53 protein-coding genes are annotated in these 48,195 nt (G+C 42.7%); 23 read left to right on the top strand and 30 right to left on the bottom strand.

The window, feature by feature from the left end:
- Positions 1–450 precede the first annotated feature (450 nt).
- From FTU82_RS10275 to ftsY, 4 genes are all read right to left on the bottom strand, one after another.
- Positions 451–1,104 carry a DUF2057 domain-containing protein gene (locus FTU82_RS10275; RefSeq protein WP_074383185.1) on the bottom strand — a complete coding sequence of 218 codons (654 nt, stop codon included), beginning with the start codon at positions 1,102–1,104 and terminating at the stop codon, positions 451–453.
- Between the two features lie 199 nt (positions 1,105–1,303).
- Entirely contained in the window at positions 1,304–1,897 is a 594-nt protein-coding gene (locus FTU82_RS10270) for a nitroreductase family protein (RefSeq protein WP_005097059.1), read from the bottom strand.
- Between the two features lie 191 nt (positions 1,898–2,088).
- Positions 2,089–2,778: a nitroreductase family protein gene (locus FTU82_RS10265; protein ID WP_005097060.1), complete on the bottom strand. Its 690-nt coding sequence runs from the start codon at positions 2,776–2,778 to the stop codon at positions 2,089–2,091.
- A gap of 173 nt (positions 2,779–2,951) precedes the next feature.
- The gene (gene ftsY / locus FTU82_RS10260; protein ID WP_005097061.1) at positions 2,952–4,058 is read right to left on the bottom strand and encodes a signal recognition particle-docking protein FtsY; all 1,107 of its coding nucleotides are present in this window, start codon (positions 4,056–4,058) and stop codon (positions 2,952–2,954) included.
- A 178-nt stretch (positions 4,059–4,236) separates the two neighbouring features.
- On the opposite strand from ftsY, the gene FTU82_RS10255 reads away from it, so the two are divergent.
- Both FTU82_RS10255 and FTU82_RS10250 read left to right on the top strand, forming a co-directional pair.
- Complete coding sequence (locus tag FTU82_RS10255; RefSeq protein WP_180086147.1) at positions 4,237–5,643, top strand: pitrilysin family protein; 1,407 nt, start codon at positions 4,237–4,239, stop codon at positions 5,641–5,643.
- Positions 5,643–7,217: a pitrilysin family protein gene (locus tag FTU82_RS10250; protein ID WP_180101304.1), complete on the top strand. Its 1,575-nt coding sequence runs from the start codon at positions 5,643–5,645 to the stop codon at positions 7,215–7,217. The genes FTU82_RS10255 and FTU82_RS10250 overlap by 1 nt, the downstream gene beginning before the upstream one ends.
- Here the strand turns inward: FTU82_RS10250 and FTU82_RS10245 are convergent.
- On the bottom strand, positions 7,141–7,464 hold the full coding sequence (locus tag FTU82_RS10245; RefSeq protein ID WP_005097067.1) for a hypothetical protein: 324 nt from the start codon (positions 7,462–7,464) through the stop codon (positions 7,141–7,143). The two genes, FTU82_RS10250 and FTU82_RS10245, sit on opposite strands and share 77 nt — an antisense overlap.
- A 97-nt stretch (positions 7,465–7,561) precedes the next feature.
- Positions 7,562–7,921 carry a hypothetical protein gene (locus tag FTU82_RS10240; protein ID WP_035337940.1) on the bottom strand — a complete coding sequence of 120 codons (360 nt, stop codon included), beginning with the start codon at positions 7,919–7,921 and terminating at the stop codon, positions 7,562–7,564.
- 224 nt (positions 7,922–8,145) lie between these two features.
- Here FTU82_RS10240 and FTU82_RS10235 point away from each other — a divergent pair, with 224 nt between their 5' ends.
- From FTU82_RS10235 to FTU82_RS10225, 3 genes are all read left to right on the top strand, one after another.
- Positions 8,146–8,379, top strand: a complete 234-nt coding sequence (locus FTU82_RS10235; protein WP_005097069.1) for a hypothetical protein — start codon at positions 8,146–8,148, stop codon at positions 8,377–8,379.
- A gap of 151 nt (positions 8,380–8,530) precedes the next feature.
- Positions 8,531–8,911, top strand: coding sequence for a DUF2750 domain-containing protein (locus tag FTU82_RS10230; RefSeq protein WP_005097070.1), 381 nt, complete (start codon positions 8,531–8,533; stop codon positions 8,909–8,911).
- 104 nt (positions 8,912–9,015) lie between these two features.
- Positions 9,016–9,447 carry a CBS domain-containing protein gene (locus tag FTU82_RS10225; RefSeq protein ID WP_005097071.1) on the top strand — a complete coding sequence of 144 codons (432 nt, stop codon included), beginning with the start codon at positions 9,016–9,018 and terminating at the stop codon, positions 9,445–9,447.
- Between the two features lie 126 nt (positions 9,448–9,573).
- Here FTU82_RS10225 and trpB read toward each other — a convergent pair whose 3' ends face one another.
- The 9 genes from trpB to FTU82_RS10180 form a co-directional block, all read right to left on the bottom strand.
- Positions 9,574–10,782: a tryptophan synthase subunit beta gene (gene trpB / locus FTU82_RS10220; RefSeq protein WP_005170649.1), complete on the bottom strand. Its 1,209-nt coding sequence runs from the start codon at positions 10,780–10,782 to the stop codon at positions 9,574–9,576.
- A 103-nt stretch (positions 10,783–10,885) separates the two neighbouring features.
- Positions 10,886–12,073 carry a VWA domain-containing protein gene (locus FTU82_RS10215; RefSeq protein ID WP_180001732.1) on the bottom strand — a complete coding sequence of 396 codons (1,188 nt, stop codon included), beginning with the start codon at positions 12,071–12,073 and terminating at the stop codon, positions 10,886–10,888.
- A gap of 13 nt (positions 12,074–12,086) precedes the next feature.
- Entirely contained in the window at positions 12,087–12,938 is an 852-nt protein-coding gene (locus tag FTU82_RS10210; RefSeq protein ID WP_005097074.1) for a MoxR family ATPase, read from the bottom strand.
- Between the two features lie 21 nt (positions 12,939–12,959).
- Positions 12,960–13,343 carry a hypothetical protein gene (locus tag FTU82_RS10205; RefSeq protein WP_074383190.1) on the bottom strand — a complete coding sequence of 128 codons (384 nt, stop codon included), beginning with the start codon at positions 13,341–13,343 and terminating at the stop codon, positions 12,960–12,962.
- A 21-nt stretch (positions 13,344–13,364) separates the two neighbouring features.
- A complete protein-coding gene (locus tag FTU82_RS10200) occupies positions 13,365–13,670 on the bottom strand; it encodes a YcgL domain-containing protein (RefSeq protein WP_005097076.1) in 306 nt (101 codons plus the stop codon).
- Positions 13,671–13,800: 130 nt separating this feature from the next.
- A complete protein-coding gene (locus FTU82_RS10195; protein WP_074383191.1) occupies positions 13,801–14,943 on the bottom strand; it encodes an HRDC domain-containing protein in 1,143 nt (380 codons plus the stop codon).
- A gap of 178 nt (positions 14,944–15,121) precedes the next feature.
- Positions 15,122–15,718, bottom strand: a complete 597-nt coding sequence (gene recR, locus FTU82_RS10190) for a recombination mediator RecR (protein WP_004278698.1) — start codon at positions 15,716–15,718, stop codon at positions 15,122–15,124.
- Between the two features lie 13 nt (positions 15,719–15,731).
- Positions 15,732–16,061: a YbaB/EbfC family nucleoid-associated protein gene (locus FTU82_RS10185; RefSeq protein ID WP_004731251.1), complete on the bottom strand. Its 330-nt coding sequence runs from the start codon at positions 16,059–16,061 to the stop codon at positions 15,732–15,734.
- Positions 16,062–16,089: 28 nt separating this feature from the next.
- Entirely contained in the window at positions 16,090–17,277 is a 1,188-nt protein-coding gene (locus FTU82_RS10180) for an O-succinylhomoserine sulfhydrylase (protein ID WP_180086142.1), read from the bottom strand.
- Positions 17,278–17,419: 142 nt separating this feature from the next.
- Between FTU82_RS10180 and FTU82_RS10175 the strand changes: the two genes are divergently transcribed.
- The 10 genes from FTU82_RS10175 to FTU82_RS10130 all read left to right on the top strand — a co-directional run bounded on the left by FTU82_RS10175 (position 17,420) and on the right by FTU82_RS10130 (position 25,457).
- Positions 17,420–18,517, top strand: coding sequence for an alpha/beta fold hydrolase (locus FTU82_RS10175; protein WP_180086140.1), 1,098 nt, complete (start codon positions 17,420–17,422; stop codon positions 18,515–18,517).
- A 62-nt stretch (positions 18,518–18,579) separates the two neighbouring features.
- A complete protein-coding gene (locus tag FTU82_RS10170) occupies positions 18,580–19,452 on the top strand; it encodes an NAD(P)-dependent oxidoreductase (protein ID WP_180086138.1) in 873 nt (290 codons plus the stop codon).
- Positions 19,453–19,538: 86 nt separating this feature from the next.
- On the top strand, positions 19,539–19,808 hold the full coding sequence (locus FTU82_RS10165; protein WP_005170626.1) for a YARHG domain-containing protein: 270 nt from the start codon (positions 19,539–19,541) through the stop codon (positions 19,806–19,808).
- 31 nt (positions 19,809–19,839) lie between these two features.
- On the top strand, positions 19,840–20,253 hold the full coding sequence (locus FTU82_RS10160; protein ID WP_005170623.1) for an HIT family protein: 414 nt from the start codon (positions 19,840–19,842) through the stop codon (positions 20,251–20,253).
- Between the two features lie 303 nt (positions 20,254–20,556).
- Positions 20,557–21,663, top strand: coding sequence for a porin (locus FTU82_RS10155; RefSeq protein WP_180086136.1), 1,107 nt, complete (start codon positions 20,557–20,559; stop codon positions 21,661–21,663).
- 444 nt (positions 21,664–22,107) lie between these two features.
- Positions 22,108–22,299, top strand: a complete 192-nt coding sequence (gene cydP, locus FTU82_RS10150; RefSeq protein ID WP_004645265.1) for a cytochrome oxidase putative small subunit CydP — start codon at positions 22,108–22,110, stop codon at positions 22,297–22,299.
- The gene (locus FTU82_RS10145; protein ID WP_074383198.1) at positions 22,299–23,882 is read left to right on the top strand and encodes a cytochrome ubiquinol oxidase subunit I; all 1,584 of its coding nucleotides are present in this window, start codon (positions 22,299–22,301) and stop codon (positions 23,880–23,882) included. Before cydP ends, FTU82_RS10145 begins: the two co-directional genes overlap by 1 nt.
- Positions 23,879–25,024, top strand: coding sequence for a cytochrome d ubiquinol oxidase subunit II (gene cydB, locus FTU82_RS10140; RefSeq protein ID WP_180086134.1), 1,146 nt, complete (start codon positions 23,879–23,881; stop codon positions 25,022–25,024). The genes FTU82_RS10145 and cydB overlap by 4 nt, the downstream gene beginning before the upstream one ends.
- Before the next feature lie 25 nt (positions 25,025–25,049).
- Positions 25,050–25,151: a cytochrome bd-I oxidase subunit CydX gene (cydX, locus tag FTU82_RS10135; protein ID WP_004278713.1), complete on the top strand. Its 102-nt coding sequence runs from the start codon at positions 25,050–25,052 to the stop codon at positions 25,149–25,151.
- A 3-nt stretch (positions 25,152–25,154) separates the two neighbouring features.
- Entirely contained in the window at positions 25,155–25,457 is a 303-nt protein-coding gene (locus tag FTU82_RS10130; RefSeq protein WP_005170606.1) for a cyd operon YbgE family protein, read from the top strand.
- A gap of 198 nt (positions 25,458–25,655) precedes the next feature.
- Here FTU82_RS10130 and rodA read toward each other — a convergent pair whose 3' ends face one another.
- The 6 genes from rodA to FTU82_RS10100 all read right to left on the bottom strand — a co-directional run bounded on the left by rodA (position 25,656) and on the right by FTU82_RS10100 (position 31,867).
- Positions 25,656–26,795, bottom strand: coding sequence for a rod shape-determining protein RodA (gene rodA, locus FTU82_RS10125; protein WP_180086131.1), 1,140 nt, complete (start codon positions 26,793–26,795; stop codon positions 25,656–25,658).
- Positions 26,796–26,906: 111 nt separating this feature from the next.
- Positions 26,907–27,620 carry a 2-C-methyl-D-erythritol 4-phosphate cytidylyltransferase gene (gene ispD, locus FTU82_RS10120; protein ID WP_005097091.1) on the bottom strand — a complete coding sequence of 238 codons (714 nt, stop codon included), beginning with the start codon at positions 27,618–27,620 and terminating at the stop codon, positions 26,907–26,909.
- Positions 27,589–27,981, bottom strand: coding sequence for a septum formation initiator family protein (locus tag FTU82_RS10115; protein ID WP_005097092.1), 393 nt, complete (start codon positions 27,979–27,981; stop codon positions 27,589–27,591). The genes ispD and FTU82_RS10115 overlap by 32 nt, the downstream gene beginning before the upstream one ends.
- Before the next feature lie 7 nt (positions 27,982–27,988).
- Positions 27,989–29,278 (bottom strand): phosphopyruvate hydratase, encoded by a 1,290-nt coding sequence (gene eno / locus FTU82_RS10110; protein WP_005097093.1) that lies wholly within the window; start codon positions 29,276–29,278, stop codon positions 27,989–27,991.
- Between the two features lie 59 nt (positions 29,279–29,337).
- Positions 29,338–30,195 (bottom strand): 3-deoxy-8-phosphooctulonate synthase, encoded by an 858-nt coding sequence (kdsA, locus tag FTU82_RS10105; protein ID WP_005106657.1) that lies wholly within the window; start codon positions 30,193–30,195, stop codon positions 29,338–29,340.
- Positions 30,196–30,226: 31 nt separating this feature from the next.
- On the bottom strand, positions 30,227–31,867 hold the full coding sequence (locus FTU82_RS10100) for a CTP synthase (protein WP_005097095.1): 1,641 nt from the start codon (positions 31,865–31,867) through the stop codon (positions 30,227–30,229).
- A 226-nt stretch (positions 31,868–32,093) separates the two neighbouring features.
- Between FTU82_RS10100 and FTU82_RS10095 the strand changes: the two genes are divergently transcribed.
- The gene (locus FTU82_RS10095; RefSeq protein WP_005097096.1) at positions 32,094–32,528 is read left to right on the top strand and encodes a hypothetical protein; all 435 of its coding nucleotides are present in this window, start codon (positions 32,094–32,096) and stop codon (positions 32,526–32,528) included.
- A gap of 56 nt (positions 32,529–32,584) precedes the next feature.
- Here FTU82_RS10095 and FTU82_RS10090 read toward each other — a convergent pair whose 3' ends face one another.
- The 3 genes from FTU82_RS10090 to FTU82_RS10080 form a co-directional block, all read right to left on the bottom strand.
- Positions 32,585–33,697, bottom strand: a complete 1,113-nt coding sequence (locus FTU82_RS10090) for a YheT family hydrolase (RefSeq protein WP_005097097.1) — start codon at positions 33,695–33,697, stop codon at positions 32,585–32,587.
- Positions 33,698–33,766: 69 nt separating this feature from the next.
- Entirely contained in the window at positions 33,767–34,177 is a 411-nt protein-coding gene (locus FTU82_RS10085; RefSeq protein ID WP_005097098.1) for a nuclear transport factor 2 family protein, read from the bottom strand.
- Between the two features lie 146 nt (positions 34,178–34,323).
- On the bottom strand, positions 34,324–36,348 hold the full coding sequence (locus FTU82_RS10080) for an NADPH-dependent 2,4-dienoyl-CoA reductase (RefSeq protein WP_005097099.1): 2,025 nt from the start codon (positions 36,346–36,348) through the stop codon (positions 34,324–34,326).
- A gap of 164 nt (positions 36,349–36,512) precedes the next feature.
- Here FTU82_RS10080 and FTU82_RS10075 point away from each other — a divergent pair, with 164 nt between their 5' ends.
- From FTU82_RS10075 to FTU82_RS10065, 3 genes are read left to right on the top strand one after another with little or no spacing between them, the layout of a single operon-like run.
- Positions 36,513–37,049 carry a PadR family transcriptional regulator gene (locus FTU82_RS10075; protein WP_005097101.1) on the top strand — a complete coding sequence of 179 codons (537 nt, stop codon included), beginning with the start codon at positions 36,513–36,515 and terminating at the stop codon, positions 37,047–37,049.
- A 30-nt stretch (positions 37,050–37,079) separates the two neighbouring features.
- The gene (locus FTU82_RS10070; protein WP_180086129.1) at positions 37,080–38,012 is read left to right on the top strand and encodes an alpha/beta fold hydrolase; all 933 of its coding nucleotides are present in this window, start codon (positions 37,080–37,082) and stop codon (positions 38,010–38,012) included.
- Between the two features lie 18 nt (positions 38,013–38,030).
- Positions 38,031–38,729, top strand: a complete 699-nt coding sequence (locus tag FTU82_RS10065) for an NAD-dependent deacylase (protein ID WP_180086127.1) — start codon at positions 38,031–38,033, stop codon at positions 38,727–38,729.
- Between the two features lie 160 nt (positions 38,730–38,889).
- On the opposite strand, the gene FTU82_RS10060 is transcribed toward FTU82_RS10065, so the two are convergent.
- A complete protein-coding gene (locus FTU82_RS10060) occupies positions 38,890–39,798 on the bottom strand; it encodes a polysaccharide deacetylase family protein (protein ID WP_100535317.1) in 909 nt (302 codons plus the stop codon).
- A 312-nt stretch (positions 39,799–40,110) separates the two neighbouring features.
- Here FTU82_RS10060 and FTU82_RS10055 point away from each other — a divergent pair, with 312 nt between their 5' ends.
- Positions 40,111–41,010 carry a LysR substrate-binding domain-containing protein gene (locus FTU82_RS10055; RefSeq protein ID WP_180086125.1) on the top strand — a complete coding sequence of 300 codons (900 nt, stop codon included), beginning with the start codon at positions 40,111–40,113 and terminating at the stop codon, positions 41,008–41,010.
- 232 nt (positions 41,011–41,242) lie between these two features.
- Here FTU82_RS10055 and map read toward each other — a convergent pair whose 3' ends face one another.
- On the bottom strand, positions 41,243–42,037 hold the full coding sequence (map, locus tag FTU82_RS10050) for a type I methionyl aminopeptidase (RefSeq protein ID WP_005097108.1): 795 nt from the start codon (positions 42,035–42,037) through the stop codon (positions 41,243–41,245).
- Positions 42,038–42,387: 350 nt separating this feature from the next.
- Here map and brnQ point away from each other — a divergent pair, with 350 nt between their 5' ends.
- Positions 42,388–43,674, top strand: a complete 1,287-nt coding sequence (gene brnQ, locus FTU82_RS10045; protein WP_005097110.1) for a branched-chain amino acid transport system II carrier protein — start codon at positions 42,388–42,390, stop codon at positions 43,672–43,674.
- A gap of 582 nt (positions 43,675–44,256) precedes the next feature.
- Positions 44,257–44,475: a hypothetical protein gene (locus FTU82_RS10040; RefSeq protein WP_005097112.1), complete on the top strand. Its 219-nt coding sequence runs from the start codon at positions 44,257–44,259 to the stop codon at positions 44,473–44,475.
- Positions 44,476–44,557: 82 nt separating this feature from the next.
- Here FTU82_RS10040 and FTU82_RS10035 read toward each other — a convergent pair whose 3' ends face one another.
- Complete coding sequence (locus FTU82_RS10035; protein WP_005097113.1) at positions 44,558–45,016, bottom strand: hypothetical protein; 459 nt, start codon at positions 45,014–45,016, stop codon at positions 44,558–44,560.
- A 117-nt stretch (positions 45,017–45,133) separates the two neighbouring features.
- Between FTU82_RS10035 and FTU82_RS10030 the strand changes: the two genes are divergently transcribed.
- Positions 45,134–45,997 (top strand): alpha/beta fold hydrolase, encoded by an 864-nt coding sequence (locus FTU82_RS10030; protein WP_074383206.1) that lies wholly within the window; start codon positions 45,134–45,136, stop codon positions 45,995–45,997.
- Between the two features lie 152 nt (positions 45,998–46,149).
- On the opposite strand, the gene gltS is transcribed toward FTU82_RS10030, so the two are convergent.
- From gltS to FTU82_RS10015, 3 genes are all read right to left on the bottom strand, one after another.
- Positions 46,150–47,373 (bottom strand): sodium/glutamate symporter, encoded by a 1,224-nt coding sequence (gltS, locus tag FTU82_RS10025; protein WP_005097189.1) that lies wholly within the window; start codon positions 47,371–47,373, stop codon positions 46,150–46,152.
- A 124-nt stretch (positions 47,374–47,497) separates the two neighbouring features.
- Positions 47,498–47,719 (bottom strand): hypothetical protein, encoded by a 222-nt coding sequence (locus FTU82_RS10020; RefSeq protein ID WP_080633091.1) that lies wholly within the window; start codon positions 47,717–47,719, stop codon positions 47,498–47,500.
- Positions 47,720–47,831: 112 nt separating this feature from the next.
- Complete coding sequence (locus FTU82_RS10015) at positions 47,832–48,020, bottom strand: hypothetical protein (RefSeq protein WP_257221960.1); 189 nt, start codon at positions 48,018–48,020, stop codon at positions 47,832–47,834.
- Positions 48,021–48,195: the final 175 nt, after the last annotated feature.

Here is a 48,195-nt window from a genome sequence, read left to right as displayed (position 1 = left end):
CAATCTTGGCTCATCAATTTTCTGACAAATATTTCTCAAATAAACTTCGAGTCATTTCTACCATCAATCAATGAAAATAATTTCGATCGATCAACCAGTAAAAATCCACACAAGTTGTTCTTCATAAGCTCTTAATGATCTTCTTGCTCTTCGTCAGAAACAAGCTACCAGGCAACTCACACAACAACCTAACTTAATCAGCTAAGTTCGTTTTGCTGTATCGCCTTGATGCAGCGTATTCTATACACTTTAGAAACAAGCGCAAGGGCTTTTCTCAAAAAGATTCAAAAAAGTGACTTGTACGTTTATTTTTTAATCTAAAATGTTATTTTTAGCCTTTTCTGAGAGATTTTCCAGATTTTTTGCATTAAAAGTATAACCAAATATAAATCTCTGCACTCTACCTATTAAAAAAGCATCAATACCATTTGATCCTTCATACTTTATCTTTTAATTCGTCTGTTCAGCCAACCAAGTCATAAATTTTTGACGTTCAGCTTTGGAGGCCTTTTGCCATAATTGAATGAGTTGTTGATCATTCTGCCCGACGAATTGAGTTTGAGGAGTGGCGACCGTAGCTACACTAGCTGCCTGAGCATATACAGGTGCTGGTTGATTAAGTGATGTTGCTGACTTGCTACTCATCTCGACTGTTTTGGTCAATACATTATTTGCAAACCATGTTCTCGCTGCATCTTTAGCGCCCGCTTGCTGAACAAGCAGCTGATTTTTTGCATCATATAAGCCAATGATGGGCTGATCCTGGTACTTTTTAGCTTCGTCAAAATTCTGAGGTGCATTAATTAACGCTAAACGATAGGTTTCACCATCTTTAAGCTCTGGAGTTTTTACAGTAAGCACTCCCGACTTTAAAATGTCATGTGAATTATCAGAGTGCTGAAAAAACTCATTATAGCGGACGCTGATATTATTCATTCCAGCATCCAGTTTATAAGTTGAATTAGAACGTAATAGACTTGATTTTATTTCCTGATTATTTACCGCAACGATCTTAATTTCTTCAGGTACTGTAATAGTCACCGCTGAAAAAACCGAGGTACTAAACAACAGTGCCGCTACAGTTGCCGCAATACGAAAATCCATATCATCTACTCATTTCAAGTTAATTATTAAAGTTGAGCTGCACTATGCCGCGTCGAAATGACAATTTTATGACAAAAACTTCTCTTATTTCACCTGAACTTTTAGCATTTATTTGACTAGCAATTTTAAATTATCTGCTATTAGCCAGTACAAATAAAAAAAGAAGCACAAAAGCACTTCTTTTTAGCTGAAACCCGATTTATGCAAAGGTTTTAAAACGCTCCGCATCATCCATAAAGGTTTTTTCGCCTGCAGGTGCTTCAATAGAACCAAAGACCAATTGCGCGCGAAGCTTCCAGTGCGATGGGACTTCAAAAGTTTGTGCAACTTCTTCATCAATAATTGGATTGTAATGCTGCAACGAGGCACCGATATTTTTCTCTGCCAAAGCTGTCCAGGTTGCAAACTGCGCAATGGCTGAAGAATGCTCTGACCAGACCGGGAAGTTATCGGCATAGAGTGCAAACTGTTCTTGCATCGATTTCACCACATTCTGGTCTTCATAAAACAATGCGGTGCCATAACCTGCTGCAAAACCATTAATTTTATTATTGGTTGCTTCAAATGCATCTGTCGAAACAAGATCACGCAAGGTTTCACGCACAATATGCCAGAAAGTATCATGTGATTGACCAAATAAAATTACCACACGAGAAGTTTGCGAGTTAAAAGATGATGGGCTGTGTTTAACTGCATCTTTAATGAGATTTTCAATTTCAGCCTGCTCCAGGCTCACATTTTTCCCAATGGTATAAATGCTTCGGCGCTGTTTGATTTGATCTAAAAATGCCATAAATTCACCTCTATGTATTTTGATTATTAAAAACTGATAAAGTCATACTACGTGTTTTGAGCACTTAAAACAGGTGCATTCCCATAACAATGTGTTTTATTTATAGAACAATCAGACTTAGATCTGAATAGAATATTTGTATTAGATTTCATTCGCAGCATCCATGCTGCTATACCGTCCTTCATCGGTTTTTAACCCAATACTTTAAAAAAGTGCTGATCTTGCTGTTCTAATTTTTCTTTTGCTGCCTGCTCAATCGAGCCAAAGCAAAGTTGGGCACGTAACAACCAGCTCTTTTCAATGTCAAAATGCTCGGCGACTAAAGTGTCGATCTGCGGATTATAATGCTGTAAAGATGCACCTAAACCCGAATCTGCCAATGCAGTCCACACGGCAAATTGCGCCATTCCTGATGTCTGTTCAGACCAGATCGGGAAATCTTCTGCATTGAGCGGCATTTTCTTTTGTAGTTGCTGAATCACGGCTTGATCTTCGTAAAATAAAATCGTGCCATATGCCGCGGCACACTGATTTAACTTGATCTCTGCACCTTCGTAAATATGTGTGGGCACATGCTGGCGCTGAACCTGTTTGACAAGTTCCCAAAACTTATAATGAGAATCCGCAAATAACACTACAATCCGCGTACTTTGGGAATTATAGGCTGAAGGACAACTGCGAACTGCTGCCTGAAGCATTTCACTCAGATACGCCTGACTATAATGTACCCGCTTGCCAAGTTCATAAATACTACGGCGCTTTTTCAACTGATCAACAAAAGTCAGTTTCAAATCATCATCAGGTTTGTTTTTTTTCGAAAATTTAAAGTCCTTGGTTATATCACTTGTTAATACCTGACCAATTTTATTTAGCAATGCCATTTCTTCCCCCCACAAAACCCAGCTAAAACAGCTCGAATAATCCCATACAAGTATAATGGCTTTATTACGGTAGATAGATCTGGTTCATATTTTCTAGCTGATTTTTAAAGCATTCAAACCCCTCAAAAACAACAAACTCCGCACTTAGCGGAGTTTGTGTGAATTATCACGCATTATTTATTTTCAGTTTCAAACAATGCAGCAACAAAAGATTTGGCAGAGAAAGGACGCAAGTCATCAATTTTCTCACCCACACCAATAAAGCGAATCGGCACATGAGTACGACTGGCAATATTAAACAGTACGCCACCTTTGGCAGTCCCATCGAGCTTGGTAATGGTCAAACCGGTTAGGCCTACCGCCTCATCAAACATTTCGACCTGGTTAATGGCATTCTGACCTGTTCCGGCATCGACAACCAACATCACTTCATGTGGTGCAGTCGCATCAATTTTCTGCATGACACGTTTTACTTTGGTCAACTCTTGCATCAAATGACCTTTGTTATGCAAACGACCAGCTGTATCAGCAATTAATACATCTACGCCTTTGGCACGCGCACTTTCAAAAGCATCGAAAATCACTGAAGCCGAGTCTGCACCATTGCCTTGAGCCACGACCGCAATATTATTACGCTCACCCCAGATCTGTAGCTGCTCCGTTGCAGCTGCACGGAAAGTATCACCTGCCGCCAGCATGACAGTCTTGCCTTCACCTTGCAGACGTTTGGCCAGTTTGCCAATCGTGGTGGTTTTACCTACACCATTTACACCGACCACTAAAATCACATAAGGCGATTTATTCGGATCAATGTGTAGCGGTTTTACCCGGGGTGCCAATAAAGCCACCAGTTCTTCCTGAAGCGCCTTATACAGTGAATGCGAGTAGATCAAGTCACCACGTTCGGTACGCTCAGTCAGGTTAGCAATGATGGTCTTGGTGGCTTCCACACCAATATCGGCCACCAGCAGCTGCTCTTCGACTTCTTCTAATAATTCATCATCAATTTCTTTACCACCGATCAGGATATTGACCATCCCATCGGCAAGGTTTTTACGGGTTTTGGTTAAACCCTCTTTCATACGGCTAAAGAAGCCACCTTTCGCCGCAGAATCTTCATTTTCAGTTTCTGTTACGACAGGTGCAGAAACTACAGCTGCTTCGCTTGGCGTTTCTACGATAGGCACATTGACCGCAGGTAAGCTCGGTAATGTGACATCATCATCTCCGATATCAGCATCAATCAAAAATTTGTTTTGCCCATTAGATTGCTGTTGCATGCCGAATCCTTGAAAAGCATTGCGTTAAAAACCCAGATTCTACCATAACTTGCCTGCTTTGCAGCTAGCAATGCAAATGCTGGACAAACATACCAAAAAGCTACAGCTCTTGGTTGCTTTCATCTCCGCATTTATTAAAAATAACCCTAAATACAAATGCCTATTTTTGGGAGATCTAGTGTCCGCCACCTTTTTGACTGTCTCCTCTGTTTCCAGAATGATTAAACAAACACTTTATCCACTTGGTGTCCTATTGCTGGGATTAAGTATTAATCAGGCCCAAGCCCAGACTCGTAGTGAATTATCACGCACCACTTTTGAAACGACTTTAAGTAATGGATTAAAAGTCATTATTCGGGAAGACCATCGTGCGCCCATGGTGATGACCCAGATCTGGTATAAAGTCGGCAGCAGTGATGAATCTGGCAATATTCTGGGGGTATCGCATGCACTTGAACATATGATGTTCAAAGGTACGCATAAAGTTCCAAATGACGAATTTACCCGTCTGAGCCGGATTTATGGCGGCAGCATCAACGCCGCCACCTTTACCAATTACACCAATTATTATCAGCTCTATCCTAAAGCCTATTTCCCCATGGCACTGGAACTTGAATCTGACCGCATGAGCAATTTATTACTGCGGCAGCAGGACTTTGCGCCAGAAATTAAAGTGGTGATGGAAGAACGGCGCCAGCGTACCGATGACAACCCGCGCGCTCAGGCCTTTGAACGCTTTAAATGGATCAGTTATCCGACCAGCCATTATCGCCAACCGGTGATTGGACATATGAAAACTCTAAATAATATTCAGTTAAATGATATCAAAAAATGGTATCGGGACTGGTATAGCCCGAATAATGCCATTCTGGTAATTGTCGGAAATGTGGAATCGGAAGCGGCTTTAGCGCAAGTGCAAAAATATTTTGGAGATATTCCTGCGCGTCCAACACCGCCACGTAATGATGTGCTGGAGTTTGAACGCTTAGGCTATCGACATATGGAAATTAACAGTAATGTTCAGGTGCCCAATCTGTACATGACCTGGAATGTGAAATCCCTCGGCACTGCCAAAAACCCCCAAGATGCGTATGCCTTGACCATTATTCGTAGCCTTTTGGACAGCGGCATTTCTTCACGCCTGCAAGACCGTCTGGTGCGTGATCGTAAAATTCTGACCTCTGTCAGCGTTTCTTATGATCCCTATAATCGCGGCGACAGCCTGTTTGGTATTTCTGCCTTACCTGCGCCGGGCATATCTTTGCAAGAAGCACAACAAGCAATTCAGGATGAAGTGGATTTACTTAAAACCACCGCAATGACCCAACAGGAAGTGGATCGTATCAGTACCCGCTTTATTTCCAATTTGATTTATAGCCAGGATGATATTGCCGGCCAAGCCAAAATGATTGGCAATCTGGAGGTCAATGGCTTGAGTTATCGCCTGATGGATGAATTACCGAAACACTTTGAAAGTGTCAGTGTTCAGGATGTCCAGCGCGTCGCCAACGCCTATTTTGTGCGTGAAAATCTCAGCACGCTTTATCTCTCACCTGAACAAAACACCCAGCAACGGGGATTATAATGCTTCAACTTCGTCCATTTTTGCTTATTTCAATTTTAAGTCTTAGCTCGGCTACCCATGCAGAAAACTATCTGGATCCTCAACCTGACCAAAATGATAATCCAAGTCAGTTACAGTCTATCCCCTTGCTACAAAGCTTAAAAAATATTAATCAGCAACGGGGTTTTCAGGCGCCTTATATTCATGACCTGAACAATCGCTACAAAGTACGTACACTATTTGTTGAAACGCAGGATCTTCCCATGGTGGATATCCAGCTGACCTTTAATGCCGGTTCGGCCCGTGATCAGGAAATTACCAAAGGTCTGTATGGTCTATCCAATATGGCAGCCAAGTTGATGCGTGAAGGAACAGATAAATATAACGCGAATCAGGTGGCGGCAATTTTTGACCAGACTGGAGCACAATTTAGCGTACAGGCCTATCGAGACATGTTTGTGGTTCGGCTGCGTACGCTTTCAGATCCAAATAAATTGGAACCGGCACTCGGAATGATGATGGAAGTTCTAAAGAATGCGTCATTTAAACCCTCCAGTATTAATCTGGCTTTAAGCAATACCCAAGTGGGACAAAAGCAATTACAGGAAAATCCAAGCCGGCTGATGGATATTCGTTTTTATCGTACTCTATATGGTCAGCATCCTTATGCAGAACCAATTAGTGGCACCCAAGGCAGTACCAAGAAAATTAATGCCGAATTATTAAAACAATTCCGTGATCAGTTTCTGGTGGCGCAAAATATAAATATTGCTATTACCGGTAAACTCAGCCCCAAACAGGCGCTGGAACTGTCAGAACGGATTGCCGGCAATTTAACTCAAGGTCAAAAAGCAGCTGCATTACCACAGCCTGAAATTAAATCTGGTTTTGAAGTGGTGCATTTACCCTATAACTCGTCTCAGGCGCATATCACTTTTGGACATATAGGGCCATCACGCTTTACTGAAGACCGACTGGCCCTAGAAGTCGCCAACCGCATGTTTGGCGGGAGTGGATTTAATGCGGTACTGATGCAGGAACTGCGGGTCAAACGTGGTTTTAGCTACGGCGCTTATAGCTCATTCAGCTTTAGTCAGGCACCCGGAGTATTCAGCTTTAAATATTCTACACGGCAGGATCAGCTACTAGAGAGTATTCAGATTGCACATCAGGCATTTATCAATTTTGTCAGCCAACCGATTGACACTCAACGTCTGGAAGAAACCAAAGCAGGCATGCTGCGCGCCTTCCCTAACAATTACAGCAGCAATGCCACCATTAATGCCCAGTTAGGCAATATGGGCTTTTATAGTGAGCAAAATGATTATTTATCCAGTTATCCGGAACGTCTAGCCAGAATTAGCGCAAAGGATGTGCAAAATGCAATACGCAAACATTTACATCCAGACCGCCTAACGCTGGTCGTGGTCAATAAAGAACTGGATAAAGATGCCTTGAAAATGCGTTTGGAGCAGAATTTAATGGATGCCAATTTCAATTTGCCAGCAAACCCTGTGCCTAAGGCATCTCCACCGAGAGCGGTGGCAGCTGACGCGCCCGCAGAGACTCCTGCTGATAGGCCTGCATCAATTTAAGATACTGCCCACGACGGATATGCTGCTGCTCTAATAGAGCCAGTGCCAGATCCTGAGTTTGGGGCAAATTTTGCTGTTCAGAAAGTTGCCGAATCTGGGTGATTTGAGAGATGCTAAGCGGACGATAGAGAGCCAATGCGGCTAAAAATAAAATTACCACAACCATAAAAATGACAACAATATTATAAATCTGTTCCAGCTTGATTCTGCTGAACCATTGAATTAACTTTTCTGTATCTATAGACATACACTACCTCAAGTTAAAGGTAGTGTATGGTTAGGCTTATATAAGTTCAAGTCAGTAGCGCCATATTTAGCAGGGCTAAAATCCACGACTCTGCGGATTAGCTCATCATTCTGCTCAGAATAGTGGAATAGAGCACCAATGCTACAATCACCAATACCAGTGCAACAGCAAATTTACTTAACCCCGCTTCTGCTTCAGGGGGATGCAGGCGATCTTCATCTGCAATTCGAACCAACTCGCCATTATAGAGTTTATAGAACTGCTCACGCTGATTGACGTCCAGAGCACGGGTAAAGTCATACACCTCTTTACGTTGTGCCAGTCCATAATTACCTAGATGCGTATATTTACTAAATATAGCGTCATCCAGTTTCTTGCGATGCAAATGTGCAAGTTCAAGGATTTGCCCAGCAGTTGGTGGCATATCAAAATTTACACCATCTAAAGTTCTTGTCATCATGGCTTTCTCCTTATTGTTTGATCTCTATTTACAATTTATCTTAATAATATTTATAAGTGTGTATAGTTTAGTCATGTAAACTATAACTAAAGTAAACGAATAAAATCGAATAGTTGACTTTTCCATTATTTTGTAATATTAGTTTAACAATACTAAGTTATATTTGTATTTAGACTGATTAGTCTGTCCTGTAATCATAATTAAAATTAAGGAGTTTTTATATGATACAACAACTCTCTCAACACGATCTGGAACATCTGTATGCAGATGCCGTGAATACCATCCAATCCCAAATGAACTTTGTGGATGCGGTAAAACAGCTTGAAGATGCAGCTCGTGCAGGTCATGGTAAAGCAGCGCTTTTTTTAGCAGAACTTTATTATCAAGGTTTCCGTGTAGAACGGGATTCACTCAAAGCGCAGTACTGGCAGAACATGGCCACCCTGCAAGCATAATGAAACGTCACCTAGGTGGCGTTTTTTTCAGCCTTTTTTTCGATAAATAGCAATAAATACATATTTTCTTACCAATCCTTGCAAAGCTGAAACAGTAATTACTTATAAAGTTCCTAGAATAGGGTCTGACATCCAATAGCACTTTATTCTAATGAAACCACGAAAAATTATTCAAATTGATCCGATCTGTAAAGAATCCCTTTTCAAGATCACCATGCTGAAATCTTTAAGGAATTGTGGCGAGCTATGGGGCGCATATCATAAAGGCTGGGCAATGATGCGTGATCAGGAAGACTGTATTTTCCCGTTTTGGCTAAATCCTCTCGATGCCAAAAATTATGCCCAGCAACATTGGCCTGATTATGCTCCGCGTAAAATCAATTCTGAAGATTTTGAAAATGCATTATTGCCGACCTTGTCGCGCCTGAATGTCACCCCAGCCCTGTGCAATACCAATGGCACCAGACTTAAACTGAGCACTGCACAGATGCGTCACCTATTTTTTTCACAACAAAGACTGCACATTGCGTAAATAACATGCTATTTATAAAGACTAAAACCTAAACACTTAGAGATGTTCAGGTTGAAGGCATACTCTAGGATTAATAATAAATTGACCAGTAAGGATGATGAAGCATGACCAATGTGGCACAGGTGCTGAATGAAAAAATGCATCAAGCTATTTATACCATCCGTCCAGATTCTACTGTTTTAGAGGCCATCACCTTGATGGCTGATAAAGGAATCGGGGCACTTGTGGTAACGCATGAAGATAACGTGGTAGGGATTTTGTCGGAGCGGGATTACACCCGTAAAATCGCCCTGATGCAAAGAACCTCTTTCGATACCACAGTCAATGAAATCATGACCTCTAAAGTGATTACCGTAAATACCTCGACGACTGTAGAAGACTGTTTAGCCTTAATGACTGAGCGCCATCTACGGCATCTGCCAGTGGTAGAAGATGAAAAACTGCTTGGTCTGATTTCAATCGGAGATTTGGTCAAAGCAGCAATGGATGACCAACGCAAACTGATTGATCAATTACAGCAATATATTTCAGGTTAAAAGCATCTCTGGCTTTCTCTCCAATATTTGAAGCGCATTTAAATAACTGAAGATCAAGCTTCGATTGAATGTATAAAAAATCCCGGTATATAACCGGGATTTTTTATACTCGTGTTTTGGATAAAATCAGTTTAGACCTAATTTTTCTGCCACATAATCCGAGTCTTTATCACCACGACCAGAAAGATTGACCACGATCTTGACTTCTTTTGGCAATTTGCCTGCTTCACGAATTGCCCAGGCCACTGCATGCGAACTCTCTAAAGCCGGCACAATACCTTCTACACGCGACAAGGTCATGAAAGCATCCAGACATTCCTGATCGGTGGCGGTGGTGTACTCGACCCGGCCCAAATCCTTAAGCAGACTATGTTGCGGCCCCACACCAGGATAATCCAGGCCAGAAGCAATCGAATGTACCGGTAAAGGTTCACCCTGCTCATCTTCCAGCACATAGCAGGCCATACCATGCAATTGACTTGGTTTACCCAGTGTTAAGGTCGCCGAATGCATATCGGTGTCCAGGCCATGACCTCCCGGCTCTACGCCCACCAGCTTTACTTCCGGTTCATTTAAAAACGCGGTAAATGCACCCACTGCATTGGAACCACCGCCAACACAGGCCACCACATAGTCCGGGTTTGCACCAAAACGGTCATTACTTTGCACTTTGATTTCATCACCGATAATGGACTGGAAATCACGTACCATCATTGGAAATGGATGCGGCCCCACCACCGAACCAATGGCATAGATATAATTTTTCGGGTCTTTCAAGTATTCTTCAAATGCACTATCAACTGCATCTTTCAGGGTTGCTGTACCACGCGTCACAGAGATCAGGCGCGCACCCAGAATCTTCATTTTTACGACGTTTGGATGCTCTTTTTCAATATCCACCTGACCCATGTGAATTTCACATGGAATCCCAACCAAGGCACAGGCAGTTGCCAATGCGACGCCGTGCTGACCCGCACCAGTTTCTGCAATGACTTTGGTCTTGCCCATGTATTTGGCCAGCAAAGCCTCACCCAGACAATGATTGATCTTGTGTGCACCTGTATGATTTAAATCTTCACGTTTCAGATAAATCTGTGCACCGCCTAACTGATCTGACAGACGCTTGGCATGAAATAAAGGACTTGGACGACCCACATAGTTGGCAAACAGGTCTTTAAGCTCGTTCTGGAATTCTGGAGTATGGCGGATTTCCTGATAAGCGACATTGATATCGTCCATCGCCTGTTTTAGATCGGGCGGAATAAACTGACCGCCATATTGACCAAAAAAGCCGTCCTCATTGGGTAAAGCAATACCATTAATTTGATGAGCCATAATAATTCCTGAACTTTGGAATGTACAACAAATGACTTTATCCTAAAATAATGTGGTTAACCCACTCATAATTATAGATAAAGCCACTAACAGAAAAATAAAATTAACGCGCGAGATATTTGGTCATATCTTCAATGCCTTTCAAAGTCATTGGAAACATATGATCTTCAAAGATTTGCTTAATTAAACCAATGCTATGCGTGTAATGCCAATAGTTTTCTTCTTCGGGATTCAGCCATGCGGTTTTATCAAAATGCTGTCGCAGACGCTGTAGCCAGACCTGTCCTGCTTCATCATTCATATATTCAACCGAGCCGCCGACCGAGGTGATTTCATAAGGCGCCATACTGGCATCACCGACCACAATTACCCGATAATCGCGACCATAGGTATTGAGTAAATCCCAGGTATTCATGCGTGAACTGGAACGACGGATATTGTCTTTCCAGACATAGTCATACAGGCAGTTATGGAAATAAAAATAATCCAGGGTTTTAAATTCGGTTTTGGCTGCGCTAAACAGCTTTTCACACTGGGCAATATGCGAGTCCATCGAACCGCCGACATCAAACAGCATCAAGACTTTAATGCGGTTACGGCGTTCAGGCACCAGCTGTACGTCTAAAATACCCTGCTTGGCGGTTTCACGAATCGTGCCATCGATATCCAGCTCTTCGGCTGCTCCTTGACGCGCGAATTTACGCAAACGGCGCAGTGCCATTTGCATCTGGCGACTTCCCAGAATCTGCTCATCATCGAGGTTGCGATATTGACGCTGCTCCCAGACTTTTACCGCAGAGCGTTTCCGTCCCGGTCCACCAATACGCACCCCTTCCGGATGATCGCCATAAGCACCGAAAGGCGAAGTGCCGCCGGTACCAATCATCTTGTTGCCACCCTGATGTTTTTTATGCTGTTCGCGCAAGCGCTCTTCCAGCATTTTCATCAGTTCTTCTAATGATCCGGCTTTTTTCAGCTCTTCGCGCTGTTCAGGAGTCAAATGCTTTTCAAGCAGTTCAAGATCGAACCAGTCTTTGGGCAGCTTATGCACCTGATTCAGCAGTTCATCAATATCAAAGCTCTGAATACCATCAAAATAGTCTTTCATGGCGCGATCGAATTTGTCGAAATAGCGCTCATCCTTAACCATTACAGTTTTGGCCAGCTGATAGAACTCATCCTGATCGGCAAAGACCAGTCCAGCCGCAACCGCCTGATTCAAATCGATCAGCTCACGGGTTGAGACCGGTACGCCATATTTGCGTAAGGTATAAAACAGTCGCACAAACATGCGTGTTTCTCCCTTAACGACGTGACATAAAGGCTAGACGTTCAAGCAACTGTACATCTTGCTCATTTTTGATCAAGGCGCCGTACAAGGGTGGAATCGCTTTGGATTTATCGGTATTGCGCAAAATATCTTCCGGCATGTCGTCAGCCATAAGCAGGCTGAGCCAGTCAATCAGCTCAGACGTTGATGGGGGTTTCTTTAAGCCCGGAATCTGGCGCAATTTAAAGAAAACCTGCAAGGCTTCATTGACCAATGTGGCAGAGATATTCTCGAAATGTACATCGATGATTTCGCGCATGGTCGCTTCATCCGGAAATTCGATATAGTGGAAGAAACAACGGCGCAGGAATGCATCGGGCAATTCTTTTTCATTATTTGAGGTAATGATGACGATTGGACGCTGGGTTGCGGTAATGGTTTCCCCGGTCTCGTACACATAGAACGACATTTTATCGAGTTCATGTAGCAAGTCATTCGGAAACTCGATATCTGCCTTATCAATTTCATCAATCAGCAAGACACAACGTTCTTCGCTGGTAAATGCTTCCCACAGTTTACCCGGCTTGATGTAGTTCTTGATGTCATAGACACGGTCATCACCAAGCTGACTATCACGCAGGCGCGACACCGCATCGTATTCATACAGGCCTTGCTGTGCTTTGGTGGTGGACTTGATATGCCAGGTGATCAGTTTTAGGCCCAGGCTTTCTGCTACCTGCTCAGCCAATAAAGTTTTCCCTGTACCAGGCTCACCTTTGACCAATAACGGCTTTTGTAAACTACGGGCAGCTTTAACCGCCAACTTTAAACTGTCAGTCGCAATGTACTGAGCTGTACCTGAAAATTGTTGATGATCAGCAGACATGATTTAACCTTATTTTTTTACTTACAACGGTGAACTTTTCTTGTGAACACGAAGATTGCCCTTGTTCGACACATAGGTCGACCAGCAATAGCCAATCACAGATCCAATCCCAATGACAAATAAAATAAGTGACGCATTAATCCAAATCAGAGCTTGCTCTTTGGTCAACACACCAAACAGCAAGCCAAAGATTGCAGGTGCGATAGAGGCATTCGGCCCCTCGGATACCGTCGGTGTCAATAGAATGGCAAAGCCTAAAATCCACAAAAAACCACCTAGCGGCTTAGGCAGTCGCTTGGTTACGCCATACCAGCACCATAAAGCAATCAGGCTGCCCAGCAGATAAACCGCAACAGCAATGCTCTGTTCAGGAATTGAGTCTAAGACAGCAACATAACCATTCATTTCACAACTCCTGAATTAACATTAAGCGCCACGCAATCCTTCTGGAGCGACTGCATTCGGATCAATCAAGCCTTCTGGCGGCATTTGCAAAAAGAAACCACGTGTAGCAATAGAATCCATCACATGCAATACATTGGCACGTGCCAGTTTACGCGATTCGCTCAGTTCAAGATGCATGACAAAAGTCGCACGTCCAAATGCGGCTTGTACGGGCTCAGACAATACGCTGAGTGGCTCGAATGTTTCAGCTTCGCTTTCATCCGCAGGACGCGCCACATACAGATACATTTCACTTTTTTTGCTGGATTTGTAGATAGACACTTGCATGTTTCAAACGACTTTTCTGGAAAAACATCCGCAAGGATACATCAAAAAAAAGACAGAAACATTAGCCACGTCTCATGCATCAGTCGTGATTTTGTATAATTGCTCTATCTTTAACCAATCCTGCAAGCGATCACTCGCTGACTTTCATCTGGGTCGATAAATAAGATTCATCTTGATGCAGCACCTGAATCAGTGGCTGGGTTAACAGTTCATAGCGCCAGCCCAGCAGATAATCCGGCAGATCCTGCTCATCCTTCTGAAAGACCACATGCTGATACAAGGCATTCAGCCATTTTTTACGCATCAGCACTTCTTTTGGAATTGAAGTTTCATCGACTACATTTTGAATGATGTTATCGATCTTTTCGCCGATATCTTTGGAGGAATGACGGATTGGACGCGCCAGACGTAACGGCCAGCTTTCCGGTTCCGGCAAGAATTTCAATAAATCTAAAATAGTTTTACCATGTTCACGAACCACATTTGAACGGATATCTTTGACTTGACTCAACTGGAAGTTATTGCGCGGGAACTTCTCGACCAGATCAATCATACTGACATTCTTTAAGATAAAACTACGTGGCTGATTCAGTGCTTTGGCAATCTGATCGCGCCAGACCATCAATTGCTGTAATTGCATCAGCTGACGGCGTGAATGGCGATAATTCCCCACATCCTGATATAACAAGGCCGTTGGTGTATCTTCACCAATTTCCTGAGTCAAGAAACGACAGTCTTGCAAGGCAAAATCCAGTAGGTATTTCGTATCCAGCTCTTGTTTGATTTTGTCAGACAGCTTGACCAGATAATGCACATCATTGGCCGCATAAAGTAATTGTTCTGAACTTAAAGGACGTGCCAGCCAGTTAGAACGGGTCTGGTCTTTTTCGATATCGACTTCCAGCATCTGTTTGAGCGCATTCTGATAGCTGACTTGCAGACCATGCCCCAGAAAAGACATACCGACCTGGGTATCAAACACATTGGTCAGTGATTTCTTTTGGGTATAGTGATAAAGCAGATCAATATCTTCGCTACAAGCATGAAAAATATTCTGCTGGGCGTTAAAAACTTTATTGAAGAACTCAGTCAGATCCAGGGTGGTTCCATCCAGCAAATAGACCTTGTTGTCTACATTGATCTGAAACACACCCAGTTTCGGCCACAAAGTATCGACCTTGATAAATTCGGTATCCAGCCCGTAAACAGAACTCTGATCCATCAGGTTCAGCACAGGGTATAAATCGTTTTGATGTTGAATAAATTGAAACATAAAGACTGAGTCTAAAATTAGATTCTCGATAGATCCATATTAACTGATCTATAGAATTTTTGTATAAAAAATAACGCTAATTCTGCTCTATCTAGCAAAAATACCCCTTATTTATTAGGCTCTGGATTTTAAATAATATCTTTTTTATATTAAAACTAACAAGATTTTTAAGTCTATCTTACTTCATGCGCATCCGGTTATGTACGGCCTGACTCAAGGTATGACTATCGACATATTCCAGTTCACCACCCTGTGGTACACCTTGGGCAATTCGAGTCATCTGGATCGGCAAATGCTTGCTGGCTTCCACCAGATAATGTGCCGTGGCCTGACCTTCTACCGTCGCATTAGTAGCGAGAATGACTTCCTTCACCTGACCATTGGCCAAACGGTGCAACAAATACGGAATGCCAATTTCTTCAGGACCAATCCCATCGAGCGGTGACAAATGCCCGCCCAGTACATGGTATTTCCCTCTAAAGCTGCCACTTTGCTCAATCGCCATAACATCTGCAGGTGATTCCACCACACAGAGCAATTCATCATCACGATCTAGCGACGTACAGATATTGCACACTTCATCTTCAGTCAATGAATGACAGACTGAGCATTCATGAATGTAGTTGGTCGCCTCAGTCAACGCATGCGCCAGACCAATTGCACCTTCACGATTTTTCATGATCATATGCAATGCCATACGTTGAGCCGATTTCGGCCCAACGCTTGGCAAAATGCGTAATGCTTGAACCAGTTGATCAAAACGATCACTAAACATTGCGCATTCTTCCTTAGAACATACCTGCCAGACCCGGTGGTAAACCCATACCCGAGTTTGCTGCTTTCATTCTTTCATCAGAGACCAATTCTGCCTGACGTGCTGCATCATTCATTGCAGCTGCAATCAGGTCTTCAATCATGTCTGGATCATCCTGAAGTAATTCAGGGTTGATTTCGATACGCTTCACCACATTGCGGCAAGTCATGGTGACTTTGACCAAACCACCGCCCGCTTCGGCATGCACTTCAGTTTGTGCCAGCTCTTCTTTGGCTTTTTTTACATTGTTTTCAACTTCTTTTTGCATGCGCTGAGCTTGCTGCATCAACATATTAATGTTCATAAATATCTCCGAACATAAATTTATAAAATTAGATAAGATCTAAACCACGAGTAATATCACGAATAATATCACCAATCTCTTCTAAACCAACAGAAACACGAATTAAACCTTCGCGAATACCTGCTGCTTCTTTGGCTTCAGGCGATAATTTACCGTGTGTGGTGGTTGCCGGATGGGTAATGGTTGATTTCGCATCCCCCAAGTTACCGGTGATCGAGATAAACCGGGTATTGTCAATCACCGTCCAAGCGGCTTCACGACCGCCTTTCACCTCAAAAGACACAATGCCACCAAAACCCGTCTGCTGTTTCACTGCCAGCACATGACCGATATGCGCAGGCAGACCGGCATAATAAACCTTCTCTACCTTTGGATGCTGATCCAGAAATTCAGCCAGTTGCTGCGCACTTGCTGAATGCTCACGCATACGTAAACGTAACGTTTCCAAGCCTTTCAGGAATACCCATGCATTAAACGGACTCATTGAAGGACCTGTGGTACGCACATAACCAAAGATTTCTTCCAGCAGTTTATGGTTTCCAACCACGGCTCCACCTAAGGCACGGCCCTGACCATCCAGATATTTAGTCGCAGAATACACCACCAGGTCTGCACCAAATTTGAGGGGTTGTTGTAACACTGGTGTACAGAAACTATTGTCAATTGCCAGTAAAGCATCATTGGCATGGGCAATATCAGCCAGTGCCTGAATGTCAGCCACTTCTGCAAGCGGGTTTGATGGAGATTCAACAAACAGTAATCTGGTTTCAGGCTGGATGGCATTTTTCCATGCATCAAGATCGGTCAAATCTACAAAATCGACACTAACCCCAAATTTTGCGACATATTTTTCAAATAGCGAAACAGTCGAACCAAAGACTGCACGTGAGCAGATGACGTGATCACCTGCTTTCAAAAAAGCCATGGTCACTGCCATAATGGCAGCCATACCTGAACTGGTAGCAACGGCGCGCTCTGCACCTTCGAGTGCCGCCAGACGTTTTTCAAACATGGCAACGGTTGGGTTGGTAAAGCGAGAATAGATATTGCCCGGTTCCTGACCTGAAAATTTCGCAGCAGCTTCGGCGGCATTTTCATAAACAAATGACGATGTTAGAAAAATGGGTTCAGCATGCTCACCCTCAAAGCTACGGGTATGACCTGTACGGATGGCTAAAGTTTCTAATTGATATGAAATATCGTCTTGCTGGCTCATCGCTCTACCTCAGCCCTAAGGCTGCCTTTTGTAAAAAATTGCCAACATTTTGAGCGCCTATGCTATTTCAGGTCAAGGCATAATAAGCAATTATTGCTTAGACTTCGATCAATCCTTCCCCGGATACGGATATTTTATTTACATGATTCAGTTAAAACAAAACTTTCAGCGCCAGCAAAAAAAATTGAAACATTTCAGTGCCCGGATGTTTAATGCCTCCTCTCTGATTCTGTCGCAAAAAACGCCTTTTGAATATATTGCCAGCACCGAGTTTTGCAAGATTCGCTATTACGCCTCACCCGAGAAGAAATACAAGGAGCCATTGGTATTTGTCGCCCCTCTCGCCATCAATATGGATATCTATGATCTGTATCCCTATCGTTCGCTGGTCAAACATTTTCAGCATAGCGGTTTTGATGTCTATCTGGTGGAATGGAAACGTTTTAACTTTAGACATCGTCATTTAAACTTTTTGTCTTTTATTGATGCAGCCATTCCTCAATCTATTGAAACCATCTGCAAGCATTCGAACAGTCAGTTCATTTCCCTACACGGCTGGAGTATGGCTGGGGTATTTGTCACGCTTTATACCGCCTTGCATTCGCCTGAACATGTCAAAAATTTGATGGTCGTTGGCAGCCCCATCGACAGTTATGCATCAGGACGGGTCGGCAAACTGTTTTCGACCACCAATAAACTGATTTCTAAAAATAAAAATCTGCAACAGGCCATTCATCAGGGTCATATTCCAAAGCAATATATTCATACGCCCGGCATTGTGAATGCCTTGGGCTTTAAATTACTGGATCCGATCGGCTGGCTAAAAAGCCAGAAGCAGTTTTTGCTGAATCTGGATCATGTCGAAAATGTCTATGAACATGCCACCATGGGAAATTTTCTGAATAAGATGATTGATTATCCGGGCGGGATTAATCAGGACATGGTCTTACATCTGTGGCTGCAAAATCCTTTAAAACAAGGTTCAATCACCTTAAATGGTCGTACTGTTGACCTTAAGAATATCAGCTGCTCGCTGTTGGTCGGTGCCGGCCAAACCGATCAGATTGTCACAGAACAGTCAGCTAAGCCTTTGATAGAATTGACAAGTAGCCAGGATAAGACGTTTACTCTGATTCCGGGTGGTCATCTGGGCCTGATGTCCAACCAGAAAACAGCCAATACGTTCTGGCCCAAAATGACGACCTGGCTGGCGCAGCGCTCTACACGTCTTGATGCTTAGCGCATCTGCGTCAGCATCGCCAAAAAACATTAAAATTTATTTACATATTCAGAGGATACAGCATGATTCAGTCAGTAGCATTTATCGGTTTAGGTGCCATGGGTTATCGTATGGCGGCACATTTACCCAAGCGGTTTGATACCGTCTATGTCTGGAACCGCAATTTTGACAAAGCAGAGCAACATGCTGCTGAATATGGCACCCAAGCCGTTACGCTAGAACAGGCCGTTCAGGCAGATATTATCTTTTCATGTTTGCCGACCAGTGCCGATGTAGCACAACTTCTGGAAAATTTGTCGCTTAAATCCGGCTCAGTCTGGGTCGACTGTACCAGTGGTGTACCGGATTCCGCGCAAACACTGGCAGCACAACTGGCTGAACGTGGTGCGATCTTTCTGGATGCACCGGTCAGCGGTCAAACCATTGGTGCTGAAAATGGCACCTTGACAGTGATGGTAGGCGGCGATGTCCAAGGTTTTGAAAAAGCCCTTCCTGCGATGCAGGCTTTTGGCACACTGATTAAGCATGTCGGTGAATCTGGCGCAGGTTTTGCAGTGAAAGCCGTGAATAATATGTTAATGGCTGTAAACCTGTGTGCGGTCGCAGAAGGCTTTACTACGCTGAAAGCACATGGAGTCAACCTGAATGAAGCACTGGATTGTATTAATGCTTCAAGTGGTAAAAGCATGGTGACCGAAACCGTATTACCACAGCGTATTTTAAATCGCAGTTTTCCTGTAACCTTTGCCCTGCCACTCTTGGCCAAAGATACCGGCATCGCAATCGATCTGGCGCGTGAGGCTAAACTGTCTGCGCCTGTGCTATCATTAACCCAGAATCTAATTCAGGCGGCCAGTGATCTATCGGATAAAAACAGTGATTTTTCCAGTGCCGTGAAAATGTATGAATCATGGAGTAATATTACCATCGAGTAATATCTCGCCATTGAATAATGATAACAAAACCTCATATTGTGACTAGTAGGCAGGCACATATAGTGGATAACCCAGAGGAAACTCGCATGAAGAAATTTTCTGTTGCAGCATTAATTGGCTTAGCAACTTTGTTCGGGGCTTCAACATCGGTTCTTGCATCTGAACAGGAATGCAAAAAATTGAAAAATGATCATGACGTGATTTATGCGTCTAAAGGATTCTGTTTTAAAGATCCAGAAGCAAAAGCGAAGTTCGGCAATGACAATTGCTATACAACCAAGCCAAAATTCTCGGAAAAAGAGCAACAGCGTCTTGACGTGATCAAAGATCGTCAGAAAGAATTGAACTGTAAATAATTCAATTCAATAACGCTCAAGGAATGTACTTATGACTTATGATGATCAGAATATTTTTGCACGAATTCTACGCGGTGAACTTCCTGCGATTAAAGTGTATGAAGATGACCAGGTTCTTGCATTTATGGACATCATGCCGCAAGCAGATGGTCATACTCTGGTCGTTCCGAAAGCACCAGCCATCACTTTACTGGATCTAGATCCTGAAGCTGCGGCCTATACGATTCAAATTGTACAGAAGGTTGCGAAAGCAATTGAAAAAGGTTTGGGCGTTGACGGCATTGTCCTGATGCAATTATCAGGTGCTGCTGCTGGCCAGACTGTACCACATATTCATTTTCATCTAGTGCCGACTTCTCTGCACAACTTGGGTAAACATGCTGCCCAGATGGGTGATCAGGAAAAAATTAAAGCGCTGGCTGAAAAAATCAAAGCTGCACTTTAAGTTTAACTGAATAAAAAAATGGAGCTTCGGCTCCATTTTTTTATTCTACTTAAAGCATAAAACTTTAGAAATAAATGCGAATCATTAAGATAATAGCAACCAAATTATCTTTAAATACAAAAAATTGAATGTGTAATATTACAAAACTTACAAAATACAACATTTAACAGATTTGAAATATTTCCTTAATCTTACTGTCTTATTTGTAATCGATACTTGGCACCAATAGAGCGGTACATGTTTCAACACATGACTGAAACTTGTTTTAAGACGATGAATAAAAAGTCTTTATTGGAGCAACACATGAAAAAAACGTTATCTGCATTAGCAATTGGGGCAACAATTTTAACACCAGTCATGGCAGCTGCTGCTGACGTTAAAATTTATGGTCGTGCACACGTTTCTTTAGATTATCTGGATGATGGTGCAGATTATAACGAAGTTGGTCTTTCTTCAAACTCTTCACGCCTAGGCTTTAAAGCTGAACAACAATTAGAAAATGGCATGACTGTTTTTGGTCAAATTGAACAAGAAATTAACTTTGCTAGTGGATCTGCTAATAATAGTGGTGTTGACTTCGCAACTCGCGATACCTTTGTCGGTTTAAAAGGTGACTTTGGTCAAGCACGTGTAGGTCGCTTTGACAGCCCGTTTAAAGTCGCGCGTGGTCCAGTGAATTTCTTTGGTGACCAAGTTGGCGACCTTCGTAACGTCACACGTGTGAGTGAACAGCGCTTTGATGAACGTAATGCCAACACCATTGAATATAAATCTCCAAAATTTGGCGGTGGTTTCAATGTATTAGGTGCAATGTCACTTCATGAAGCAAATAGCCCAGATGCATCTAAAGATGGCGCAAAAGACAAAGATAAAGCATATGATCTTGCTTTAACTTATAAAGAAGGTGCTATTGATTTTGCTACAGCTTACGAACACTATGAAGAAGAAGCTTCAAAAAATGAACGTGATGGCTTCCGTATCGCAGCAGCCTACAAAATTACACCAGAATTTAATTTAGGTGCTTTATACCAATACACTACATTTAATGAACAAGGTACTGCAGCAGACTTGGCGGCAGCCGAAGGTAGCGATTTAGATAAATTGATTTCAAAACAAGATACACATGTTTTTGGTGTAGCAGCTGATTATAAATTTGCACCAAAAACCTATCTACGTGGTCAAGTGTTCCATCGTGATGTAGATGCAGATGATGCGAATGCAACATTATTGGCACTGGGTGTAGAACATCGTTTAGACAAAACAGTACGTGTATACGCAAACCTGGCAACCGTACTAAATGATGAAAACTCAAATGTAACACCATGGGGTCAGGCGCGATCAAATAATGTAGCTGGTGAACGTGGTGAAGATGCAACTGGTCTATCTCTAGGCATGCGTTACGACTTCTAAGTCTAGCCACCCTCACCAAGCTTAAAAAGAACATGTTTCCAGCATGTTCTTTTTTTGGCGTGTTTTTTATCAATATAAAATGATGAGAAAGATTGTGACACTGATATTCAACCCTTATAAAACCAACCAAAATAGTTTGATTAATTTTATTCTTTATTTTAAAACCAAGCATTTCTATCAGATTAAAAAATATAAAACCACACAAATCAGAATAAAAATAATTTACATTTAAATAGATAAATATAACTGTTTTAGTCGGATTTAAAATCTGAAAATTTACAAAAAATAATAAAAAATATTTAGAATATTTTTTGTTTAATTTAATTATATTTCATTTATTTTCAATATCTTATAAATATATGCTTATTTAAACTGTATCGTCTATTTATTTTTTAGTTACAATAGATTAATAATATACAACAAGTCACAGACAGGCTTAGTCGAATGAGCTTAGTTCCCAAAAATCTAAACCAGAGAGTAGTTAGAGAAATAACTGCCATTTTAATTATCAAAGTTATTTTACTGATGATCATTAAAAACATCTGGTTTGATGCACCTACGATTCCTAAAAATTTTGACAACCAAGTCGCCGAGCGTATCGCCGGCAATCCTTCCCAAATCCAGGAGACACGTTGATGATTTCTGAAAGCGTGGTCGATCTCTCGCGGTTCCAGTTCGCCATGACCGCGATGTATCACTTTATTTTTGTTCCACTGACTTTAGGCCTGGCTTTTCTGCTTGCCATTATGGAAACCACCTATGTGATTTCCGGCAAAGAAATCTATAAAGACATGACCAAGTTCTGGGGAAAACTGTTTGGTATTAACTTTGCCTTAGGGGTAACCACAGGCCTGACCATGGAGTTCCAGTTCGGAACCAACTGGGCTTATTACTCGCATTATGTCGGTGATATTTTCGGTGCACCGCTGGCGATTGAAGGTTTGATGGCCTTCTTCCTTGAATCGACCTTTATTGGCTTGTTCTTCTTTGGCTGGGATCGCCTGTCCAAAGTGCAACATCTGGCAGTGACCTGGCTAGTCGCTTTAGGTTCGAACATGTCTGCGCTGTGGATTCTGATCGCCAATGGCTGGATGCAAAACCCGGTTGGTTCTGTATTCAACTACGAAACCATGCGTATGGAAATGGTGGACTTTGCTGCACTGATTTTTAACCCGGTCGCTCAGGTTAAATTTGTGCATACCGTATCTGCCGGTTATGTCACAGGTGCTATTTTTGTACTGGCCATTTCAAGTTATTACATGCTGAAAAAACGTGACTTGCCGTTTGCACGCCGTTCTTTTGCCATTGCAGCCATCTTCGGGCTTGCGTCTACACTTTCAGTGATTTTACTGGGTGATGAGTCAGGTTATGAGCTGGGCGATGTCCAAAAAACCAAACTGGCGGCGATTGAAGCAGAATGGGATACGCATCCTGCACCAGCAGCATTCACCTTATTTGGGATTCCAAATGCAGAAACCCAAACCACTGACTATGCGATCAAGATTCCTTATGTGATGGGTCTGATTGCAACCCGCTCCACCACTGAACAAGTGACTGGAATTAAAGATCTGATTGCTCAGCACGAACAGCGGATCCGTAACGGTATGGTGGCGTATGAACAGTTAGAGCTGCTCCGTGCAGGAGATAAATCACCTGAGCTTAAAGCGGCTTTTGATGAATCACAAAAAGACCTCGGTTATGGCTTGCTGCTGAAAAAATACACACCAAATGTTGTTGATGCCTCTGATGAGCAAATCAAAGCAGCGGCTAAAGACACTATTCCACACGTACCAAGTCTGTTCTGGGCCTTCCGTGCCATGGTCGGTTCTGGCTTCTTGATGCTGCTTCTCTTTGTTCTGGCTACCTTTGCGGTTGCGAAACGCAATGCTGAAAACAAACCTTGGTTATTAAAATTTGCCTTATTTGCACTGCCTTTACCTTGGGTGGCTGCACAAACTGGCTGGTATGTAGCAGAAGTCGGTCGTCAGCCTTGGACGATTGGTGAAGTCTTACCAACTCATCTTTCAGCCTCCAGCTTAAGTACTGGCGATGTATGGGGTTCAATCCTGGCATTGGCAGCCTTCTACACGGTGTTATTGATTATCGAGATGTATCTGATGATCAAATTCTCACGCCTTGGTCCAAGTTCCCTGCATACCGGTAAATACCACTTTGAAAAGCTTGCAGCAGAAAAGGCAAATGGGGAGACTCAAGCATGATCGAATATGAATTACTCAAAATAATTTGGTGGGTACTGGTCGGCGTATTGCTGATTGGCTTCGCCCTCACCGATGGCTTCGATATGGGCTCTATGGCGATCATGCCATTTGTGGGCAAAAATGATAACGAGCGCCGTGCTGCAATCAATACCATTGCCCCGCATTGGGATGGTAACCAGGTCTGGTTCATTACTGCCGGGGGGGCTTTATTTGCTGCCTGGCCAATGGTTTATGCAACAGCCTTCTCTGGCATGTACTGGGCATTATTACTGGTACTGTTTGCCTTATTCTTACGTCCGGTCGGCTTCGATTACCGCTCTAAACTGGAAAATACCAAATGGCGTACTTCCTGGGACTGGGGCTTGGCGATTGGTGGTGCAGTTCCGGCATTAGTCTTTGGTGTAGCGTTTGGTAATATGTTCCTCGGTGTGCCTTTTACCCTGGATGAAACCGTACGTTCTACCTACACAGGAAGTTTCTTTGCCCTGCTGAATCCATTTGCGATTGTGTGTGGTCTGGTCAGTTTATCGATGTTATGCGCACATGGTGGTGCATGGCTGATGCTGCGTACCGATGGTGACTTACGTCAGCGCTCTGCCAAAGCGACACAAATCATGGGTCTGGTCTACTTGGCGACTTTCCTTGCTGCGGGTGCATGGTTGTATTTTGGAAACATCCAGGGTTATAGCCTGGTGATGCCTTTTGACACCAATGGTGTTGCCAACCCATTAGCAAAAGAAGTACTGACCAATGCCAATCCGGGCTGGATGAACAACTATTCGATTTATCCAATTACAATGGCAGCTCCAATTGCCGGCATTCTAGGGGGATTCATCATTGTACTGGCTGCAGGTAAAAACAAGGCTGGCTTGAGCTTCCTGGGTTCTTCTCTGGCAGTCGTCGGGGCAATCTTGACTGCCGGTTTTGCCCTGTTCCCGTTCCTGATGCCATCCAGCTTAAATCCGACTGTCAGTCTGACCATGTGGGATGCGGTATCCAGTAAAAATACCTTAACCGTGATGACCGTTGCGGCAGGTATCTTTGTTCCATTGATCCTGATCTATACCACTTGGTGTTATTACAAGATGTGGGCCGTGATTACCAACAAACATATTGAAGACAATTCACACAGCCTGTATTAAGGCTGTGCACTAAGGAGACAAAATTATGTGGTATTTTGCCTGGATTCTGGGTGTACTGATGGCGTGTTTTGCCAGTGTGATTGCTGCAATTTATATGGAACAACACCAAGACCTGGACGAGGAATAAAATATGACCGAAGCTGCGCTTGAGAAAACCGTTGTAGACAAGAAACCAAACAAATTTGCGATGATGATTTCCTGCCTGCTGGCTTTTCCTCTCGCCGCAGTGTTATTGGTTCATCCCTCTGCAATGCTGGATGCCAACGGTGAATATAGCCATAGTGCCATGATGTATATCATGATTGGTATTTCTGGAGGCTTTGTACATGGTGTCGGTTTCGTACCTCGCCACTGGTTCTGGAAATGGCTATTTAGTCCATTTTTGGCTTGGCCTTTGATGATCTGGGGCTATTACACCTGGTTTTTCAGTTAAGTTTTAAGACGAAAGAAGCCCTCGATTGAGGGCTTCTTTATATCGTTTATCCATTTCTGCTTTTTGTTGTACGCTTATATCACTCTGCATTTGGAAGCAATTTCCACATTGAGCATGAATGTAATGAAGATACTTTTCTTTACCCGCATGTCTTAACAATATTTGTAAAACCGGAACACATCCGACTTTTAGAATAATTTATCGATGGGTATGAATCGACATCACAATTCCCATACCTGCGAGCATAGAAATCACCGCCGTTCCGCCATAACTCATGAGCGGCAATGGGTCTCCAGTCACCGGCAAGATACCACTCACCATGCCCGAGTTTAAAAATACAAAGAAGAAAAAGGTCAGTCCAATAGCTCCGGCATATAAACGTCCAAAATTATGAAAACTGTTTAAGCCAATCATCAAACAACGAATAATAATGGCAGTAAATAAACTGAACAGCAGAAAAACACCAATAAAACCGAATTCTTCGGCATAGGTCGACATAATAAAGTCGGTATGATGCTCGGGCAGATAACCCAAATGCGATTGTGTCCCTTCAGTATAACCTTTGCCTGTGGAACCACCTGAACCAATGGCGATTTTGGACTGAATGATATTCCAGCCTGCACCCAATGCATCCGACTCCGGATCAAACATCGTGGTAATACGTTTCTTTTGATACTCTTGTAGTACGAATATCCATAAAACTGGTGCTGCCACAGCCAGTGCTGCTGCCGCACCAACAATCAGACGCCACGACATCCCGCTTAAAAACAAGACAAAAACACCCGGAACCACCAAACCAATATTCAAATCAGGTTGGAGTGCAACCAAAACAAATGGTATAGCCAGTAAAATTAATGCACCGACAATATGTACAAATTTGGGAGGAAATGGCTTACGTGCAAAATACCAGGCCATCATCAAAGGCATGGCAAATTTCATCACCTCACTCGGTTGCATACTCCCAATACCAGGCAAAGTAATCCAACGTGTTGCACCCAGGCGTTTTTCACCAATCACAAACACCAAGAGCAGCATGAATATGCCAAAGGCATACAGGTAGGGACTGATCGCCTGATAGACTTTCGGTGGAATCTGCGCACAGATAAATAGCAGCACAAAACCAATCCCGAAACTGATCGCCTGACGAACAACCATCCCGGAATCTTCAGAGGTCGCGCTATACACCACCATCAACCCCAGGATTGCATTGAGAACCAGAAAGCACAACAACCAGGGATCAAGGTGCAACTTGGTCCACCGGGAGGAATCTTGCGGGTTAATACTACGTCCATCACGCAAAGAATGACGTAAAAACCGATACTGCTGTGAAGGTATCATTGGCCAAAAGGTGAAAAAGAATGATGGCAAAATTATAAGTGAAAGCTATAGGGAATAGATCGCTATAGCCAGATTTATTCTGCTTTTATTTAAATTTTATCGAATATATTTTTAAGCCTGAGCTTGTAAAATCAGCTTGGCCAGTTCCAGATCATCCGGATAGGTAATTTTAATATTATCGGAACGCCCTTGCACCACACTCACCTGCTCACCGATATGTTCCAGTGCGCTGGCTTCATCGGTAATGTTAGCACCATCCTGCAAAGCCTGTTCAATCGCCCGTTTTAATGTGCCCAGCTTGGCCATTTGCGGCGTTTGTGCCTGCCAGAGCATGGAGCGATCCACCGTTTCCTCAATATCAGAACCGGTGACTACACGCTTAAGTGTATCTCGTACCGGAATCGCCAGAATCGCAGCCCGATCCTGTGCAATTGCCGTATTGACCAACTGTTGAAGACAATCCAGACTGACACAAGGGCGTGCCGCATCATGCACCATGATCCAGTCATCTTCAGAGGCCATTGCAGATAAATAATTTAATGCATTCAGCACCGAATTCACTCGCTCTGCGCCGCCCAAACAAAAATGTGCTTTTTCCAGATCGGAAAATGGCAGAGTTTTTGCGACATTGTCCTGTGTACCAATCGCCAATACATAACCAGTCAAAGGCAATTGATTCAGACGTGCAACGGTATGTTCAAGAACAGTTCGTTGTTGAAGCGTCTGATATTGCTTGAGTTCTGTTTTAGAAAAACGGCTACCGGAACCTGCAGCAGGAAGAATGACCCATAATTTACGGGGTATTTGTTGGCTCAGGTGACTCATTGGTTCGCAGATCTACTTTAGAATTTGGATTAAGATAGATGGGTTTATATTGAGTACTGATCGTGCTCATTTGAATAAAAGTTTCACGTGGCTTAATCAGGCCAAGATCTAAACGCGCATGTTCTTCGATGGCTTCAATACCATTCTTTAAATCGTAGACTTCTGCCGCCAGAACGCGATTACGTTCTTTCAGCTCATCATTCAATTCCATTTGCTGCTGGATTTTCTGGGTCAGCTGCTGATGATCATGATAACCACCTTCACCAAACCAGTATAAATATTGAAACCCTGCGATCAAAATGATCGCAAGGCCCAACAGTACTTTACTCGCAGTCGAGTCGAATACATTTAACATTGACATAAGTCGCTTAGTTCAAACCTTTAAACTCAGCTTTACCGCGATATGCAGCATTAGTCAATTCTTCAATACGAAGTAACTGATTATATTTCGCTACACGGTCAGAACGGCAAAGTGAACCGGTTTTGATTTGACCTGCTGCTGTACCTACTGCAAGATCCGCAATGGTTGAATCTTCAGTTTCACCTGAACGGTGTGAAATCACAGTAGAGTAACCATTTTCTTTGGCAAGATAGATCGCATCTAAAGTTTCAGTCAAGGTACCGATCTGGTTATATTTGATCAGGATCGAGTTACCTACTTTTTCGTTGATACCACGTTGCAGGATTTTAGGATTCGTTACGAACAGGTCATCACCTACCAACTGGATCTTGTCGCCAAGAATCGAAGTCAGGTAAGACCAGCCTTCCCAATCCGACTCATCCAAACCATCTTCAATTGAAATAATTGGGTATTGGTTTACAAGGCCAGCCAAATAGTCAGAGAACTGGTTGCTGGTGAACGCTTTGTTGCCTTCGCCCGCAAGAATGTACTGACCATTTTTGTAGAATTCTGAAGATGCACAATCCAGCGCCAGCATAATGTCAGAACCTGCTTTGTAGCCAGTTTGACCAATTGCTTCAAGAATAACCGTGATTGCTTCTTCGTTAGAACGAAGGTTTGGTGCGAAACCACCTTCATCACCCACAGCAGTGTTTAAACCTTTTTTGTTTAAAACTGATTTTAAAGAATGGAAGATTTCAGCGCCAGCGCGTAAAGCTTCAGAGAATGAAGTGAAGCCCACTGGCTCAATCATGAATTCTTGAATATCAACGTTATTGTCTGCATGTGAACCACCATTGATGATGTTCATCATTGGTACAGGCATGGTCAAAATCGAGTTGTTGCGAAGGTCTGCAATATATTGAAAAAGAGGAATTTTCTTTTCATCAGCAGCAGCGCGTGCAGCAGCCAAAGATACAGCTAAAGTTGCGTTTGCACCCAGTTTTTCTTTGTTTTCAGTACCGTCTAAAGCAATCATCGTGTTATCGATGTCTTTTTGTTCGAATACAGATTTACCAAGCAAAGCATCACGGATTAAGGTGTTTACATTATTTACCGCAGTTTTAACACCTTTACCTAAGTAACGTGCTTTATCGCCATCACGAAGTTCTAAAGCTTCACGAGAACCAGTTGAAGCACCAGATGGTGCACATGCACGGCCAACTACGCCAGATGCTAAGATTACGTCTGCTTCGATGGTAGGGTTACCACGAGAGTCCAAAATTTCACGTGCACGAATGTCAACGATTTGGCTCATGAACTATTCCTCAGTTGATTAATATGAGCTGCCTTTAGGGCAGCGCAAGAGTGATAAACTCAGTGTGTATCTAACTTTTCGAAACCTTTGACCAAGGTATCCAATTCTTTTAGCTGTGCCAAGAAAGGCTCAAGTTGAGACATGCGCAATGCACATGGGCCATCACACTTGGCTTTCTCTGGATCAGGATGTGCTTCCAGGAACAAACCTGCAAGACCGGTTGCCATACCTGCACGCGCCAATGTGGTAATCTGGGCGCGGCGTCCGCCAGCAGAATCGGCACGGCCACCTGGAGTTTGCAAGGCATGCGTCACATCAAAGAACACAGGCACATTCATTTCTTTCATGATATCGAAGCCCAGCATGTCTACAACCAGATTGTTATAGCCAAATGCTGAACCACGCTCACAAATGATCAGTTTGTCATTTCCTGCTTCCAGACACTTATGCAAAATATGACGCATTTCGTGTGGTGCAAGGAATTGTGCTTTTTTGATGTTGATGATGGCATCGGTTTTTGCCATGGCTTCCACCAGATCCGTCTGACGACTCAAGAAAGCCGGCAGCTGGATAATGTCAGCCACTTCTGCAACAGGCGCCGCCTGGTACGGCTCGTGTACATCAGTGATGATTGGCACATTAAAGTGTTTTTTAATGTCAGCTAACCACTCGAGACCTTTGTCGAGGCCTGGGCCACGGAACGAGTTCAAGCTTGAACGGTTGGCTTTATCAAAGCTGGCCTTGAACACATAGGGAATACCCAAACGTGTACAAATATCGACATAAGTCTCAGCGATCTCAAAAGCCAAGTCTTTAGATTCAAGTACATTCATTCCGCCGAATAATACAAATGGCAAATGATTTGCCATTTGTATATCGCCCAAACGTACAATTTCTTGTGGTTTTAATTGCGACATTTAAACTTCCTAGTTGTGTCCTACATACCGATTATTGAGTTTTTTGGTACTGCTTTTTCGCAGCATCAATGAAACCGGCAAATAATGGATGACCTTCACGTGGTGAGCTGGTAAATTCCGGGTGGAATTGTACCGCAATAAACCAAGGATGTTGAGGAATTTCAACTGTTTCTACCAGATGCTGTACCGGTGAATAACCAGAAATCTTCATGCCTTTTTCTTCAAGCAATGGGATATAACGGTTGTTCATTTCGTAACGGTGACGGTGACGCTCAATGATTTCTTCAGAACCATAGATTTCAGCTGTTTTTGTGCCTGCAACCAGTTCAGATTTTTGAGCCCCTAGACGCATGGTGCCACCCAAATCAGAGTCAGCAGAACGTTGCTGAACTTCACCGCGCTCATCTAACCATTCAGTGATCAAGCCAATCAATGGAGATTTGGTCGAACGGTTAAATTCAGTCGACGTTGCATCGCTAATGCCCACAACATTACGTGCATATTCGATTACAGCCAACTGCATACCTAAGCAAATACCAAGGAAAGGTACACCGTTTTCACGTGCGAATTGAATCGCCTGCATTTTGCCTTCAGTACCACGTTCACCAAAACCACCTGGAACCAGAATCGCATCGGCATCTTTCAATACTTCGTTCACGTCCTGGCTTTCAAGTTCTTCTGCATTGACATAGTCAATTTGGACTTTAACGCGGTTTTTCACCCCGGCATGTAAAAGTGCTTCGTTCACAGATTTATACGCATCTGGAAGTTCTACATATTTACCGACCATCGCTACACGAACGGTGTATTCTGGGTTCAATAATGCTTCTACCACGTTATCCCAATCGGTTAAATCCGCTTCAGGAAGGTCGTTATAACCAAAACGTTCGCAGATTAAATCATCAACATTCTGTTCGTAGAAAGTACGTGGAATCTGATAGATCGAACGTGCATCTTTACATACCACAACGGCACGTGCTTCAACGTTGGTAAATAATGCAATTTTACGGATAGTATCTGCATCTACATCGTACTCGGTACGGCAGATGAGAATGTCTGGCTGAATACCAATTGACAGAAGTTCTTTAACAGAGTGCTGTGTTGGTTTGGTTTTTAATTCTGCTGCAGACTTAATGTATGGGAGTAACGTTAAGTGCATTAACATGGTACGTTTATGACCAAGTTCAACCATTAGCTGACGTACAGATTCCATGAATGGGAGAGATTCAATGTCACCTACTGTACCGCCGATCTCTACAATCGCAACATCATAGCCTTCGCCTGCACGCAGGACACGCTCTTTGATATTGTCAGTAATGTGTGGAATAACTTGCACAGTACCACCCAGATAGTCACCACGGCGTTCTTTGTTCAGAACATCTTGGTAAACACGACCTGATGTGAAGTTATTCAGTTTGGTCATTTTCGCACGACGCAAGAAACGTTCGTAGTAACCCAAATCTAAGTCTGTTTCAGCACCGTCTTCTGTAACAAAAACTTCACCATGTTGGAATGGGCTCATCGTCCCTGGATCGACATTAATGTATGGATCCATTTTTACCATGGTCACTTTTAAACCACGAGCTTCTAAAAGTGCAGCAACAGAAGCAGCTGAAATACCTTTACCTAGTGATGAAACTACACCACCAGTAACGAAAATAAAATGGGTCATTGGGTTTCTCGTACAATCGAGCCTAAATCGGCCTGCAATGTTGCGCAATTTTACTTTACCTTGTACCTAGAAAGCAAAGTCAATCCGCATCAATTCAAAGAACAATAAACAATTGACTATTCTAACAGCAATTCCAATAAAAAATTACTGTAAGTTCATATGATTTCTATCTTGTAATTTGCTGCTATAATAGTGTAATCCCCTCCACACTTTTCTGTTTGATGCAATGATGATGAAGAAATTTTTACTCTGTACCGTAATCCTGACTGGCCTGAGCTTGACTGCGTGTGTAAAAAAAGAAGCACCTAAAGAAGAAGAACAAGTTGAGGTTAATCCAGCACCTGAAGTTGTAACGCCTGAACCAGCACAATTTGAACCGCTTGAGCCGGTAGAAGAAGCGGTAATTGAAGAAGTTCCAGAGACAACTGTGGAAATTCAACGTGAACAGACAGCTAACACGACGACTGAAATTCGTCGTGAAGTGAAGAAGCCTGAACCTGTTGAAGCTACACCAGCTCCAACAAGAACGCCGTCAGAAAACAATCCAGCTCCAGAGCCTTCAAAACCTGCAGCAACGCCTAAATCAAACTCTGATTCAAACAAATCTGAAGAAGACGCTGTGGCTGATGCCATTGCAGCAGCGATGCCAGCGCTTGATTAATCAAGAGAATTCATCAAAAAAACCCAGCTTTTGCTGGGTTTTTTTATTACTCTTTTTTAAGCAGATGTCGGTGCAGAATTACGAGACAAGTGCATCAAATAGTCTGCCATTAATCGCGTAGCCCACGATTCTGTTTGCATCAGACCTTGATAAAATCCGCAATGACTGCCTTTTTTGGTGGTAATCACCATGATATTCGACATTGCCCGAATTTTTTCTTTATAAGGTTCCAGATTCTGGATATGACACACCGGATCATCTTCCGCATTTAAAATCATTAATGGAACTTTAATGTTTTCAAATACATAAATTGGATTCGTGGCCTTACTATAGCTCTCATAGTCTGAAAAACCGGCCAGTTGATAATAACGCTGTTCAAACTCCGATAAGTCTTTTACCTCCAGCAATTGCTTCCAGGAAGGATAAATTTGCCAGGTTTCCTGATAAGGATGAATAAAGCGTTTGATTAGTTTTTTGGCCATGACTTTGCTATAAAACGGATGTACATGGGCAAATCCGGTTTCGGTGTTATAGCCTGGACATAAGGCAAAAGCCGCTTTTAACGGTGTTTGTGATCCCTCTTCTCCGAGATAACGCACCAGCAAGCCTGTACCCGCAGAAGATCCGACCCCATACAGCTCAGACTGAGGAAATCTATCCTGTATATACAGCAGTTGTTCACGTAGATCTTGGGTCGAGCCGAACAGGTTCATTTTAGCTACAGGCATGGGCAGGTCTGCATGCCCACGGCGCAAACACAAGGCCACTCGCCAACCGGTATGTTTATGCAGATCCTGTACCAGTTCACGCATCGACTCTGGAGAGCCGGTGATGGTATGTAATAAGACAATGGTCGGTGTATTTGCTGGCAAATCCAGCCCATACCAGGCAATACCGGTAATCCCGCCATCCGACATTTTTAGCTGTTCAAGTACATCATATTTAAGTTTAATCGTATGTTTTTTAATAAGATCCAAATATAGAATATGTGCGTGTGCATTGGCTAACCACGGCGTAGGACGATATTTTTGTTGCAGCTGCGGTAAGCGTTCAATGAGTCCTGAAAAAACACCATTTGGATGGTAATACAGGGTCGGTTCATCTGCGCCACTGAAGCGATCCAGATATTCACTGGACAGCTGACCCAATTTTTTAAGCAACATTTTCATCTGTCATCCTCTCTAGTTCGACTAGCTGTGATTTACAAACTTCATGCCGACTTGAATCAATAATTCGAATTAAGTTTTAACTTGGAATGACTGCATCCGTTGGCCCATTTGTACCGCTAAGGCTTCAAGTCCAGACTTAGGCCGGATCATCACTTCAAAATCAATGATCTGACCTTCTTCATTAAACTGAATCATGTCAACTCCCTTGAGTTTTTTATCGCTTACCTGAGCAGAAAACTCAAGTACGACATTGTTACCATCTTCACTTATAAATTCACGGTGATAAGTGAAGTTTTCAAAGACTTGGATCACATTGCTCAGAATAAAAAAGACCACCTGTTTGCCAGGATAAGGATGAAAAGCCACAGGTGAGCGAAATACAACATCCTCAGCAAGTAACTCATTCAAGATCGACATATCGCGGGTTGCTAACATCTCGTGCCAACGATCAATGGATTTTTTTGTAGTTTCGATGCTCATTTGAGGTTCCTTTTTTGTTTTGATATTTTAAATACAGAGCGCTCCCCCTTTATTAAAGGTGAGAAGTACTGCTTCACAAGGGAGATTCTTTCTTATAAATCCTCTCCTTTAATAAAGGAGAGGAAAAAAAGCAGGTTTTAATATTTTTAGATCACCGCTGCCAATTCAGCCCCCTGACGAATGGCACGTTTAGCATCTAACTCACCCGCTTCTTTGGCGCCACCAATCAGGTGTACACTTTTACCAGCAGATTTTAACTCATCAAACATGGCGGTATAAGATTCCTGACCAGCACAAATAATGACATTATCCACTTCCAACACCATTTGCTTATCATTGACGGTGATATGCAAGCCCTGATCATCAATCCTGTCATAGCTGGCACCCGCAATCATTTTCACGTCACGATGTTTAAGCCCTGTGCGGTGAATCCAGCCCGTGGTTTTACCCAGACTAGAACCCACAGAAGCAGCTTTTCGTTGCAATAAGTAAATTTCACGGGATGATTTTTCCAGAACTGGAGTTTTTAAACCACCGACCTGATCATATTTGGTATCGATGCCCCATTCATCATAGAATTTTTCTGGATTGATACTGCCACTTTCCCCTTCATGACTCAGAAGTTCCGCGGTATCAAAACCAATACCCCCCGCACCAATAATCGCCACACGCTGTCCCACAGCTTTACGCTCTTTTAACACCTCGAGATAAGATAAGACTTTTGGATGATCAATCCCCGGAATATCCAGTTGACGCGGGGTTACCCCTGTTGCCACGACAATCTCATCAAATGCTGACGCTTCAAGTTCTGCAAAACTGGCAGTATGATTTAACTTTAACTTGATGCGTGGCTGCAACTCGATTTGACGTTTAAAGTAGCGCAAGGTTTCATAAAATTCTTCCTTGCCCGGAATGGTTTTGGCAATATTAAATTGTCCCCCAATCTGTGCAGCCGCATCAAATACCGTGACCTGATGACCACGATTCGCTGCATAGACTGCAAAACTTAAACCGGCAGGACCTGCCCCAATCACGGCAATATTTTTCGCTTCGCCAACGTCTTTGAAGATGAGTTCGGTTTCATAACAGGCCCGTGGATTGACCAGACAGGTGGCAATTTTCATCGAGAAAATATGATCCAGACAGGCCTGATTACAACCGATACACGTATTGATCTCATCGCTACGACCCTGTTCAGCTTTAAGCACAAACTCAGAGTCAGCCAGCATTGGACGCGCCATGGAAATCATATCGGCATCACCAGAAGCCAGTACATACTCAGCCATCTCAGGTGTATTGATGCGGTTAGAAGTAATGAGAGGAACTTTTACCAGACCTTTGAGCTTGCGGGTAACCCAGGTAAAGGCTGCACGAGGAACCTTGGTGGCAATGGTCGGAATACGTGCTTCATGCCAGCCGATGCCGGTATTGATAATCGTGGCACCGGCTTTTTCAATGGCTTTAGCCAGTTGTACCACTTCATCTAAAGTTGAGCCACCTTCCACCAGATCCAGCATAGACAGACGATAGATAATAATAAAGTTTTCACCGACCATTTCACGGGTACGGCGCACGATCTCGATCGGGAAACGAATGCGGTTTTCATAGCTGCCGCCCCATTCATCATCACGATGATTGGTTCGCGCTGCAATAAACTCGTTAATCAAATAACCTTCCGACCCCATAATTTCTACGCCATCATAACCAGCATACTGTGCCAGCTTGGCACAATTGGCGAAGTCATCAATAGTTTGCTGAACCTCAGCTGAACTCAAGGCATGCGGCTTGACCGGGTTAATGGGTGCCTGAATCGGAGAGGGTGCAACATTTTCTGCCTGATAGGAATAACGGCCCGTGTGCAAAATTTGCAGGGCAATTTTCCCGCCTGCATCATGCACCGCTTGGGTAATCACTTTATGCTTTTCAGCTTCTTCGACACTGTCAAGCTTGGAGCCGCCCTGAAACGTCACCCCATGATCATTGGGTGAAATACCACCCGTCACGATTAAGGCCACGCCACCTTTGGCACGCTCTGCATAAAAAGCTGCCATCCGCTCATATCCGCCGGGTGCTTCTTCAAGCCCCACGTGCATTGACCCCATCAGCACCCGGTTTTTGAGTGTGGTAAACCCTAAATCAAGCGGGGCAAGTAAATTCGGATATTTAGACATTTCAACTCCTTAGCGTGCTGGTGTGCTGGCTATTTTTATTCAGCTGATCAGATATTGCATTTATCGATCAGAATTATGCAACTTGTTGCACTAATATATAAATCAGAATTGATTTTTATGCAACATGTTGCATAATAATCCCGAGTCATTTTTTTGAGACGTTTATGTCTTTATCGCATGTGCTACTGACCAGCCTGATTGAAAAACCCAGTACCGGAATAGAACTGGCGCGGCGCTTTGACCGCTCAATGGGATTCTTCTGGAATGCGACCCACCAGCAAATCTATCGAGAGCTGAACGCCATGTCAAAACAGGGTTGGATTTCAACACTCGAAGAAGAAGATGCACATTCACGTAAAAAAACCTATCAGGTTGAACTGCCCGGTCGTGAAGAATTGGCTCACTGGATGATACAGCAAAGCCCACCGGCACAGTTGCGCGAAGAATTGATGGTACGCTTACGTGCTGAAGCGCAGCTTGGTGGCAACAACACATTAGCGGAACTGGAACGGCATTTAGTCCTGCACAAAGAAAAACTCAACACCTATCAGCAAATTTTTGCCAAAGACTTTGCCCAAGCTAATGAAAATGATCGCACCCTGTATATTCATAAAATGATTTTACAACTCGGCATTGATCAAGAACTTGGCTGGATTCACTGGCTGGAAACCGTTATTCCGCGACTCAAACAGTTTAAATAAACGATCGGGATAAAAATAAGGAGAATATTCATGTCCTTTTATCGCATGCCAGACGGCGAACAGCTGTTTGTACGTGAATACGGTCAGGGTCAACCGGTTTTAGTATTGTCTGGTCTGGGCATGTTGAGCTGGCAATGGGCGGCCTTTTTATCTCCGCATAAAAACAGGTTTCGTTTTATTATTCCAGAATGGCGTGGTTTCGGTGCATCCAAAGACTGTAAAATTCCAGCAAATCTGGATGCGATTAACTGTCATTGGCAGGATGTGCGCTCAGTGGTAGATCAGCTCAAGTTCGATCGAGTCATAGTCATTGCCTACTCTATGGGGGCAACCACACTTATGCATGGTCTGCACTCTGATCATTTTTCTAAACGGATCACGGCTTATTTGCATATTGATCAGACACCCAAAATACCGGTAGATGATACTTGGGCTTTTGGTCTGTTTGGACCAAAACATGACGAATTTAGGGAGATTTTGCAGCAACTGTCTGTTCTCCTCGCTGCACATCCGCAAATTCAATTTATTCGCGATCTAGATCAAACAGTACGCCAACAGATTGGCGCATTATGGCTGCGCTTTATCCAGCTGCAAAACAGTCATCCCTATAGTCTTAAAGCATTTGAGTTTTTACTGCATCAACCTCGCTTTCAAAGTTTATTACTGCCATCCAGCCGTGTGGACTACATGGCCTGGTATATCAACAATTATCTGTATCATCGAGAGGATTACCGTGAAGCATTAACCAAACTTCAATGTCCGGTGACTTTCTTTAGCGGCGCGCAATCCCGGCTCTATCCTTTTGAAGGACAGCGTCTGATTGCAGAAAGCCTGCCTCAAGCCAAACAGGTGATTTTTAAAAAATCCGGTCATACGCCCTTGCTGACTGAACCGCTAAAATTTTCCAGAGAACTCGGTGTCTTCTTGAAAGAGAATTCACAATCGAGTACTTCGGCAGTTTAAATATTCAGGAGAAAAATAATGAAAAAACTGGTGGTCTTTTCAGGTGCGGGTATGAGCGCAGAAAGTGGCATCAATACCTTCCGTGACAGCGATGGTCTTTGGGAACAGTATCGGATTGAAGATGTCGCCACTCCGCAGGCCTGGGCCAGAGATCCGCAACTGGTACAGCGCTTTTACAATGCACGCCGAAAAAATATTCTGGAGGCAGAGCCAAATACTGCACATCTCCAGATTGCGCAACTGCAACAAGATTATGATGTGCATGTCATTACCCAGAATATCGATGATCTGCATGAACGTGCCGGCAGCAGCAAAGTGATTCATCTTCATGGCAATATCCGACTGGCTAAAACCTCAGGTCCAGATGCACAAAGTACGACCGAATTCTATCCGGTTGAAGAAACTGAATTAGATTTAAACAAGCACTTTTGCACAGCAGGTTATCCACTGCGTCCACACGTGGTCTGGTTTGGCGAAGCCGTTCCTGCCTATGCAGAAGCCCAAAATTGTGTACAAGATGCCGATATTTTTGTGGTGATTGGCACCAGTCTGCAAGTTTATCCAGTGGCGGGATTGATTCATGACATTCCGGTATCTTGCCAGGCCTATTATATTGACCCCAGAGCAGACCAACAACAATTGCCGGTACAATTTCACAAGATCACCCAAACGGCTACTGACGGTGTGCAACAGTTGATTCAGCTCCTAGAAAAATAATTTCATCACAAGACATATGCTGTGTCATGTTCGATGATGATTATTCAGGTATTTAGAAAACGTAGCGACACTTAATCATATTGGTTACAGCCTAAATACTATCTAACTCTTACTGTCTATAGCATACACCTCGTGATTTTCTAAAGTGAAATAGCCGTATCTAAGGCGCCACACTTAAACCAAATTTTTTCAAATTTGGATATTCATAGGGGGCATCTTCAGCTGGATAACGTAATGACTCGAGCCCATAAATTTGTGCAATATTCCATAAAATACTTTCACCCGCAGGTAGAGTTTGTGGCTGAATTTTATAAATTGAATCCTGATAAGCGCTATCACTATCAACAAATTTCCAGCCCTGTTGCTTAAACAAATCAATAATGTCTTCTAGCCAAGCCGCATTAATGGCTCTTACATGAAGTAAAAGCACATGCTTGGGGGAACGTCCTAATGTTTGTTGTGCTAAATTATCGTAATACTGTGCTCGATCAAGCAAATGAAACAGATAGGCTTGTTTTAATTTATTCAGGTTTTCTTGATCTTGTGCTTGCTGATACTGCAAAAACAGTTGATTGTAATACCAATCACTCGCATCGATGCTAACAGTTCCCGATTGATAATGATGGGTTATCAGCCATTGTCGTACTCCTTCCCTTTTTTCTAGCGTATTTCCCTCTTTAAGAAATGGAAATCGGTAACGTGGTACAAATCCGGGTAATGTAGAAAATATTTGATGTCCTTGCTCTATGTCTTTTAAATAATTTTTCAAGCTAATGTCATCTTTATTTAGGTTAAGATGTAAATTTCCATGATTGCCTATTCGATGCCCCTGTTTCCCCCACTCTGAAATCATCTGCAACCCTTTTTCTGTGCTAATTTTACTGACGCTTGGATAGACAATAGCCAAAATTCGCTTTTGTTTTAGGGTATTTAGAATGTCATTATTGATATGACAAGCATCTGGGTTATTGGCTGGGTCTAGTCCATCATCGAAACTGAGGGCGATCTGTTGAGCAAAAGCCACATGAGAAACACAGAGACATAGGCTTAAGACAATTTTTTTAATCATAAATGAGTGCTAGAGCTTAGAAAATAAATACCTTTTAACCTAGCATAATTATTCAAACTGATTGAACTTTACATCGACGGCTAATACGAAACTTATTTATTATCTAAGCTTATATATTGAATGGCAATTTTTTTAATGAATCACCACTTAGCTGTGGTGTAATGAGATTACAGACATTATAAATAAGCGCCTATGTATCACATTATCGAGTGTGTTGGCTTTTAAATTTTAGTAACTTCAATATTTTTTTAATTGACAGAATGCAACAATCAATTTTTAATCAGCAGATTGTTGCATAAATGGAATTTTGGAATGCTGACTGATCTTGATGATTTTTACTGCTTTGCACAGGTGGTGGAACATGGCGGCTTTAGCGCAGCCGAACGTGCAACAGACATCCCTAAATCCAAGCTTAGCCGTCGTGTCCATAACTTGGAAGAACGTCTAGGTGTCCGCCTGATTCAACGCAGCTCGCGTCATTTTGCGGTCACCGATATTGGCATGAACGTTTACCGCCATGCACAAGTCATGTTAAATGCAGCACAGGCAGCACATGATCTGGTCGATCATCTTAGTACCGAACCGCGTGGTACGATTAAAGTCAGTTTGCCGGTTTTAATTGCCCAGAATGAAATCGCCAAAATTCTGCCAAACTTCCTCAAGCAATATCCAGAAATTAAAGTTCAGATGATGATCACCAATCGCCGGGTCGATATCATTAATGAAGGCTGTGATCTGGCACTGCGGGTACGCTCCAGTCTGGATGACGATCCGAATCTGGTCATCCGTCAGTTTGAAAAAATTGAACAGCATCTGTTTGCAAGTCAAGGTTATCTCAATCAGTTTGGTGAGCTAAAAACCCCCGAGCAACTGGCTGAACATAAGATTCTGAGCATGGCAGAAGATCATACCGAACAATTTCTGACCTTACAAAACGAGCAGCAAGAACAAAAGAAAATTCGGGTCAGTCCAACTGTATTGGGTTCAGACCTCAATATGTTGGCGCAACTTGCGGCTTCAAGCTGCGGGGTGACCTTATTGCCAGATAACGTGGTAGAGCAGTATGTGGCACGTGGCGAACTGGTACGGGTTTTACCTGACTGGAAAGCACCGCATGGTATTTTTCATGCGGTTTATCCCTCACGTCGCGGTCTGCTGCCTGCAGTCCGGGTATTTATTGACTATCTGGTCGCAGAATTAAACCATAGCTAATAAAAATATGGACAAAAAAATAGCTCATTCTTGGGGAAAAATGAGCTAGAGAAACAGGTCACTACAGCACAGTGAATAAAAAAGGAAACTTTGTAGCTGATTCTCAGTCTAACCAGACTTCTATTTTCAAACCATTGTTTTGCTGTAGTGTTTTGTATATTTTCGTCAGCAAAAACGATGAACTTGTAAATTTGGCAAGTCAAAAGTTTTTAACAGAAATCCCGTCAAAATTTTAAATTTCCGGATAATCACCCGTGCCTTCAGGCCATGGAGAGAGTAATTCAAATCCGGTTTCGGTCACATAAACCATATGTTCCCATTGTGCAGACCACGATTTATCCGTGGTAACCACAGTCCAGCCATCTTTTAGTTCTTTGACACGAGCTTTACCCATATTTACCATCGGCTCAATGGTAAAGACCATACCCGGCACCAGCTTGATGCCTTGACCCGGCTGTCCATAATGCAGAATATTCGGTTGTTCGTGATAAACCTTGCCGATGCCATGACCGCAATACTCACGCACAATCGAATAGCCTTCACGCTGTGCAACGGTTTGAATCGCATAACCAATATCGCCTAAGGTAGCTCCCGGCTTCACTGAATGAATCCCGGCCAGCATCGCTGCATAGGTGGTATTGACCAGACGTCTGGCTTCTGGAGATGGCGTTCCCACATAATACATCCGGCTGGTATCACCGAAATAACCATCTTTGATGATCGCCACATCAATATTGATAATATCACCATCCTGCAACACGGTTTTTGAGGATGGAATACCGTGACAGACTACTTCATTCGGCGAAATGCAGGTGGTCTTGGTATAACCATAATAGCCAATATTGGCCGGTGTTACTTTTAGAGTATTGATAATAAAATCATGACAGAGATCATCCAGATATTCGGTCGTGACACCTGGCTTGACATGCTCCCCGATCATCGCTAAAACTTCTGCGGCCAAACGCCCAGATATCCGCAATTTTTCTACATCTTGCTCAGTTTTAAGACTAATCGCTGGAGCTCGCATATATCTATCCTCACTATGAATATCTGAATTATAGTCCCTTTTTTGTTACATATGTCACAGTTAGTGGATTTCATCACCGCAATTTTTCTGGAAATCAGAATTTCAACTGTTGCTTATTCATACAAACAATAATCTGAGAATTTTAAAGAAAATTCAGATCAATCCATACAGTGGGCTTAGATCATCTATTTTTTAGCTGATTATCAATCAGATATTTCTACCAAAATTTGAATGAATGGTTATCTGAGCAGCAAAATCAATAGATTCAAGGTCTGCAGCCTTAAAATAAACTCCAAAAAATTGGACATATACACTAAAATCGCTTTCTTTTGTTCTATTGATCTCCCTTTATGACAAGTCTGCGTACCCGGGATATTGTCGCCCTAGGTTTTATGACCTTTGCACTATTTATTGGTGCGGGCAACATTATCTTCCCACCGATTGTGGCTCAACAAGCCGGTGAACACGTATGGCTCGCTGCTTTAGGTTTCCTTATTACAGCAGTCGGCTTACCCGTGATTACCATTATTGCGTTGTCTCGCGTTGAAGGTTCCATTCAGGCACTAAGCTCGCCTCTTGGCAAAGCAGCCAGCATCTTGCTGACTGTAATCTGTTACTTAGCTGTTGGCCCTTTATTTGCGACGCCGCGTACCGCAACCGTTTCTTATGAAATCGGTTTTTCATCTTACTTTGGCAATGAATCTGGCAGCCTGCTCATTTACAGCATCATCTATTTTGCTGTGGTGACCATCGTATCTTTATATCCAAACAAGATTCTGGATACCGTCGGCTATTTCCTGTCACCACTTAAAATTATTTCTTTGATCATTTTGGGTGTAGCAGCCGTGATGATCCCTGCCAGCAATCCGCCTGCAGCGATCGATAATTACGTTACCAGTCCAGTGACTGAAGGCTTCGTAAATGGTTATTTAACCATGGATACTTTGGGCGCTTTAGTTTTCGGGATTGTGATTGTTAAAGCCATTACTTCACGTGGTGTAACCGATAAAAAACTGATTACCAAATATGCAGTGAATGCCGGCATTATTTCTGGTATTGGTTTAACTCTGGTGTATTTAAGTCTGTTTAAACTCGGACTCGGTAGCCACGAAATTGCACCGAACGCAGCCAATGGTGCCATTATCCTGCATGCCTATGTACAACATGCCTTTGGTGATATGGGTGCTTATTTCCTGTCTGGCATGATTTTTATTGCCTGTATGGTGACTGCGATTGGCCTGACCTGCGCCTGTGCCGAATATTTCTCCAGTTTGACTAAAATTCCATACAAGATTTTTGTATTTATTCTGGTCGGTTTCTCACTGATTATTTCAAATCTGGGTTTAACCAAACTGATTGCCGTTTCGGTGCCCGTATTGAGCGCGATTTATCCACCTGCAATTAGTGTGATTTTATTGAGCTTCTGCGCTAGCTTCTTCAAAAAACCGTCTCATGTGATTGCACCAGTGACGCTAGTGGCCTTTATCTTCGGTATTTTTGATGGAATAAAAGTTGCTGGTTTTGAATTGCCTGCCGTACTACAAAATTTGCCGCTCTCAGAACAGAATCTGGCCTGGTTTATTCCATCCATGATTGTATTGCTAATTGCAGCTGTGATTGACCGTATTAGAAACTAAAACTTCTAGGATGTCTGAAAAATCGTATTTTTACCCAAAATCCGGTTTTAGCGTGATCAATAATTGTCAGGTTTTACCCAAACGGACTTTTATTGTTTCTTACAGACAATATCAAATCATCACTGCATGCCTATTTACTCGTACTTTTTCCAGAAAGTGTGATTCATAATTAGGCTCGAATGATCCTATTTTTAATATAAATATAAATAATTTTTTGAATTTTAGCTTTTAGATACATGTTGTTGCTGACTTAAACCATCTTGCCCCCTGACTTATACACAGTCTTACATTCTATTGATTAACACTACATATCTTTGGCGTAGAATTTGCATTTTCTATCTGCTCACATCAAACAATTGCTAGCTATTGTTTTCATGACGATATGGAGGTGTAATCTGAATATATAATGCTTTACTAATCAATTGATTATGTATTTTTACGACTAAAGAAGGCCATTTTGACCCTGAAAGTGCAGCCCGATGGTTGCAAAGGCTGATATTAAACAGTACAACTGTATGTTCAATTCTGACTAACTTAATCTGCTTTAGTCTTCAATAACATAAATAAATGGGAGGGATGGAGATGTTATCATTACATTTCAACAAGCAAGTCTTCATTGACGCTCTTAAAGCCAACGACACCAATCTGGTGACATTTATATGCACTACTTTTGCACTTATGCTGACTTTAACCGTCCATTGCTTAATTCAAGGTAATTTAAAACTTGAATACTTTGGTTATGCGCTGATCGTCTCAGCTGCTTTCTTCCTATGGGCTGCCATAGACCAGAAATACCGATAATCAAATTTTAAATTAGCCCAGATGGATGATGTGGCCAGTCATCCATCTGGTAAAAAAACCAAAATATTACTTTTAAGAATAATTAAAATAGCCCACCAAATGCGCCATAGAGTAAAATCCCCGTTCCTCCAAGTTCTGCAATAATTAATCCCAGCATTGCCAAGCTCATCAGACTGCCAGGTAGATGAAACCGACCCAGTTGATGCGGTTGCTTAAACTGATTGGTGGTATCTTGCAGGAAACCATGCAACATATAAGCTGCAATCGAAAAACTAAAAAATACGATATTCACCAGTACGCAGATCAAATTCATGGCACTGGATAAATCGGAATAATATGCCAGAACTGCCAGAATTAGCGTCGCTGGTGCATATAGCAGACTGCTACGATGGGCAATATCGACATAATAATGTGCGCGTGACTGTGGTGATTGACGGATCTGCCAATACTTCCAGACCCCGGTAAACATCCCAATCCACAAGAATATTCCACTAAAAATAATGGCGATTTTAACGGCCAGTGCAAGTTCCATTGATAGCATAAGCTCATTCCATATCTATTATTTTACTGACTTTTAAGTCATGCTTTGCGCAAGCATCCCTTCAAAAACTGTATAAAGTTAAAGCTTCATCAGGAAGCTAAAATCATAGTGTATCGTATGTCTGAATTTGAAACATTGACTCTACAATGCCAGGATGGCTATCACTTAAGTGCACGCTTTTATGCGGCTTCTTCAGAATCTGAAAAACGTCCGGTATTGGTCTGTCCTGCCACAGGTATTACCCAACAGTTTTATCATCATTTCTGCATCTGGTTGCAAGCTCAGGGCTATGCGGTACTGGTCTTTGACTTTCGGGGAATTGGTGAGTCACTCGCAGGCCCTTTAAAACAGTCCAAAGCCAGCATTGTGCAATGGGGTCAACTGGATATTCCCGCCGCGATTGATGCTTTATTAGCACGTACTCATGCAGAAAAAGTAATTTTGCTGGGGCATAGTGCTGGTGGTCAGCTTCTGGGGATCGTACCGAATTATGACAAAGTTGCAAAAGTGGTGGCTGTTGCTGGCTCAACCGGACATATCAAAGGACTTAAAGGTAAAACCAAACTGCTGGCGCCGGTCATGTTCAATCTCATTTTCCCACTGGCCCGTATGAGCAAAGGATATGCTCCAACTCAAGCGATTGGCATGGGCGAAAATCTGCCTAAAGATGTGGCGCGTGAATGGGCACAGTTCTGTAGCAAACCGGGCTATGTCATGAATGCAATGGGTAAAACCCTATTACCACGCTCAGATTTTCATGCTCAAATCACCTGCCCGATTATTTCGATCTGGTCATCGGATGATGAAATTGCAACAGAAGCAAATGTAAAAGATTTACTGCGTTTATACCCCAATGCAGACACTCAGATGATTGAGCTTCAACCTAAAAGGTATGCGCATAAAGCCATTGGCCATATGCTGATGTTTAAAAAATCACATCAAAACTTATGGCCGGTGATTGAACAACAATTGACGGTTTAAATCAGATTTAGATGGTTATTTGCAAGCTGCTATGTTCTAATACACGCAGTTTGAGATGAGCCTCTTACAGTATATGGGCTTGACCTATATACGACTAGCCCCTAACCATGGGGCTTTTTATTGCATGTATGATTTTAAAAACGTATTAACATTTAGCCGAAAAATGCAATGATGCTTTGGATCACCACAGCATTCACAATATCAATAAAAAATGCACCACACAGCGGTACAATTAAAAAAGCTTTATGTGATGGACCATAGCTATTGGTCACCGCCTGAATATTGGCAATCGCTGTCGGTGTTGCCCCCATACCAAAACCACAATGCCCTGCCACTAATACTGCTGCATCGTAATTTTTGCCCATGATTCTAAAGGTCACAATTGCGGTAAATAAAATCAATACCGCTGTCTGCGCCAATAAAATGGTAATGAGCGGACCTGCCAAATCGGCCAGTAACCAGAGTTGCAGTGATAGTAAAGCCATAGATAAATACAGGGATAAAGACGCATTGCCAAATACATCGATTGCACGGTCGAAGATATCGACTTTCAGCACATGCTCCAAGACATTACGCACAATCACACCTGTGCCTAAAGCCCATACAAAAGTGGGCAATTCAAACCATCTTCCCTGGCTGAAGTCTGTCATCTGATTGGCGACAAAAATACACAGGGCAAACATCCCCAAAGTCGACACGGCATTACTGGATGTAATCAATCGGGTTTTCTTTGGATATTCAAAGGGCGCAGTGTTGATGTGCGATTCGAGCTGCTGTTCATTAGTCTCTTGCGCTACTGTTTCAGCCAGTTGGTTGCGTTTAATCAGGAACTTGGCAACTGGACCGCCCACAAGTCCACCAATAATCAAGCCAAAGGTAGCACTTGCCATACCAAGGACAACTGCTCCCTGGATCGCATATTGAGTTTCCAGAACCTCGCCCCAGGCACCGGCGGTACCATGACCACCCGTTAAGGTGACGGAACCGACAATCAAGCCAATCAGTGGATCAAGTCCAAGCGCTGTGGCTAAACTCATACCGACAGCATTTTGCACGACTACAAATAAAATGACACAGACCAAGAAGGTCAGGAGCGATTTTCCACCTTCTTTCAGTTTCAAAAAGTCTGCACTTAAGCCAACAGAAGTAAAGAACATCAGCATCAGGATGGTTTGAATTTGTGCGTCAAATGTGGCACTGATATTAAACAATTTATAGAGAATAAAGGCCGTAATCGCTGCGACTAAACCACCGATTACAGGTTCAGGTAAGTTATAGTTCCTAAAGAAGCTAATTTTACTAACAAGATACCGCCCAATAAAAAGAAAAAAAACAGCAATTACTAGAGTGCCAAAGGCATCTATTTCATAAGTCATAACATTCCCTATTGGCTTTATTTTCATACAGTTTTGGGAAAGAGAGATGAAAAATCAATCATAGAAATGTAATGCAAGTTATTGTTTCTAATAATTGTTTAATTTATAGCCCGAATAGACGCAATTAACGTGATGGAATATCATAAACCCAGTTGCGCGCTTGCTGATCTGTGGTCGTTTCACAAACATAGTAGTCGTGATCCCATGAATCAGGATGGAATATTTCCTTTTTGGTATAGGTGACATTTTTGCATTTTTCGATGCAGACAAAGCTGTCGCCTTGGTCTTTGACTTGGGTTCCGTTAAGGAAACCGCCAATACAGAGGAATCGGGATTGTTTTGTCATTGTTATATCAACTTTTAAATCATTTTTCAATGTGGCGATTAAACGCTGTATTGAGTTAGGTGTAAAGAGAGAAATATTAATGAGCACAAATTCATTTTAAATGATTAGTCCCTTATAAAGTTTTGGAAATATTCTTTTCATCATTCAAAATGTGATATGTCATCCCAAAGGACGGATTATATTTAAATGCTTCATTTAACTGCACCACAGGAATTTTCAAAATTTTTTTATGCTTCTTTCCAAATGAATCAACTATACAGATTTTTATTTTAGTGATTTTATTATGTACAACTGGCGACATCGCTCCCCAACTTTCTTGCTGCTCAAAATATACAACACCACTAATACCTGGCAGAGTAAAACTTGAAGTGCGACATAAACCACCTAATTAATTTAAAGGGTTTATGGAGTATATAAAATTGTCATACCATCATCTTAACTTTGAAGATCGTACTGCATTAATGCTTGAGTCAAGA

The sequence above is a fragment of the Acinetobacter sp. YH12151 genome (assembly GCF_013418355.1).
GTDB classification, from domain to species: Bacteria; Pseudomonadota; Gammaproteobacteria; order Pseudomonadales; family Moraxellaceae; genus Acinetobacter; species Acinetobacter pseudolwoffii.
This window is presented reverse-complemented; position numbering and strand designations above follow the sequence as displayed.

What these genes read in the sequence shown, in the direction of transcription:
- FTU82_RS10275 (WP_074383185.1), bottom strand. Translation starts at nt 1,104, where the DNA reads ATGGATTTTCGTATTGCGGCAACTGTAGCGGCACTGTTGTTTAGTACC.
- FTU82_RS10270 (WP_005097059.1), bottom strand. Translation starts at nt 1,897, where the DNA reads ATGGCATTTTTAGATCAAATCAAACAGCGCCGAAGCATTTATACCATT.
- FTU82_RS10265 (WP_005097060.1), bottom strand. Translation starts at nt 2,778, where the DNA reads ATGGCATTGCTAAATAAAATTGGTCAGGTATTAACAAGTGATATAACC.
- ftsY (WP_005097061.1), bottom strand. Translation starts at nt 4,058, where the DNA reads ATGCAACAGCAATCTAATGGGCAAAACAAATTTTTGATTGATGCTGAT.
- FTU82_RS10250 (WP_180101304.1), top strand. Translation starts at nt 5,643, where the DNA reads ATGCTTCAACTTCGTCCATTTTTGCTTATTTCAATTTTAAGTCTTAGC.
- FTU82_RS10245 (WP_005097067.1), bottom strand. Translation starts at nt 7,464, where the DNA reads ATGTCTATAGATACAGAAAAGTTAATTCAATGGTTCAGCAGAATCAAG.
- FTU82_RS10240 (WP_035337940.1), bottom strand. Translation starts at nt 7,921, where the DNA reads ATGACAAGAACTTTAGATGGTGTAAATTTTGATATGCCACCAACTGCT.
- FTU82_RS10235 (WP_005097069.1), top strand. Translation starts at nt 8,146, where the DNA reads ATGATACAACAACTCTCTCAACACGATCTGGAACATCTGTATGCAGAT.
- FTU82_RS10230 (WP_005097070.1), top strand. Translation starts at nt 8,531, where the DNA reads ATGAAACCACGAAAAATTATTCAAATTGATCCGATCTGTAAAGAATCC.
- FTU82_RS10225 (WP_005097071.1), top strand. Translation starts at nt 9,016, where the DNA reads ATGACCAATGTGGCACAGGTGCTGAATGAAAAAATGCATCAAGCTATT.
- trpB (WP_005170649.1), bottom strand. Translation starts at nt 10,782, where the DNA reads ATGGCTCATCAAATTAATGGTATTGCTTTACCCAATGAGGACGGCTTT.
- FTU82_RS10215 (WP_180001732.1), bottom strand. Translation starts at nt 12,073, where the DNA reads ATGTTTGTGCGACTGTTTTATACCTTACGCAAATATGGCGTACCGGTC.
- FTU82_RS10210 (WP_005097074.1), bottom strand. Translation starts at nt 12,938, where the DNA reads ATGTCTGCTGATCATCAACAATTTTCAGGTACAGCTCAGTACATTGCG.
- FTU82_RS10205 (WP_074383190.1), bottom strand. Translation starts at nt 13,343, where the DNA reads ATGAATGGTTATGTTGCTGTCTTAGACTCAATTCCTGAACAGAGCATT.
- FTU82_RS10200 (WP_005097076.1), bottom strand. Translation starts at nt 13,670, where the DNA reads ATGCAAGTGTCTATCTACAAATCCAGCAAAAAAAGTGAAATGTATCTG.
- FTU82_RS10195 (WP_074383191.1), bottom strand. Translation starts at nt 14,943, where the DNA reads ATGTTTCAATTTATTCAACATCAAAACGATTTATACCCTGTGCTGAAC.
- recR (WP_004278698.1), bottom strand. Translation starts at nt 15,718, where the DNA reads ATGTTTAGTGATCGTTTTGATCAACTGGTTCAAGCATTACGCATTTTG.
- FTU82_RS10185 (WP_004731251.1), bottom strand. Translation starts at nt 16,061, where the DNA reads ATGAACATTAATATGTTGATGCAGCAAGCTCAGCGCATGCAAAAAGAA.
- FTU82_RS10180 (WP_180086142.1), bottom strand. Translation starts at nt 17,277, where the DNA reads ATGAGCCAGCAAGACGATATTTCATATCAATTAGAAACTTTAGCCATC.
- FTU82_RS10175 (WP_180086140.1), top strand. Translation starts at nt 17,420, where the DNA reads ATGATTCAGTTAAAACAAAACTTTCAGCGCCAGCAAAAAAAATTGAAA.
- FTU82_RS10170 (WP_180086138.1), top strand. Translation starts at nt 18,580, where the DNA reads ATGATTCAGTCAGTAGCATTTATCGGTTTAGGTGCCATGGGTTATCGT.
- FTU82_RS10165 (WP_005170626.1), top strand. Translation starts at nt 19,539, where the DNA reads ATGAAGAAATTTTCTGTTGCAGCATTAATTGGCTTAGCAACTTTGTTC.
- FTU82_RS10160 (WP_005170623.1), top strand. Translation starts at nt 19,840, where the DNA reads ATGACTTATGATGATCAGAATATTTTTGCACGAATTCTACGCGGTGAA.
- FTU82_RS10155 (WP_180086136.1), top strand. Translation starts at nt 20,557, where the DNA reads ATGAAAAAAACGTTATCTGCATTAGCAATTGGGGCAACAATTTTAACA.
- cydP (WP_004645265.1), top strand. Translation starts at nt 22,108, where the DNA reads ATGAGCTTAGTTCCCAAAAATCTAAACCAGAGAGTAGTTAGAGAAATA.
- FTU82_RS10145 (WP_074383198.1), top strand. Translation starts at nt 22,299, where the DNA reads ATGATTTCTGAAAGCGTGGTCGATCTCTCGCGGTTCCAGTTCGCCATG.
- cydB (WP_180086134.1), top strand. Translation starts at nt 23,879, where the DNA reads ATGATCGAATATGAATTACTCAAAATAATTTGGTGGGTACTGGTCGGC.
- cydX (WP_004278713.1), top strand. Translation starts at nt 25,050, where the DNA reads ATGTGGTATTTTGCCTGGATTCTGGGTGTACTGATGGCGTGTTTTGCC.
- FTU82_RS10130 (WP_005170606.1), top strand. Translation starts at nt 25,155, where the DNA reads ATGACCGAAGCTGCGCTTGAGAAAACCGTTGTAGACAAGAAACCAAAC.
- rodA (WP_180086131.1), bottom strand. Translation starts at nt 26,795, where the DNA reads ATGATACCTTCACAGCAGTATCGGTTTTTACGTCATTCTTTGCGTGAT.
- ispD (WP_005097091.1), bottom strand. Translation starts at nt 27,620, where the DNA reads ATGAGTCACCTGAGCCAACAAATACCCCGTAAATTATGGGTCATTCTT.
- FTU82_RS10115 (WP_005097092.1), bottom strand. Translation starts at nt 27,981, where the DNA reads ATGTCAATGTTAAATGTATTCGACTCGACTGCGAGTAAAGTACTGTTG.
- eno (WP_005097093.1), bottom strand. Translation starts at nt 29,278, where the DNA reads ATGAGCCAAATCGTTGACATTCGTGCACGTGAAATTTTGGACTCTCGT.
- kdsA (WP_005106657.1), bottom strand. Translation starts at nt 30,195, where the DNA reads ATGTCGCAATTAAAACCACAAGAAATTGTACGTTTGGGCGATATACAA.
- FTU82_RS10100 (WP_005097095.1), bottom strand. Translation starts at nt 31,867, where the DNA reads ATGACCCATTTTATTTTCGTTACTGGTGGTGTAGTTTCATCACTAGGT.
- FTU82_RS10095 (WP_005097096.1), top strand. Translation starts at nt 32,094, where the DNA reads ATGATGATGAAGAAATTTTTACTCTGTACCGTAATCCTGACTGGCCTG.
- FTU82_RS10090 (WP_005097097.1), bottom strand. Translation starts at nt 33,697, where the DNA reads ATGAAAATGTTGCTTAAAAAATTGGGTCAGCTGTCCAGTGAATATCTG.
- FTU82_RS10085 (WP_005097098.1), bottom strand. Translation starts at nt 34,177, where the DNA reads ATGAGCATCGAAACTACAAAAAAATCCATTGATCGTTGGCACGAGATG.
- FTU82_RS10080 (WP_005097099.1), bottom strand. Translation starts at nt 36,348, where the DNA reads ATGTCTAAATATCCGAATTTACTTGCCCCGCTTGATTTAGGGTTTACC.
- FTU82_RS10075 (WP_005097101.1), top strand. Translation starts at nt 36,513, where the DNA reads ATGTCTTTATCGCATGTGCTACTGACCAGCCTGATTGAAAAACCCAGT.
- FTU82_RS10070 (WP_180086129.1), top strand. Translation starts at nt 37,080, where the DNA reads ATGTCCTTTTATCGCATGCCAGACGGCGAACAGCTGTTTGTACGTGAA.
- FTU82_RS10065 (WP_180086127.1), top strand. Translation starts at nt 38,031, where the DNA reads ATGAAAAAACTGGTGGTCTTTTCAGGTGCGGGTATGAGCGCAGAAAGT.
- FTU82_RS10060 (WP_100535317.1), bottom strand. Translation starts at nt 39,798, where the DNA reads ATGATTAAAAAAATTGTCTTAAGCCTATGTCTCTGTGTTTCTCATGTG.
- FTU82_RS10055 (WP_180086125.1), top strand. Translation starts at nt 40,111, where the DNA reads ATGCTGACTGATCTTGATGATTTTTACTGCTTTGCACAGGTGGTGGAA.
- map (WP_005097108.1), bottom strand. Translation starts at nt 42,037, where the DNA reads ATGCGAGCTCCAGCGATTAGTCTTAAAACTGAGCAAGATGTAGAAAAA.
- brnQ (WP_005097110.1), top strand. Translation starts at nt 42,388, where the DNA reads ATGACAAGTCTGCGTACCCGGGATATTGTCGCCCTAGGTTTTATGACC.
- FTU82_RS10040 (WP_005097112.1), top strand. Translation starts at nt 44,257, where the DNA reads ATGTTATCATTACATTTCAACAAGCAAGTCTTCATTGACGCTCTTAAA.
- FTU82_RS10035 (WP_005097113.1), bottom strand. Translation starts at nt 45,016, where the DNA reads ATGCTATCAATGGAACTTGCACTGGCCGTTAAAATCGCCATTATTTTT.
- FTU82_RS10030 (WP_074383206.1), top strand. Translation starts at nt 45,134, where the DNA reads ATGTCTGAATTTGAAACATTGACTCTACAATGCCAGGATGGCTATCAC.
- gltS (WP_005097189.1), bottom strand. Translation starts at nt 47,373, where the DNA reads ATGACTTATGAAATAGATGCCTTTGGCACTCTAGTAATTGCTGTTTTT.
- FTU82_RS10020 (WP_080633091.1), bottom strand. Translation starts at nt 47,719, where the DNA reads ATGACAAAACAATCCCGATTCCTCTGTATTGGCGGTTTCCTTAACGGA.
- FTU82_RS10015 (WP_257221960.1), bottom strand. Translation starts at nt 48,020, where the DNA reads ATGTCGCCAGTTGTACATAATAAAATCACTAAAATAAAAATCTGTATA.